This is a genomic window from Blastococcus sp. SYSU DS0619 (genome assembly GCF_054051035.1).
The window spans coordinates 1-55,846 of sequence record NZ_JBJHAM010000019.1 but is presented as its reverse complement, the minus strand read 5'-3'; the positions used below and the strand labels follow the sequence as shown (position 1 = coordinate 55,846).

General features: G+C 73.0%; 56 protein-coding genes (1 of these 56 cut by a window edge). 21 read left to right on the top strand and 35 right to left on the bottom strand.

Annotated elements, in window-relative coordinates; translation table 11 throughout:
* Together ACI79T_RS17400 and ACI79T_RS17395 are read right to left on the bottom strand one after the other, a co-directional pair.
* Positions 1-210 carry the beginning of an NAD(P)/FAD-dependent oxidoreductase gene (locus ACI79T_RS17400; protein ID WP_456611345.1) on the bottom strand. The gene continues 978 nt to the left of window position 1, outside the view, so 210 of the gene's 1,188 nt are visible here — the first part of the coding sequence; the start codon lies at positions 208-210; its stop codon lies off the left edge, out of view.
* Between the two features lie 2 nt (positions 211-212).
* The gene (locus tag ACI79T_RS17395) at positions 213-404 is read right to left on the bottom strand and encodes a ferredoxin (RefSeq protein ID WP_456611344.1); all 192 of its coding nucleotides are present in this window, start codon (positions 402-404) and stop codon (positions 213-215) included.
* Positions 405-519: 115 nt separating this feature from the next.
* On the opposite strand from ACI79T_RS17395, the gene ACI79T_RS17390 reads away from it, so the two are divergent.
* From ACI79T_RS17390 to ACI79T_RS17340, 11 genes are all read left to right on the top strand, one after another.
* Positions 520-1,800, top strand: a complete 1,281-nt coding sequence (locus ACI79T_RS17390; RefSeq protein ID WP_456611343.1) for a cytochrome P450 — start codon at positions 520-522, stop codon at positions 1,798-1,800.
* 2 nt (positions 1,801-1,802) lie between these two features.
* Positions 1,803-2,624, top strand: coding sequence for a mycofactocin-coupled SDR family oxidoreductase (locus ACI79T_RS17385; RefSeq protein ID WP_456611342.1), 822 nt, complete (start codon positions 1,803-1,805; stop codon positions 2,622-2,624).
* Positions 2,625-2,720: 96 nt separating this feature from the next.
* Positions 2,721-3,560: a mycofactocin-coupled SDR family oxidoreductase gene (locus tag ACI79T_RS17380; RefSeq protein WP_456611341.1), complete on the top strand. Its 840-nt coding sequence runs from the start codon at positions 2,721-2,723 to the stop codon at positions 3,558-3,560.
* Between the two features lie 161 nt (positions 3,561-3,721).
* Entirely contained in the window at positions 3,722-4,987 is a 1,266-nt protein-coding gene (locus ACI79T_RS17375; protein ID WP_456611340.1) for a cytochrome P450, read from the top strand.
* A 154-nt stretch (positions 4,988-5,141) separates the two neighbouring features.
* A complete protein-coding gene (locus tag ACI79T_RS17370; RefSeq protein WP_456611339.1) occupies positions 5,142-5,552 on the top strand; it encodes a nuclear transport factor 2 family protein in 411 nt (136 codons plus the stop codon).
* Positions 5,553-5,583: 31 nt separating this feature from the next.
* Complete coding sequence (locus tag ACI79T_RS17365; RefSeq protein WP_456611338.1) at positions 5,584-7,137, top strand: AMP-binding protein; 1,554 nt, start codon at positions 5,584-5,586, stop codon at positions 7,135-7,137.
* The gene (locus ACI79T_RS17360; RefSeq protein WP_456611337.1) at positions 7,138-7,599 is read left to right on the top strand and encodes a hypothetical protein; all 462 of its coding nucleotides are present in this window, start codon (positions 7,138-7,140) and stop codon (positions 7,597-7,599) included.
* Positions 7,596-8,012: a MaoC family dehydratase gene (locus ACI79T_RS17355; protein WP_456611336.1), complete on the top strand. Its 417-nt coding sequence runs from the start codon at positions 7,596-7,598 to the stop codon at positions 8,010-8,012. Before ACI79T_RS17360 ends, ACI79T_RS17355 begins: the two co-directional genes overlap by 4 nt.
* The gene (locus tag ACI79T_RS17350; protein ID WP_456611335.1) at positions 8,009-8,434 is read left to right on the top strand and encodes an acyl-CoA thioesterase; all 426 of its coding nucleotides are present in this window, start codon (positions 8,009-8,011) and stop codon (positions 8,432-8,434) included. Before ACI79T_RS17355 ends, ACI79T_RS17350 begins: the two co-directional genes overlap by 4 nt.
* The gene (locus tag ACI79T_RS17345; RefSeq protein WP_456611334.1) at positions 8,431-9,027 is read left to right on the top strand and encodes a nuclear transport factor 2 family protein; all 597 of its coding nucleotides are present in this window, start codon (positions 8,431-8,433) and stop codon (positions 9,025-9,027) included. Before ACI79T_RS17350 ends, ACI79T_RS17345 begins: the two co-directional genes overlap by 4 nt.
* Positions 9,028-9,065: 38 nt before the next feature.
* Positions 9,066-9,374, top strand: a complete 309-nt coding sequence (locus ACI79T_RS17340; protein ID WP_456611333.1) for an EthD family reductase — start codon at positions 9,066-9,068, stop codon at positions 9,372-9,374.
* A gap of 79 nt (positions 9,375-9,453) precedes the next feature.
* Here ACI79T_RS17340 and ACI79T_RS17335 read toward each other — a convergent pair whose 3' ends face one another.
* Genes ACI79T_RS17335 through ACI79T_RS17325 form a run of 3 tightly spaced genes read right to left on the bottom strand, consistent with a single transcriptional unit; the run spans position 9,454 to position 12,165 of the window.
* Positions 9,454-9,870, bottom strand: coding sequence for a nuclear transport factor 2 family protein (locus ACI79T_RS17335; RefSeq protein WP_456611332.1), 417 nt, complete (start codon positions 9,868-9,870; stop codon positions 9,454-9,456).
* Positions 9,871-9,880: 10 nt separating this feature from the next.
* Entirely contained in the window at positions 9,881-10,633 is a 753-nt protein-coding gene (locus tag ACI79T_RS17330; RefSeq protein WP_456611331.1) for an enoyl-CoA hydratase/isomerase family protein, read from the bottom strand.
* Positions 10,633-12,165 (bottom strand): AMP-binding protein, encoded by a 1,533-nt coding sequence (locus ACI79T_RS17325; RefSeq protein WP_456611330.1) that lies wholly within the window; start codon positions 12,163-12,165, stop codon positions 10,633-10,635. The genes ACI79T_RS17330 and ACI79T_RS17325 overlap by 1 nt, the downstream gene beginning before the upstream one ends.
* Positions 12,166-12,258: 93 nt before the next feature.
* Here ACI79T_RS17325 and ACI79T_RS17320 point away from each other — a divergent pair, with 93 nt between their 5' ends.
* Complete coding sequence (locus ACI79T_RS17320; RefSeq protein ID WP_456611329.1) at positions 12,259-12,774, top strand: pyridoxamine 5'-phosphate oxidase family protein; 516 nt, start codon at positions 12,259-12,261, stop codon at positions 12,772-12,774.
* 40 nt (positions 12,775-12,814) lie between these two features.
* Here ACI79T_RS17320 and ACI79T_RS17315 read toward each other — a convergent pair whose 3' ends face one another.
* From ACI79T_RS17315 to ACI79T_RS17235, 17 genes are all read right to left on the bottom strand, one after another.
* The gene (locus ACI79T_RS17315; protein WP_456611328.1) at positions 12,815-13,582 is read right to left on the bottom strand and encodes an enoyl-CoA hydratase/isomerase family protein; all 768 of its coding nucleotides are present in this window, start codon (positions 13,580-13,582) and stop codon (positions 12,815-12,817) included.
* Complete coding sequence (locus tag ACI79T_RS17310; protein ID WP_456611327.1) at positions 13,575-14,405, bottom strand: amidohydrolase family protein; 831 nt, start codon at positions 14,403-14,405, stop codon at positions 13,575-13,577. Before ACI79T_RS17310 ends, ACI79T_RS17315 begins: the two co-directional genes overlap by 8 nt.
* Before the next feature lie 13 nt (positions 14,406-14,418).
* Entirely contained in the window at positions 14,419-15,192 is a 774-nt protein-coding gene (locus ACI79T_RS17305) for an SDR family NAD(P)-dependent oxidoreductase (RefSeq protein ID WP_456611326.1), read from the bottom strand.
* Positions 15,189-16,418 carry a CaiB/BaiF CoA transferase family protein gene (locus ACI79T_RS17300; RefSeq protein ID WP_456611325.1) on the bottom strand — a complete coding sequence of 410 codons (1,230 nt, stop codon included), beginning with the start codon at positions 16,416-16,418 and terminating at the stop codon, positions 15,189-15,191. The genes ACI79T_RS17305 and ACI79T_RS17300 overlap by 4 nt, the downstream gene beginning before the upstream one ends.
* A 47-nt stretch (positions 16,419-16,465) precedes the next feature.
* Positions 16,466-17,932, bottom strand: a complete 1,467-nt coding sequence (locus ACI79T_RS17295; RefSeq protein WP_456611324.1) for an aldehyde dehydrogenase family protein — start codon at positions 17,930-17,932, stop codon at positions 16,466-16,468.
* Between the two features lie 2 nt (positions 17,933-17,934).
* A complete protein-coding gene (locus ACI79T_RS17290) occupies positions 17,935-18,462 on the bottom strand; it encodes a MaoC family dehydratase (protein ID WP_456611323.1) in 528 nt (175 codons plus the stop codon).
* Positions 18,463-18,464: 2 nt separating this feature from the next.
* Positions 18,465-19,400 (bottom strand): HpcH/HpaI aldolase/citrate lyase family protein, encoded by a 936-nt coding sequence (locus ACI79T_RS17285; RefSeq protein ID WP_456611322.1) that lies wholly within the window; start codon positions 19,398-19,400, stop codon positions 18,465-18,467.
* Positions 19,401-19,413: 13 nt separating this feature from the next.
* Positions 19,414-20,580 carry an acyl-CoA dehydrogenase family protein gene (locus ACI79T_RS17280; RefSeq protein WP_456611321.1) on the bottom strand — a complete coding sequence of 389 codons (1,167 nt, stop codon included), beginning with the start codon at positions 20,578-20,580 and terminating at the stop codon, positions 19,414-19,416.
* Positions 20,581-20,590: 10 nt separating this feature from the next.
* A complete protein-coding gene (locus tag ACI79T_RS17275) occupies positions 20,591-22,249 on the bottom strand; it encodes an AMP-binding protein (protein ID WP_456611320.1) in 1,659 nt (552 codons plus the stop codon).
* 81 nt (positions 22,250-22,330) lie between these two features.
* Positions 22,331-23,047: an ABC transporter ATP-binding protein gene (locus ACI79T_RS17270; RefSeq protein WP_456611319.1), complete on the bottom strand. Its 717-nt coding sequence runs from the start codon at positions 23,045-23,047 to the stop codon at positions 22,331-22,333.
* A complete protein-coding gene (locus ACI79T_RS17265) occupies positions 23,031-23,843 on the bottom strand; it encodes an ABC transporter ATP-binding protein (RefSeq protein WP_456611318.1) in 813 nt (270 codons plus the stop codon). The genes ACI79T_RS17270 and ACI79T_RS17265 overlap by 17 nt, the downstream gene beginning before the upstream one ends.
* Positions 23,840-24,778 (bottom strand): branched-chain amino acid ABC transporter permease, encoded by a 939-nt coding sequence (locus ACI79T_RS17260; protein ID WP_456611317.1) that lies wholly within the window; start codon positions 24,776-24,778, stop codon positions 23,840-23,842. The genes ACI79T_RS17265 and ACI79T_RS17260 overlap by 4 nt, the downstream gene beginning before the upstream one ends.
* Positions 24,775-25,665, bottom strand: coding sequence for a branched-chain amino acid ABC transporter permease (locus tag ACI79T_RS17255; RefSeq protein WP_456611316.1), 891 nt, complete (start codon positions 25,663-25,665; stop codon positions 24,775-24,777). The genes ACI79T_RS17260 and ACI79T_RS17255 overlap by 4 nt, the downstream gene beginning before the upstream one ends.
* A gap of 66 nt (positions 25,666-25,731) precedes the next feature.
* Positions 25,732-26,943, bottom strand: coding sequence for an ABC transporter substrate-binding protein (locus tag ACI79T_RS17250; protein ID WP_456611315.1), 1,212 nt, complete (start codon positions 26,941-26,943; stop codon positions 25,732-25,734).
* 233 nt (positions 26,944-27,176) lie between these two features.
* A complete protein-coding gene (locus ACI79T_RS17245; protein WP_456611314.1) occupies positions 27,177-28,646 on the bottom strand; it encodes an aldehyde dehydrogenase in 1,470 nt (489 codons plus the stop codon).
* Positions 28,647-28,706: 60 nt separating this feature from the next.
* Positions 28,707-29,156 carry a nuclear transport factor 2 family protein gene (locus ACI79T_RS17240; RefSeq protein ID WP_456611313.1) on the bottom strand — a complete coding sequence of 150 codons (450 nt, stop codon included), beginning with the start codon at positions 29,154-29,156 and terminating at the stop codon, positions 28,707-28,709.
* 9 nt (positions 29,157-29,165) lie between these two features.
* Positions 29,166-30,287, bottom strand: a complete 1,122-nt coding sequence (locus ACI79T_RS17235) for an NDMA-dependent alcohol dehydrogenase (RefSeq protein ID WP_456611312.1) — start codon at positions 30,285-30,287, stop codon at positions 29,166-29,168.
* 356 nt (positions 30,288-30,643) lie between these two features.
* On the opposite strand from ACI79T_RS17235, the gene ACI79T_RS17230 reads away from it, so the two are divergent.
* A complete protein-coding gene (locus ACI79T_RS17230; RefSeq protein ID WP_456611311.1) occupies positions 30,644-31,585 on the top strand; it encodes an alpha/beta hydrolase in 942 nt (313 codons plus the stop codon).
* A 67-nt stretch (positions 31,586-31,652) separates the two neighbouring features.
* On the top strand, positions 31,653-33,323 hold the full coding sequence (locus tag ACI79T_RS17225) for a flavin-containing monooxygenase (RefSeq protein ID WP_456611310.1): 1,671 nt from the start codon (positions 31,653-31,655) through the stop codon (positions 33,321-33,323).
* Between the two features lie 82 nt (positions 33,324-33,405).
* Here the strand turns inward: ACI79T_RS17225 and ACI79T_RS17220 are convergent, their stop codons facing one another.
* The 3 genes from ACI79T_RS17220 to ACI79T_RS17210 are packed head-to-tail and all read right to left on the bottom strand — an operon-like array spanning position 33,406 to position 36,503.
* A complete protein-coding gene (locus tag ACI79T_RS17220) occupies positions 33,406-34,233 on the bottom strand; it encodes a mycofactocin-coupled SDR family oxidoreductase (protein WP_456611309.1) in 828 nt (275 codons plus the stop codon).
* Between the two features lie 48 nt (positions 34,234-34,281).
* On the bottom strand, positions 34,282-35,337 hold the full coding sequence (locus tag ACI79T_RS17215) for an LLM class flavin-dependent oxidoreductase (protein ID WP_456611308.1): 1,056 nt from the start codon (positions 35,335-35,337) through the stop codon (positions 34,282-34,284).
* Between the two features lie 32 nt (positions 35,338-35,369).
* Positions 35,370-36,503, bottom strand: a complete 1,134-nt coding sequence (locus tag ACI79T_RS17210) for an acyl-CoA dehydrogenase family protein (protein ID WP_456611307.1) — start codon at positions 36,501-36,503, stop codon at positions 35,370-35,372.
* Positions 36,504-36,647: 144 nt separating this feature from the next.
* Here ACI79T_RS17210 and ACI79T_RS17205 point away from each other — a divergent pair, with 144 nt between their 5' ends.
* The 3 genes from ACI79T_RS17205 to ACI79T_RS17195 are packed head-to-tail and all read left to right on the top strand — an operon-like array spanning position 36,648 to position 39,387.
* Entirely contained in the window at positions 36,648-37,841 is a 1,194-nt protein-coding gene (locus tag ACI79T_RS17205; RefSeq protein WP_456611306.1) for a thiolase family protein, read from the top strand.
* A gap of 2 nt (positions 37,842-37,843) precedes the next feature.
* Entirely contained in the window at positions 37,844-38,608 is a 765-nt protein-coding gene (locus ACI79T_RS17200) for an SDR family NAD(P)-dependent oxidoreductase (protein WP_456611305.1), read from the top strand.
* Positions 38,605-39,387 carry a crotonase/enoyl-CoA hydratase family protein gene (locus tag ACI79T_RS17195; RefSeq protein ID WP_456611304.1) on the top strand — a complete coding sequence of 261 codons (783 nt, stop codon included), beginning with the start codon at positions 38,605-38,607 and terminating at the stop codon, positions 39,385-39,387. Before ACI79T_RS17200 ends, ACI79T_RS17195 begins: the two co-directional genes overlap by 4 nt.
* Positions 39,388-39,408: 21 nt before the next feature.
* Here the strand turns inward: ACI79T_RS17195 and ACI79T_RS17190 are convergent, their stop codons facing one another.
* From ACI79T_RS17190 to ACI79T_RS17175, 4 genes are all read right to left on the bottom strand, one after another.
* Positions 39,409-40,164 carry a FadR/GntR family transcriptional regulator gene (locus tag ACI79T_RS17190; protein ID WP_456611303.1) on the bottom strand — a complete coding sequence of 252 codons (756 nt, stop codon included), beginning with the start codon at positions 40,162-40,164 and terminating at the stop codon, positions 39,409-39,411.
* 91 nt (positions 40,165-40,255) lie between these two features.
* Positions 40,256-40,561, bottom strand: coding sequence for a hypothetical protein (locus tag ACI79T_RS17185; protein WP_456611302.1), 306 nt, complete (start codon positions 40,559-40,561; stop codon positions 40,256-40,258).
* A gap of 81 nt (positions 40,562-40,642) precedes the next feature.
* Positions 40,643-42,898, bottom strand: a complete 2,256-nt coding sequence (locus ACI79T_RS17180; protein WP_456611301.1) for a SpoIIE family protein phosphatase — start codon at positions 42,896-42,898, stop codon at positions 40,643-40,645.
* Positions 42,899-42,917: 19 nt separating this feature from the next.
* Positions 42,918-43,718: an alpha/beta fold hydrolase gene (locus ACI79T_RS17175; protein ID WP_456611300.1), complete on the bottom strand. Its 801-nt coding sequence runs from the start codon at positions 43,716-43,718 to the stop codon at positions 42,918-42,920.
* 255 nt (positions 43,719-43,973) lie between these two features.
* Between ACI79T_RS17175 and ACI79T_RS17170 the strand changes: the two genes are divergently transcribed.
* On the top strand, positions 43,974-44,735 hold the full coding sequence (locus ACI79T_RS17170) for a hemerythrin domain-containing protein (protein WP_456611299.1): 762 nt from the start codon (positions 43,974-43,976) through the stop codon (positions 44,733-44,735).
* A 322-nt stretch (positions 44,736-45,057) separates the two neighbouring features.
* Positions 45,058-47,379, top strand: a complete 2,322-nt coding sequence (locus tag ACI79T_RS17165) for a HelD family protein (RefSeq protein WP_456611298.1) — start codon at positions 45,058-45,060, stop codon at positions 47,377-47,379.
* A gap of 83 nt (positions 47,380-47,462) precedes the next feature.
* Here ACI79T_RS17165 and ACI79T_RS17160 read toward each other — a convergent pair whose 3' ends face one another.
* The 3 genes from ACI79T_RS17160 to ACI79T_RS17150 all read right to left on the bottom strand — a co-directional run bounded on the left by ACI79T_RS17160 (position 47,463) and on the right by ACI79T_RS17150 (position 51,099).
* Positions 47,463-48,692 carry a cytochrome P450 gene (locus ACI79T_RS17160; protein ID WP_456611297.1) on the bottom strand — a complete coding sequence of 410 codons (1,230 nt, stop codon included), beginning with the start codon at positions 48,690-48,692 and terminating at the stop codon, positions 47,463-47,465.
* Between the two features lie 40 nt (positions 48,693-48,732).
* The gene (locus ACI79T_RS17155; protein WP_456611296.1) at positions 48,733-50,340 is read right to left on the bottom strand and encodes an SIR2 family protein; all 1,608 of its coding nucleotides are present in this window, start codon (positions 50,338-50,340) and stop codon (positions 48,733-48,735) included.
* 96 nt (positions 50,341-50,436) lie between these two features.
* On the bottom strand, positions 50,437-51,099 hold the full coding sequence (locus ACI79T_RS17150; RefSeq protein ID WP_456611295.1) for a hypothetical protein: 663 nt from the start codon (positions 51,097-51,099) through the stop codon (positions 50,437-50,439).
* A gap of 116 nt (positions 51,100-51,215) precedes the next feature.
* Between ACI79T_RS17150 and ACI79T_RS17145 the strand changes: the two genes are divergently transcribed.
* Positions 51,216-52,067 carry a DUF1206 domain-containing protein gene (locus tag ACI79T_RS17145; protein WP_456611294.1) on the top strand — a complete coding sequence of 284 codons (852 nt, stop codon included), beginning with the start codon at positions 51,216-51,218 and terminating at the stop codon, positions 52,065-52,067.
* A complete protein-coding gene (locus tag ACI79T_RS17140) occupies positions 52,067-52,942 on the top strand; it encodes a DUF1206 domain-containing protein (RefSeq protein ID WP_456611293.1) in 876 nt (291 codons plus the stop codon). The genes ACI79T_RS17145 and ACI79T_RS17140 overlap by 1 nt, the downstream gene beginning before the upstream one ends.
* 29 nt (positions 52,943-52,971) lie before the next feature.
* Here the strand turns inward: ACI79T_RS17140 and fabG are convergent, their stop codons facing one another.
* From fabG to ACI79T_RS17125, 3 genes are all read right to left on the bottom strand, one after another.
* Complete coding sequence (gene fabG, locus ACI79T_RS17135; protein WP_456611292.1) at positions 52,972-53,742, bottom strand: 3-oxoacyl-ACP reductase FabG; 771 nt, start codon at positions 53,740-53,742, stop codon at positions 52,972-52,974.
* A gap of 86 nt (positions 53,743-53,828) precedes the next feature.
* Positions 53,829-55,040, bottom strand: coding sequence for an acetyl-CoA C-acetyltransferase (locus ACI79T_RS17130; RefSeq protein WP_456611291.1), 1,212 nt, complete (start codon positions 55,038-55,040; stop codon positions 53,829-53,831).
* A gap of 121 nt (positions 55,041-55,161) precedes the next feature.
* Positions 55,162-55,566: an STAS domain-containing protein gene (locus ACI79T_RS17125; protein ID WP_456611290.1), complete on the bottom strand. Its 405-nt coding sequence runs from the start codon at positions 55,564-55,566 to the stop codon at positions 55,162-55,164.
* Positions 55,567-55,846: the final 280 nt, after the last annotated feature.

Here is a 55,846-nt window from a genome sequence, read left to right as displayed (position 1 = left end):
GGCCAGGTCCTCGAGCGACACCAGGGGCGGCGCCACGGCGGACGGATCGGCGAGGAATGCCTTGGACAGCGGCGGCCGGTCGCTGGCCACGCCGGCGACGGTGCCGGGCTCGTGCCCGACCAGGACCACCTCGTCCGCACACCCGCGTCGCCGCAGCGCCTGGACCGTGCGGACGCCCCCGAGCGAGGCGCCGACGACGACGGTGCGCACGGTCAGGAGACCGAGATGGCCCGCTCGGGGCAGCTGTCCGCGGCCAACTGGGCCTCGTCCTGCAGTTCCGCCGGGACCGGGTCCACCTGCACGATGGCGTGACCGTCGGTCTCGTCGAGCTCGAACACGGCAGGGGCGCTCATGTGGCACACCCCGTGGCCCTGGCAGACGTCCAGGTCGACAGAGACGCGCATCGCTTCCTCCAGGAGGTCAGGCCCGGCACCTACCGCGCACGGACCCTGGTTGACAGAGCCAAACTAGGATAAGCATTATCACACTGTGACGGAGAACAGAGACGGAGACCACAGCATGAGCACTCCAGCCGGTCGGTGCCCCGTCGTCCACTTCGACCACCACTCCCCGGAGCACGCCGACGACACGGTCGGCAGCTACCGGGAGCTGCGACAGAACCACCCGGTCGCCTGGTCGGACAACTACGGCGGCTTCTGGGTCCTCTCCGACTACGAGTCGGTCTTCGAGGCCGCCCGTGACGACGACGTCTTCTCCTCCCAGCGCCTGGACCAGTACGGCGGTCCGGGCCTGTCGGTGGTCATCCCGAAGACGCCGATGCACAAGCACATCCCGATCGAGCTCGACCCGCCGGAGTTTCGCAGCTACCGCAAGGTCGTCAACCCCGTCGCATCGCCGGCCGCCGTCGCCAAGGTCGAGGACATGATCGTCCGGTGGACCACCTGGTTCATCGACGAGCTGATCGAGTCCGGCGAGGCCGACCTCGCCCAGATCATCGGCGTCCCGGCGATCTGCACCATCGACTGGCTGGGCCTGCCGGTGCAGGACTGGCAGATCTACGCCCGCTCCCACCAGGCCACCCTGGCGGAGCCGACCGACAGCCCGGCGTACAAGCGGGCCATCGAGGAGGACCTGCCGTACGGCACCGAGCAGATGCGGAAGACGATCGCCGCGCGCAAGGCGGAGCCGCGCGACGACGTCATCAGCTACCTCGTGCAGCAGCAGGTGGACGACCGGCCGATCACCGAGGAGGAGGTCTTCTCGATCGTCGAGCTGCTGGTCAGCGGCGGCGTCGGGACGACGGCCTCGCTGGTGAGCCAGGCACTCGTCTGGCTGTACGAGCACCCCGACGTCCGCCAGGAGCTGATCGACGACCCCTCGTTGCTGGACCGGGCGATCGAGGAGTTCCTCCGCTACTTCTCTCCCACTCAGGCGCTGGCCCGCACGGTGCTCAAGGAGACGGAGTTCCACGGCTGCCCGATGAACGTCGGTGATCGCGCGCTGCTGTCGTGGTCGTCGGCCAACCGGGACGAGCAGCACTTCGAGAACCCCGACGAGATCGACATCCACCGCTGGCCCAACCGGCACCTGGCCTTCGGCGTCGGCGTCCACCGCTGCGCCGGCTCCCACTTCGGCAAGCGCATGGCCAAGGAGATGCTCAAGCAGGTCCTGGAGCGGATGCCGGACTACGAGGTCGACCTGGCCGGGCTCAAGCGCTATCCGCGCCAGGGGGTCAACAAGGGCTGGCAGCGGATCCCCGCGACCTTCACCCCCGGCACGCGCCTGCTCCCCCCGGACGCGATCCCCGAGGGTGTGTCCGCCGCATCGGCGCGCAGCTGATCATGAATCCCGGGCTCGAGGGCAGCGTCGCCCTCGTCACGGGCGCCGCCCGCGGACAGGGGCGGGCCCATGCGGTGCGTCTCGCCGCGGAGGGCGCCGACGTCGTCGCCGTCGACATCTGTGCGGACATCCCCACCGTCGCCTACCCCCTGGGCACCGCGGACGACCTGGCGGAGACCGCCCGGCTGGTCGAGGCGGAGGGCCGGCAGGTCCTCACCCGCCAGGTCGACGTCCGCGACGCCGACGCCCTGCGGGCCGCCGTCGACGCCGGCGTGGCGGCGCTCGGCCCGATCCGCACGGTGGTGGCCAACGCGGGCATCGCCCCGCTCATGGGCGGTTCGGACGAGGACGAGACCTTCGCCGACGTCATCGGCGTCAACCTGATCGGCGCCTGGAACACGGTGCAGGCCGCGGCCCCCTCGATGATCGCGGCGGGCCGGGGCGGCTCGGTCGTGCTGATCAGCTCCACCCAGGGCCTGAAGGGCACCGGCGGCGACGGCACGGCGGGCATCACCGGCTACGCCGCCAGCAAGCACGGCCTGGTCGGGCTCATGCGCTCGTTCGCCCACTGGCTGGCGCCGCACTCGATCCGGGTGAACACCGTCCACCCGACCGGCGTCGCCACCCCGATGATCACCAACGACGTCATGCAGGCGCACCTGCGGTCCACGCCCGCGACCGCGGACCGGCAGGGGAACCTGCTGCCGGTGCCGATGGTCGGGTGCCGGGACGTCAGCGACGCCGTCGTCTACCTCAGCGCCGACTCCGGTCGCTACCTCACCGGCGTCACGCTGCCCGTCGACGCCGGCTTCGCGGCCCGGTGAGGCCCGCGACCGGCTGACCGCACGACCGTCCACCCACCGGTGCGCACCGACGCGGGCCGGGGACCACCGGGAGACCGGAGAACAGGAGCGCACACCATGGCAGGACGCATGGAGGGCAAGGTCGCCTTCATCACCGGCGCGGCCCGCGGCCAGGGCCGCAGTCACGCGATCCGGCTCGCCCAGGAGGGCGCGGACATCATCGCCGTCGACATCTGCCGGAACATCGACACGGTGACGCCGTACTACCCGCTGGCCACCGAGGACGAGCTGGCCGAGACGGCGAAGGCCGTGGAGGCCCTCGACCGGCGGATCGTCACCAAGGTCGCCGACGTCCGCGACCTCGACGCGCTGCAGGCCGCCTTCGACGACGGCGTCGCGCAGCTCGGCCGGGTCGACACGGTCGTGGCCAACGCCGGCATCGCCACGTACGGCAAGGCGTGGGAGCTCTCGGCCGAGCAGTGGAAGGACATGATCGACGTCAACCTGACCGGCGTCTTCCACACCGCCAAGGTCGCCATCCCCACGATGATCGAGGCCGACCGCGGCGGGTCGATCATGTTCACCAGCTCGATCGGCGGGCTCAAGGGCATCCAGCACGTCGCCCACTACGTCGCCGCCAAGCACGGCATCGTCGGCCTGATGCGCACGCTGGCCAACGAGCTGGGTCCGCACAGCATCCGGGTCAACACGATCCACCCGACCAACGTCGACACGATCATGATCCAGAACCCCGGCACCTACGCGATGTTCTCCCCGGGCGACCCCGAGCCCAGCCAGGAGAAGGCGATGCCGGGCTTCATGTCGCTCAACACCCTGCCGGTGCCCTGGATCGAGTCGCTGGACATCAGCAACGCGGTGCTGTTCCTGGCCAGCGACGAGGGCCGCTACATCACCGGCGTGACGCTGCCCGTCGACGCCGGCGCGTACGTGAAGTAGGCCGGCCGCCGGCGCCCTCGCGGCGCCCGCAGCTCCCGACTGTCGCCGCGACGGACCCACCGTCGCGGCGACAGCCACGTCCGGACCTTGTGATGCAGGTCACTCATACATATGGTGAACCTGTTTAGCAGCGCGCATCCACCACCAGGGAGCAGCCCCGCATGAGCCAGTCGACCATGGCCCCTCAGGCGCCGGACATCCTGTCGGCCGAGTACGTCGCCGACCCCTACCCCTTCCACCGGGTGCTGCGGGACCACTACCCCGCCGTCTTCCACGAGGCGACGCAGAGCTGGCTGATCAGCCGGTACGCCGACTGCGCCGACGCCTTCAAGAGCGAGGCGTTCTCGAGCCGGAACTACGACTGGCAGCTCGAGCCCATCCACGGCCGCACCATCCTGCAGATGCAGGGCAAGGAGCACGCCACCCACCGGTCGCTGCTCAACCCCTTCTTCCGCGGCAAGGGCCTCGAGGCCTTCCTGCCCGTGATCCGGCAGAACGCCGCCGAGCTGATCGAGTCCGCGGTCCGTCGCGCCGGCAGCGAGATGATGGGCGAGCTCTCCTCCCGCGGGCGGATCGACCTCGTCGCGGAGTTCACGACCTGGTTCCCGATCCGCGTCATGGTGGACATGCTCGGCCTGCCGACGAGCGACCACGACCGTTTCCACCGCTGGTACCACTCGGTCGTCGCGCACCTGAACAACCTCGCCGGCGACCCGGCCGTCACCGCTCGCGCCGACCAGACCCGCGAGGAGCTGCGCGAGTACATGCTCCCGATCATCCGGGAGCGCCGGAAGGGCGACGGTGACGACCTGCTCTCCCGGATGTGCCGGGCCGAGGTCGACGGCGAGCAGATGTCCGACGAGGAGATCAAGGCGTTCGTGAGCCTGCTCCTGGTGGCCGGCGGGGAGACCACCGACAAGGCCATCGCCAGCATGATGAGCAACCTGATCGCCAACCCCGACCAGCTCGAGGCGGTGCGGGCCGACCGCAGTCTCGTGGACGCGGCGATCGCCGAGACACTGCGGTACTCGGGCCCGGTGCACATGATCATGCGCCAGACCGAGCAGCCGGTGGAGATCGAGGGCACGACGATCCCGGCAGGGGCGACCTGCATCCTCATGCTGGCGTCGGCCAACCGGGACGAACGGCACTTCGGCAACCCCGACCGGTTCGACATCCACCGGCCCGACCTCGACGTCGCCAAGGCCTTCAGCGGGGCGGCCAACCACCTGCAGTTCATCCGGGGCCGGCACTTCTGCGTCGGCTCCCTGCTGGCGCGCACGGAGATGACGGTTGCCCTGAACCTGATCCTGGACACCATGCCGAACCTGCGGTTCCAGGAGGGCTTCACGCCTACGGAGGTGGGCCTCTACACCCGCAGCGTCGAGAGCCTGCTCGTGGAGTTCGACGTCCCACCCGCCGCCTGACCGCTGCCGGGCGACCCGGCCCGCCGGCACCGGAGCTCCGGGTGCGCGACCGCACCCGGGGCTCTGGTCAAAGAGGCTAACCATGCATAGGGTAAGCCCGATCACACCGTCGCCGCCGACACAGCCGTCGGCCAGTCGCCCAGGAGACGCACCCATGTCCGCTCGCGGAGCTCTCGAGAACGTGCTCAACCGCTACTCCGTCGCCTACGACGAGAACGACATGACCGAGATGGCCGACACCTTCGCCGACGAGGCCGTCCTCACCATGCGCATCGCCAAGGGCGACCTGATCGGGCCCTTCGAGGGCAAGGAGGCGGTGATGAAGCTGATGACCGACAGCCTGGCCAGCCAGACCGACCAGCGCCGGCACGTGACGACGAACGTGGTCGTGCGTTCCGAGGACGAGGCCAGCGCCTCGGTCACCTCCTACCTGACCCTGATCTCGGTCAAGGACGGCTCGGCCACGCTGCTGTCCACGGCCCGCTACGAGGACGAGCTCGTCCGGGAGTCCGACGGCGCCTGGCGGTTCACCAAGCGGCACATCGAGCTCGACCTGCCCTACTGACGACCGCTCGCGACCGGACGGAGAACCAGCTGTGAACCAGGGGCTCATCCCTGCCAAGTGGGCCGCGCTCACACCGCGTGGCGAGGCCATCATCGACGTCCCGAACAACCGACGGCTGGTCTGGTCGGAGTTCGACGAGCTCGTGCGGCGCCTGGCCAACGGCCTCCGCGGCCTCGGCCTGGAGAAGGGCGACCGCTTCGGCGTCCTGTCGCGCAACGGCGCCGAGTACATGGCCCTCTACTTCGCCGCCGGCCGGGCCGGTCTCGTGCTGCAGCCGCTGAACTGGCGGCTGGCCGGGGAGGAGCTCGCGACCATCGTCCGGGACGCCTCGCCCAAGGTGGTCATCAGCCAGGACGAGTTCGGCGAGGCGATCGAGCAGCTGCAGCGCGACGTCGACGTCCCGCACTGGTTGCAGTTCGGCGAGAAGAGCGACGGCAGCTTCGCGCGGCTCGTCGAGTCCGCGAGCGACGCCGAGCCGATCTGGGTCTCCTCCGTCCTCGACGACGACCCGTTCTTCATCCTCTACACCGGCGGCACCACCGGGAAGAGCAAGGGCGCCATGCACACCCACCGCAGCGCGGGGGCCATGATGCTGGCGCAGACCGTGGCCGAGCGGATCGTGCCCAGCGACGTCTACATGCTGACCGGGCAGATGTACCACATCCCGATCGTGCTGGCGATGAACTACAACCGGCACGGCTGCCCCCTCGTGCTCGTCAACTTCGAGGCCAAGCAGGCGCTCGAGGTGATCCAGGAGGAGCGGGTCTCGGCGTTCCTCGGCATCACCACGATGATCAACTGGATGATGGCCGTGCCGAACTTCGCGAGCTACGACCTGTCCAGCCTGCGGAACTTCCAGTACGGCGGGGGGCCGATGCCCTCCTCGGTCGTCCGCGCGGCGATGGACAACTTCCCGTGCACGATGATCCAGGGCTACGGGCAGACCGAGGGCGCCGGCATGACGTTCCTCTCCCAGGAGGACCACATCCGGGCGGTCAACGGCGACCACCCCGAGCGGCTGCGCTCGTGCGGCCGCGAGGGCTTCACCGCCCAGATCCGCGTCGTCGACGAGTACGGCGAGGACGTCCCGCAGGACGGGAGGACCGCCGGCCAGATCATCGTGCGCGGTGAGCAGAACATGATCGGCTACCTCAACCGGCCGGACCTGACCGCGGAGACGCTGCGGGACGGCTGGATGTGGACCGGCGACATGGCGACCTGGGACGACGAGCGGTACATCTTCATCGTCGATCGCGCCAAGGACATGATCATCTCCGGTGGCGAGAACATCTACTCGGTGCAGGTCGAGGAGGCCATCAACCAGCACCCCGCCGTGCTGGAGTGCGCCGTCTTCGGCATCCCCGACGACGAGTGGGGCGAGACGGTGAAGGCCGTCGTCGTCCTCAAGCCGGACACGCAGGCCACCGAGCAGGAGATCATCGACGAGGCGAAGAAGCACCTGGCCAGCTACCAGAAGCCCCGCTCGGTGGACTTCGTCAGCCAGCTGCCCAAGGCCCCGACCGGGAAGATCCTCAAGCGCGAGCTGCGGACGCCGTACTGGGCCGACCGCGACCGGGGGGTCTGAGTGGGCTTCCCGGAAGCCGAGCTGGACGGTCAGGTGGGCCGGGCCTTCCCGGGCGGGACGTACACCGTCGCCCCCTGGAAGGCCTGGCTCCTGGCCGACACCGTGCTCGCCGCCCCGCCGTCGCTCCGCGACGGCGGGGACCAGGTGGCCCATCCGCTGTTCGCCTGGATGGCGGCCACCGGCGCCATGGGCATCACCTGGGACGAGCTGTTCGCCTGGTTCAGTGCCAGCGCCTCCGACGGCCCGGTGTTCGGCGAGCACGAGACCACGCTGCACCGGCCGCTCCGCGTGGGCGCCACCTACCGGGTGACCGGGCGGATCGACTCCGCGCAGCGCAAGGTCGGCCGGCGCACCGGCACCTTCGACGTCGTCGGCTACTCGATGGACCTGCACGACGAGGCCGACGGCGCCCACGTCGCGACCTGCTGGAACTCGATCGTCTTCCCCCGGAGGGATGCATGACCACCGTCGCCGCGGAGATCGGCACGGAGCTGCCCGTCTACGACATCCCCTCGGTCAGCGCCGAGAAGATGAAGACGATGGCCGCCCTGCTGTCCGACCCGACGCCCATCCACTTCGACGTCGAGACGCTGCGGGCGCTCGGCATGGGCGACCGGCCGATCAACCAGGGGCCGCTCAACATGGGGTACGTCATGAACGCCGTCACCGGCTGGGCCGGCGGCCCCGACCGGCTGCGCCGGCTGCGGGTCCGGTTCCTCGGCACCGTGCTGGCCGGCCACCACCTGCAGGTGCGGGCCACGGTGACCGGGCTGCGCGAGGAGGAGGGCCGGCGGGTCGCCGACTGCGACGTCGTCCTGGCCGTCGTCGACGGCGAGGCCGTCGTCTCGGGCACCGCGACGGTGGTGCTGGCATGAGCGACGACGGGCAGCTGACCTTCCAGCTGAGCTACGGCGACTGCGACACCGTCGGCATCGCCTACTTCGCCATCTACTACCCGTGGATGGAACGCGCCTACAGCACGTGGATGTACTCCCACGGCATCCGCAGCGGGGAGCTCGCCGAGCAGTTCGGCTTCGTCACCGTGGGCGTGCACTCCGAGTGCACGTACAAGGCGATGGTGCGGGTGTTCGACGAGCTCACGGTGCGTCCGGTCCTCGACCGCATCGGGACGTCGTCCTACACGATCGGCTACGACTTCCTGCGGGACGGCGAGGTGGTCACGCACGGGGCGATGACGTTCGTCTGCCGCACGGTCGAGGGCGGCAAGACGGCCGTCCCGGACGAGCTGCTGCGCATCCTGCGCACCCTGCCCGTCGCGGAGGGGGCGAGCGCGTGAAGCTGGACCTCCCGGCCGTCGCCGCCGCCCTCACCACCGTGCCGCAGGCGCTCGGGGCCGAACCCGCGGCGCTGGCGCGGCTGGTGCGCGAGCAGGCGGACCGGCAGGCGATCGCCGACCTCGGTGTCCTCTACGCCCGCGCCGTCGACGACCACGACATCGACACGCTGCTCGCGCTGTTCACCCCCGACGGCGTCTTCGAGCGGCGCGGCGTGGCCGCGACCGGCCGCGAGGAGATCCGGGCCGCCTACGTCGCCAGCTTCGACACCTACCGGACGATGCTGCACACGCCGCACCCCGGGGTGGTGCAGGTGCACGGCGACGGCACCGCATCGGGCTGGTCGCACGGGCACGCGGAGCTCGCCACGGCCAGCACGCTCGTCGTGGCGAGCTACCGGTACGAGGACGAGTACCGGTGCGTCGACGGCCGGTGGCTGTTCGCCGCGCGGTCGATCACGTTCATGTACGCCGTGCCCGCCGACCAGCTGGCGGGCAGCTTCGGCACCACCGAGCGGATCCGCTGGCCGCGCACCGCACCGGAGACGGCCGACTACCCGGAGACGTCTCCCACCTGGGACACCTACCGGGCCTGAGCCACCGGGGCGACGGAGCCCCGGGAGAGGAGAAGACCGTGTACCGAGTGATCGCGAACTACGCCCACCCCGAGGACCCGCAGGCCTTCCTCGAGCACTACCGGAGCACGCACGCACCGCTCGCGAAGAACCTGGCGGGCCTGAGCTCCTACACCTGGGGGACCTGCGAGACCCTCGACGGCTCCCGGCCCGAGTACTTCGTCACCGCGACGCTCGACTGGCCCTCGAAGGACGCCGCACTCGCCGACCTCGGCTCGGACGCGGGCCAGGCGGCGTCGGCCGACATGGCCAACTTCGCCCAGGCCGGCGTGGTGATGATCGCCTGCGAGACCGAGACGGTCGTCTGAGGGCCGCTCCGCCGCGGATCTGCGGTCCCGCCGCGCGCGGGTCCGCAGACCTGCGGCGGCACCGCACGAGCAGGGGTGCTCACGGCATGCGCACCTCGCCGCCGAGGGCGGTGACGAGGACGACCGGGTCGAAGAACTCGGCCAATCGCACGATGCGCTGGTCCCGGATCGTGAACCGGGAGATGTAGGTGTTGCGGTACGGCCGACCGGTGGGGATGACGACCGTGTCGCTGGTGTACTCCGCGACCCACTCCCCCGGCCGGCCCTCCAGTGCGTCGATCGCGTAGCCGGCGAACCGCATCGGCTCCATCAGGCCCTCGGGGTACACCTTCATCGCCTCGGTGCGGCCGCGGGAGACCTTCGGGAAGCCGGGCGGCGCGTACGGCAGCACCAGCTCGACGTCCTCGGCGAAGGTCGCCTCGATGGCCGGTAGGTCCAGGCGCCCGACGGCGTCGAGGTAGGCCTCGACGACGGCGTGCTCGTCGCGTGCGCTCATGGTCGTCCTCTCATCGTCCGCGCGCGGCGCGGAACGCGGTGACGGCATCCCGGTGATCCGGGGTGCCGAAGAGCAGGGCGGTGGCCTCGACGGACTCGTTGAGCCCGCCGACGGCCCCGCGGTTGATGAAGGCCTTGCCGACCTGGACGGCCATCGGCGAGTGCCCGGCCATCTCGGCGGCGAGCGCGACCGCGGCCGGGAGCAGGTCGGCGTCGGCGTGCACCTCCTGGACCAGGCCGGCCCGCTCGGCGCGGGCGGCGTCGAGCTCCCGGCCGGTGAGCGCCAGGTAGCGGGTCCAGTGCCGGCCCAGGACCTCGGGCCCGCGGACCACCCCGTAGCCGGGCATCAGCCCGACGGTGGGCTCCTTGAACGCGAAGCGGGCGGACTCGGCGGCCAGCACCACGTCACAGGCCAGCGCGAGCTCGCTGCCACCACCGAAGGCGATCCCGTTGACCGCGGCGATCACCGGCACGGCGCACCGCTCGACGGAGTGGAAGGCGTCGTAGACCAGCTTCAGGTGCGGGCGGACGCGGGTCACGTCGCCGGCCAGCCCGGCGAACATGTCGATGTCGCCGCCGGCGGAGAACGCGCGGCCGGAGCCGGTCAGGACGACCGCCCGCACCCCGTCGTCCACACCGAGCGCGCCCATGACCTCGAGCAGCTCGCGGAACCAGGTCTGGTCCATCGCGTTCAGCTTCTCCGGCCGGCTCATCGTGAGGACGGCGACGCCCGGCTCGGGGTCGGTGCGGGTGAACCGCTCCATCAGGAGACCTCTCTGTCCCAGGTGCCGGGCGCGATGCCGTCCGCGCGCAGCTTGTACTTCTCCACCCGCTGGCTCGGCGTCAGCGGCAGCGCGTCGAGCACGCGCACGTAGCGGGGGACGGCGAAAGCGGTCAACGCACCCCGGCAGTGCTCGACCAGCGCGGCCGGGTCGACGGTGGCGCCGTCCGCCGGGACGACGGCGATCGCCACCTCCTCCTCCGACAACTCCGAGGGCAGGCCGTACGCGGCGACCTGGCCGACCGCAGGGTGCTCGGCGACGACCCGCTCGACCTCCCAGGAGGAGACGTTCTCGCCGCGGCGCCGGATGGTGTCCTTCATCCGGTCGAGGAAGACGAGGAAGCCGTCGGTGTCGAGGACGCCGCGGTCGCCGGTGTGGAACCACAGGTTGCGCCAGGCGGCCGCGGTCGCCCCTGCGTTGCCGGCGTACCCGTCGAACATCCACCCGGCCGCCTTCGGCCGGACGACGATCTCCCCCGGGGTACCGGGCGGCACCGGGTCGTCGCGTTCGTCGACCACGGCGACGGTGTAGTTGGCCGACTCGCGGCCGGCCGTGCCGATGCGCCGGGCGGAGGGCGGCATGTCGGTGACGATGGAGACCTCGGTGCTGCCGTAGATCTCGGTCAGCTCGACCCCGAACCGGCGCTCGAAGGACTCGAAGACCTCCGGGGGGCACGGCGCTCCGAAACCCGCCCGCACCGGGTTGTCGGCGTCGTCGGGCCGCGGCGGCTGCTTGTGCAGGATGCTCATCATGGCGCCCTGGTAGTTGAACGCGGTGATGCCGTGGGCCCGGCAGGTGTCCCAGAACCGGCTGGCCGAGAAGCTGCGGTCGAGCACCAGGTCGGCACCCGCCTCGGCCGCGGTCATCACGCTGCAGTACCGGGCGTTGGAGTGGAAGAGCGGGAAGACGCTGTAGAGCCGATCCGCGGCCGTGTAGCCCATCAACCCGACCGTGTGCCGCGCCAGGTTCACGTTGGCCCGGTGGGAGAGGACCGCCCCCTTGGGCGGTCCGGTGGTACCCGAGGTGTAGAGCACGACGGCCGGTGCGGTCGGGTCCACCTCGGGCATCGGCACCGGATCGGCGGCGAGGACGTCGGCCAGGTCGGTGCCGCCGGCGCCCTCGGGCCCGTGCACGACCAGCCGGACGCCCTTCGGCGCGCAGGCCCGCACCGCCGCGGCGAACTCCCCGTCGCACACGACCACCGGGGCCCCGGAGTGCTCGAGCAGGTAGCGCAGCAACGTGGGCCCGCTCGCCGGGTTGAGCGGCACCTCGACCAGCCCGGCGCGGGCCAGCCCGAACCAGACCGCGAGGGTGGCGACGCTGCTGCGCATGAGCACGCACACCGGGTCGCCCGGGCGCAGGCCGAGGGCGAGGAACCCGGCGGCGGCGCGGTCGGCGGCGCGGTCCAGGCCGGCCCAGGAGACCCGCTCGCCGTGCACCAGCGCACCGGCCTCCGGTGCCGACCGCTGGGCGGCGCCGGTCAGCCAGACACCGATGGAGGGGGTGCCGGGCACGCGACCTCCTGACGGGGTGACCGGGGACGGGAGCTGTGCCACCATCCAGTCAGAACATGCGAAGGATTACAAGAGTTCGATGCGGGAGGTCGGATGACCGGCGACGAACGACCCCGGGTCGGGGTCCGGGACATCGAGGACCTGCGCGGGACCCACCTCGCCCGCGACGACCAGGAGGAGCTCCTCGACGCGCAGACCGAGTGCACGGTCGCCTACACCTCCCGCGAGGGGTGGCCGGGCGCGGTGGTGATGAGCTTCCTGCGCCGCGATGGGCGCTTCTGGCTGACCGCCGTCGGCGGCCGGGACCACCTGGAGTCGCTGCGGAGCGACCCGCGGCTGACGATCGTCGTGGACAACCGGGGCACCGGCCTGCCGGGCCGCCGGATGATCGCCGTCCAGGGCACCGTGACGGTCCACGAGGACCGCGCGACCAAGGACTGGTTCTACCCCGCCTTCGGCCAACGCATGGCCGCCGAGGACCCGGCCGCCTTCGTCCGGCTGCTCGACAGCCCGCGGCGGGCGGTGCTCGAGGTGACGCCGACCGGCCGGCAGAAGAGCCACGACAGCCGCCGGATCGCCGGCGACGGCCGCGGCGGCGTCCGCAGCTGACCCCGCCGGCTGCAGAGAAGGCCTCCGGCCACCGGCAGGGTCAGGCGTCGGGCGCGGGGAACCGCGGCTTGCGCTTCTCCAGGAACGCCTGGGCGCCCTCGGCCATGTCGGGGCTGCCGATCGACTGCACGAGCATCCCGAGCCCGGTGGTGAAGGAGTCGCGGGCGGCGTTCCACCAGACGTTGGAGCTCACCTTGGCGATCTCCAGGTACCGCGGGGACAGCACCGCGATCTCCGCGATCATTGCCTCGACGGCCCCCACCAGCTCGTCGTCGGGGACGACGGAGTTGACCAGCCCGAGCTCGAGCGCCTGCGCCGAGCTGTAGCGCCGGCAGAGGAAGGCCATCTCCTTGGCCCGCTTCTCACCGATCTGGACGCCCAGCACGTTGGTCGCGCCGGTGACCGGTGCGCTGCCGACCCGGGGGCCGGTCTGCCCGAAGGTGGCCGACTCGGCCGCGATCGCCAGGTCGCAGGCGATGACCAGCTCGTTGCCACCCCCTGCGGCCGGGCCGTTGACCGCGGCGATCACCGGCCGCGGGTGGTTGCGGATCGCGTCGAAGAGCCGCAGCGAGCCACGGTAGAGACCGCGCATGCTGGTGACGTCCGGCGTGGACAGGCTGCCCAGCGCCCCGCCCGCGCAGAAGCTGCCGGGCACGCCGGTGATGACCACCGCGCGACTGCTGGTGCTGCCCTCCAGCGCCTCGACGATCTCCGCGGCCATCTCCGGGTCGTAGGCGTTGCGGCGGTCGGGCCGGTTCAGCGTGATCCAGGTGGCGTCGCCGCGCTGGTCGATCAGGACGTCAGGCACGGGGGGTCTCCTCCGTCGGGCCCGGCGCGGGCTCGCCCTCGGCGATGCCCATGAGCCGGGCGAAGTTGGCGCCGAGGATGCCCTCGGTGGCGTCGTCGGACAGGCCGAGGGCCTTGACCGCCTCGATCTCCTTGGCCGGGTCGGCCATGGGCCAGTCGGAGCCGAACACGATCCGGTCGGCACCGTGCTTGCCGATGATTTCCCGGACCTTCTCCGGGGCGAGGGTGGCCAGCGAGGGCGGCCAGGACGTCTCCAGGTAGACGTTCTCGCCGAGCAGGTCGGCCTCGGCCTCCTCCAGCTTGTGGTAGCCGCCGAAGTGGCAGGCGATCATCTTCAGCTCGGGGAACTGGCGGACGATGTCGCGGATCATGCCCGGCGTGGCCCGCTCGTTGCTCTCCCGGTCGCCGCCGGCACCGACGTGCGCGATGACCGCGATCTCCGAGCCGAAGCCCTCGAGGATGTCCCAGACCCGGCGGTCGTCGTAGGCGAAGCCCTGGAACAGCGAGTGCAGCTTCACCCCGCGGATCCCGTTGCTGCGCAGGCTGGCCAGGTTCTCCTCGACCGGCAGGTCCGGGTGGACCGTGCCGAAGCCGAGCAGGGAACCGCCGCGGGAGCGGCCGACGAACCGGTTCACGCCGTCGACGTACTTGGCGGTGTCGGCGATCCCCAGCAGCACCCCCCGGTCGACCCCCGAGGCGGCCAGCACGCCGGGCAGCGTGGAGATCTTGCCGTCGCCGACCCGCGGGAGCTGCGGCACCCGTGGGCCGAGGGCTCGCTCCGCGATCGCATCCGGCCAGGCATGGCAGTGCACGTCGATGATCAAGGGATGTCTCCGATCAGGGCTGGCCACCGTCGACGGTGAGCACCGCGCCGGTGGTGAAGGAGGACCAGTCACTGGCCAGGTACAGCGCCGTCCCGACGATCTCGCCGGGCTGCCCGCCGCGCCCCAGCGCGAAGCCGGCCGCCCGCTTCGCGAAGGCGTCCATGTCCCAGGCGGCGCTGACGTCGGTGAGGAAGGTGCCGCACATGATGGCGTTGACCCGGACCGAGGGGCCGAAGGCGTGGGCCAGGCCACCCGTCACGGCGTTGAGCCCGGCCTTGGCCGCCGAGTAGGGCACGATGTCGGCCCGCGGCCGCACCGCACCGGTGCTGCTCACGTTGATGATCGAGCCGCCGTCGCCGGCCGCCATCCGGGTGCCGATCAGCGCGCCCAGCCGGAAGGGGCCCTTGAGGTTCACCCCGAGCACCTTGTCGAAGAGCGTCTCGGTGACGTCGGCGACGGTGTCGTAGCGCGGTGACATCCCGGCGTTGTTGACCAGGACGTCGACGTGCCCGAACTCGCCGTAGGCGGTCTCGACCAGCTCGTCCAGGGCGTCCCAGCGGCCGACGTGCGCGGCCACCGGCAGCGCCCGCCGACCGGTCCGCTCCCGCACCTCGGCCGCCGCCTTCTCGCAGCTGTCGAGGTCCCGGCTGGCGATGACCACGTCGGCGCCGGCCGCGGCCAGGCCCAGCACGATCTCCCGGCCCAGCCCCCGGCTGCCACCGGTCACCAGGGCGACCTTGCCGGTCAGGTCCACGGTGGGGCCCGGCCGGCCATCCGGTGCGCTCACGCCGCGGCCACCGGGGTCGGCCCCACCACGGCGGCCGAGCCGAGCGCGCCCAGCTCCTCGCGCGACAGCCCGAGCAGGTCGGTGAGCGCGGACTCGGTGTGCTCGCCGATCGTGGGGACACCGTCGTAGACCGGCCCGGCGTAGCTGCCCATGTGCAGCACCGGTCCGGGCACGAGCGCCTTGCCCAGCACCGTGCCGGCGAGGTCGACCAGGGTCCGCTCGCGGAAGTGGGGGTCCTCGACGATGTCCCGGGCGTCGTTGACCGGCGCCGCCACGACCTCGTGGGCGTCCAGGTCGGCCAGCACCTCCGAGCGGGGCCGCTGGGCGACCCAGGCCGTCACGATCTCCTGCATCTCGTCGTTGTTCGCCATGCGGGCGACGTTCGTGGCGAACTTCGGGTCGTCCCGCAGCTCCGGTCGCCCCATGGCCTCGAACAGCCGCAGCGCGATCGTCTGGTTCGACGCCGCGATCGACAGCCACTGGCCGTCGCCGGCCTGGTAGATGCCACGCGGCGACGCCGAGCCCGAGCCGTTGCCGACCCGCTGCTGGATGAAGCCGGTGGCCGTGTAGTTCACGATCAGGTCACCGAGGATGAACATCAGCGGCTCGTACAGAGCGACGTCGACGACGTCGCCGCGGCCGGTGCGGGTGCGGTTGAACAGCGCCGTCGTCGTACCGAACGCGGCCGACAGCCCCGCGATCGAGTCGGCGAAGCCGAACGGTGGCGAGGTGGGCGGCGAGTCCGGCCAGCCGTTGACGAACGCGTAGCCGCTGCCGGTCTCGGCCACGGTCCCGAAGCCGGGGCGCTCCCGGTAGGGGCCGGTCTGCCCGAAGCCGGAGACGCGGGTGAGCACCAGCCCCGGGTTGTCGGCCGAGAGCACGTCGTAGCCCAGACCCCAGTCCTCGAGCCGGCCGGGGCGGAACGACTCCACCACCACGTCCACGCGGCCGGCCAGCCGGCGGACCAGGTCACGGCCTTCCGTCCGGCGCAGATCGATGCCGATGGACTCCTTGCCCGAGTTCAGCCGGGCGAAGCCGATGGACAGGCCCTCGTGCTGCGGCGTCCACTGCCGGGCGAAGTCGCCCGAGGCGGGGTCCTCGACCTTGATCACGCGGGCACCGAAGTCGCGCAGCATCCGGCCGGCGGTGGGTGCGGCGTACATGGTGCCCAGTTCCAGGACCGTGACCCCCGCCAGCGGCGGGGCTCCCTGTGCGTTGCCGGTCATGGCTCCCCCTCGGGTGCTCGCGTCGTTCCGATGTCCGGCGGCCGGTGTCATGGCCGCCACTGCACGTGCTGCGGCTCGAGGTACTCGCGGATGCCCCACTCGCCGATCTCGCGGCCGACGCCGGAGAGCCCGAACCCGCCGAACGGCGCGTCGGGGCGCATGTTGCCGCCGCCGTTGACCCACACGGTCCCGGAGCGCAGCTGCGCCGCCAGCGCCCGGCCGTGCTCGACGTCGGGGGTGTAGATGTTGGCCGCCAGCCCGTAGGCGGTGTCGTTGGCCAGCCGGATCGCCTCCTCCTCCGTGGCGAAGGGCACGACCACGCCGACCGGTCCGAAGACCTCGTTCTGCACCAGCCGGTTGTCGTGCGGGAGGCCGGCGAAGACGACCGGGTTGACGAAGTAGCCCCGGTCGGGCACCGGCGTGTCCAGCGACAGCACGATCTCGCCGCCGTCGGCCAGGCCGTTGTCGATGAAGGACTGCACGCGGGCGCGGTGGTCCTCGCGGATCATCGGCCCGATGTTCACGCTCCGGTCCCACGGATCGCCCACCTTGAGGGCGGTGAACGCCTCCTTCGAGGCGCCGAGGAAGTCGTCGACGAGGCTCTCGTGCACCAGCATCCGGGCGAGCGCCGCGCAGCCCTGCCCGCCGTTGCGCGCCCACCGCAGGTGGATGTCCTTGGCCAGCGCGGCGGCATCGATGCCGGGCAGCAGGATGTTGGGCGACTTGCCGCCGAGCTCGAGGGTGACGCCCTTCAGCCCGCGGGCGGCCTGCTCCATGATCGCCGCGCCCACGGCGTCGGATCCGGTGAAGGAGACCCGGTCGACCCACGGGTGCGTGGTCAGGTGCTGGCCGACCGAGGGGCCGTCGCCGATGACCACGTTGATGACGCCGGCCGGGATGCCGGCCTCCTCGAACAGCTCGCCCATCCAGAGGGTGGTCAGCGGCGTCCGCGGAGAGGGCAGCAGCACCGTCGTGCAGCCGGCCGCCAGGGCGGCGCCGAACTTGAAGACGGCGAGATTGATCGGGTAGTTGTAGCCGGTGATGCAGGCGACCACGCCGGCCGGCCGGTAGGCGACCTCGGACCGGCTGAGGACCGGGTCGTGCCACTCCCCCAGCTGCACGGTGCGGTCCACCAGCGCGGCCTCGGCCTGCCAGCGCAGGTGCACGATGCCGAGCTTCACCTGCATGACCTCGGCGAAGGCCGCCGGGGTGCCGACCTCGTTGACGATCGAGGCGGTGAGCCGCTCGGTGTGCTTCTCGAACACGTCGGCCAGCCGGTGGATGGCGGCGCTGCGCTCCTGCGCGCTCGCCGCCGCCCAGGCCGGGAACGCGCGCCGGGCGGCGGCCACGGCCTGGTCGACCTGGTCGATGGTCGCGGTGGGCACGGTGGCGGTCACCTGCTCGGTGGCCGGGTTGACGGCCTCGATCGTCGCCCCCTCCCCCGCCACCAGGCGGCCGTCGATCAGCAGCTCACGGGTGGTAGGGACCCAGGTCCGCAGGTCGGTGTCGGTCATGCTCACTGCTCCTCGTTCGCGGCCGCGGGGGCCGGGGCGGCCGGCGCCTCACCGGTGATCACCGGATTGCTGCCGCCGTGCTCGGGCGACCTGGCCATCAGGCCCACGCGGGTGCAGACCATGATCAGCTCGTCGTGCTGGTTGTAGCCGCGGTGCTCGAACCAGACGATGCCGCTGTCCGTCCGGCTACGGCTCTCGCGCTTGTCCAAGATCGTGGTCTCGCCCCGCAGGGTGTCGCCGTGGAACACGGGGTTGGGGAACTTCACGGAGTCGTAGCCCAGGTTCCCCAGTGTGGTGCCGAAGGTCAGCTCCAGCACGTGGAAGCCGCCGACCAGCGCGAGGGTGAACAGGCTGTTGAACAGCGGTCGCCCGTGGATGGTGCCCTTGGCGAACTCGTGATCGAGGTGCAGCGGCTGGGTGTTCATCGTCAGCGACGTGAACAGCACGTTGTCGGACTCGGTGACGGTCCGGGTGAACGGGTGCTTGTAGACCCGCCCGACCTCGAACTCCTCGAAGTACAGTCCGCGCACGGTCAGCGCCCTCCCTCGGGTGCGTCGATGCCCAGGCCCGACCCCGCCGGGGGCCCGCCGGCTCCGGGGGTGGCGCGCGCGTGGTCCAGCCACTCCCGGGCGGTGTCGGCGTGCGCCTTGTCGATGTGCACGCCGCGGTAGCGGACGGCACCGTCCCCGGCCGCAGCGGCCTGCTCGTAGGCGGCGACCAGCCCCTCGTGGAACTCGACGTCGGCCGCGGACGGCGAGAACGCCTCGTTGACCGTGGCCACGTGCGACGGGTGGATCGCGATCATGCCGCGGAAGCCCAGCTGCCGGCCCTTCTCGGCGAACGCCTTCAGCCCCACGAGGTCGTCCAGCCGCTCCCAGAGCCCGGTCAGCGGGTGGATGCCGGCCTCGCGGCAGGCCAGCAGGATCCGGCTGCGCAGGTAGAGGGTCTCCTCCCCCTCCGGCGTCCACCGGTAGCCGACGGCGCGGGCGATGTCCGCGTGCTCGGCGGTCGGGCCGATCATCGCGCCGACCCGCGGCGAGGCCAGCGCGATCTCGCGGGCGTGCTGGATCGCGCCGATCATCTCGACCGGGACGATGTACTCCAGCCCGGAGACCCCGTTGCGCTCCTCGAAGTGGTCCAGCAGCGCGTCGTAGCGCAGCACGTCGGTGGCCGTGCTGATCTTGGGCGCGAAGATCCCCGTCAGCCCGGGGACGACGACGGCTTCCAGGTCGCCGCCGGTGAGCCGGGTGTCCAGCGGGTTGACCCGCACGAACAGCCCGACCCGGCTGTCCCGGGCACGGACGGCGGCGATCGACTCGGCCACGGTCTGCCGGGCGCCCGCCTTGAGGTCGGCGGGCACCGAGTCCTCCAGGTCGAGGACGATGCAGTCGGCGCCGGCGGCCAGCGCCTTGTCGATCCACGCGGGCTTGTGCCCGGGGACGAACAGGATCGAGCGGTACGGCACCATCGATGGTTCCCTCTCAGTAGCTGCGGGGCAGGCCCAGCACGTGCTCGGCGGTGTAGTTGAGGACCATCTCCTGGCTGATCGGCGCGATCCGCATGAGCCGCGCCTCGCGGAAGTACCGCTCGACGTGGAACTCCTTGCCGTAGCCGAACCCGCCGTGCACCTGCAGGGCGACGTCGGCGGCGTAGAAGCCGGCCTCGGCGCAGAGGAACTTGGCGGCGTTGGCCTCGCGGCCGCACGGCAGTCCCCGGTCGACCATCCAGGCCGCCTTCTGCACCACCTGCTCGGCGGCGTCGAGCCGGATCTGCGCCTCGGCCAGCTGGAAGGAGATGCCCTGGTTCTGCCCGATCGGCCGGCCGAACACCTCCCGCTGCTTGGCGTACTCGGTGCCTCGGCGCAGCGCTGCCTTGCCGATGCCCAGCGCGGCGTTGGCGCTGATCACCCGCTCGGCGTTTAGCCCGCCGAGGATGGTCCGGAAGCCGTGCCCCGGCTCGCCGACCACGTCCTCGTCGGCGACGAAGAGCTCGTCGATGAACAGCTCGTTGGTGTCGACGGCGTTGCGACCCATCTTGGGGATCGGCCGGATCTGCACCTTGTCCCGGTCGATCGGCGCGAACAGCAGGGTCATGCCGGCCGTCCGCTTGGCGCCGGGCTCGCGGGGGCTGGTGCGGCAGAGCAGCAGCATCCGCTGCGCCTCCTGCGCCTTGGTGATCCACACCTTCTGCCCGGACACCAGGTAGCCGCCGTCGACCTTGCGGGCGAAGGTGGAGATGTTGGTCGTGTCGGTGCCGGCGTCGGGTTCGGTCACGGCGAAGGAGACGTGCAGCTCGCCGCTGGCGGCCTGCGGCAGGAAGCGCCGCTTCAGCGACTCCGAGCCGTGCTCGATGATCGGGTGGTAGCCGAAGATGCCGATGTGGACCGCGCTGCAGCCCCCCATGCCGGCACCCGAGGCGGCGATCTCCTGCTCGACGATCGCGGCCTCGGTGACGCCGAGACCACCGCCGCCGTACTCCTCCGGGATGGTCAGCCCGAGCCAGCCGGCCTTCTGCACCGCCTCGTAGAACTCCCACGGGAACTCGTGCGAGGTGTCGTGCTCCATCCAGTACTCGTCCGGGAAGTCCCGGCACATCGCCCGGACGGCGTCGCGGATCTCCCGGTGGACCGGGTCCTCGGTGTAGTCCATGACGCCTCTCTCAGCGGGCGCCGGCAGCAGCCGCTGCGGCCAGGCGGTCGGCGGTGTCGGGGGTGATGCCGAGGTCGCGCAGCTGCGCCTTCTGCACCTTCTCGGAGGGGGTCTTGGGCAGCGCGTCCACGAGGCGGATGTAGCGCGGGATCGCGAAGCCGGGCACCCGGCCCTCGCACCAGTCCCAGAGCTCGCGGGCCTCGACCGGCGCCGACGCGACGACGTAGGCCATGACCTCGTCCTCGCCCGCCTCGGACTCCGCGGCGACGCCGATGACGGCGACCTCGAGGACCGCCGGGTGCGACAGCAGCCCCTGCTCGACCTCGTAGGAGCTGATGTTCTCGCCCCGGCGGCGCAGCGCGTCCTTGTACCGGTCGACGAAGTAGTACCAGCCCTCGGCGTCCCGGCGCAGCGCGTCGCCGGTGTGGAACCACAGGTTCCGCCACGCCTCGGCGGTCTTCTCCGGCATCCCGAAGTAGCCCATCGAGCAGGTCCACGGGTGCTTCGGGCGCACGACCAGCTCGCCGACCTCGCCGACCGGGACCTCGCGGTCGGTCTCCGGGTCCACCAGCCGGACGTCGAACCAGTCGGCGGCCTGCAGGCCGGCGGCGCCGGCGGGACGGTCCTCGCCGTAGGGCGAGAGGATCGGCGCGCTGGTCTCGGTGAGGCCGAAGACCTCGGTGAACGCCTCGATGCCGAACCGCGCCTTGAAGCCGGCGACGATCGAGCTCGCGGTGGGCGCCGCGAAGACGGTGCGCAGCACGTTGTCGGCGTCGTCCTGCCGGGCCGGCTGCTTCCAGACGAAGTCCATCATCACGCCGATGAGGTTGGTGGCGGTGACACCGGAGACCCGCAGGTGCTCGACCCAGCGGCTGGCGCTGAACTTCGGCCGGCAGACCAGGCGGGCGCCGGCGATCAGCGCCGGGTAGGCAGCCATGAACTGCGCGTTGCCGTGGAAGAGCGGGGTGCAGGTGAAGTAGACGTCGTCGGGGGTCAGCCGCTGCAGGCTGACGACCTCCTGGCCGAAGAAGTACATCTGCGCGTGCGGCATCGCGACGCCCTTGGACGGGCCGGTGGTGCCGGAGGTGAAGAAGATCGATGCCTGCGCGTGCGGTGGCGGGGTGCTGAACGCCGCGCCGGGGCGGGCACCGGCGGAGAGCTCCTCCCACGGGGCGGCGGCCCAGCCGGCCGCGCGCAGGACCTCGAGCGCCGCGTCCCGGTGGCCGGTGTCGACGACCCAGAACTTCTCGATGACCTTCGCGGCGCCGGCGACGGCGACGAACTTGGCCGCCTGCACGTCGTCGATGACGGCCCACCGCGGGCCGGCGACCACCATCTGGTGCTCGAGGAAGACGCCCTCGTAGGCGGTGTTGATCGGCACCTCGATGGTGCCCCCGACGCCGGTCCCGAGCCAGGTGCGCAGGAACTGCGATGAGTTCGCGGCCATGACCAGGACGCGGTCCCCCGGCGCGGCGCCGGCCTCGGCCAGCCGGTCGGCGACGGACTCGGCCTGGGTGAGGCACTCCGCGTAGGTGAGGGTCAGCTCCTCCTCCGGCAGGTCGAGGAAGACCGCGTCCGGGCGGTGGGCCGCGTGGTGCCGCAGCACCGTCGCGAGGGTCCAGTCAGCCTGGTCCGCGAAGGCCGGCACCAGGTCCGTGTAGGTCCGCATGTCTCCCCTGCCGAGGTGTCTCGTTCGGATGGACCAATATAATCATGATTAGGGTTCCTCGACCAGACCCGGGATGCGCCGTCAGTCCGCGAGCGCGGCCTCACCGAGGAAGGCCCGGAGCACCGACGCGTTGGACCGCGCCTCGTCCGCCGGCCCGCTGAACACGACCTCACCCCGGGCCATCGCGACCACGTCGTCGGCGACCTCGAGGCCCATCTCGGCGTTCTGCTCGACCAGCAGGACGGCGATGCCTGAGTCGGCGATCCCGCGCACCGCACCGAGCACCGACTCCACCAGCGCGGGCGCCAGCCCCATCGACGGCTCGTCGAGCATCATCACCCGGGGCGAGCTCATCAGCGCTCGGCCGAAGGCGAGCATCTGCTGCTCGCCACCGGAGAGCAGGCCGGCCGGCCCACCGCTGCGCTCCCGCAGGATCGGGAACATCTCGTAGACCTGCTCGAGCACCTCCGCGGCCTTCTCCCGCGAGGCCGTGTAGCCGCCGAGGACCAGGTTCTCCTCCACGCTGAGCGGCGCGAACACCCGCCGGCCCTCCGGGACGAGGACCATGCCCTCCCGCACGATCTTGTGCGGCGCGCGGCCGGTGACGTCCCGGCCGTCGAGGGTGACCCGGCCGGCGTGGACGGGCACCAGCCCGGCCGCCGCCCGGAGCGAGCTGGACTTGCCCGCCCCGTTGGCGCCGAGCACCAGGGTGACCCGGCCCGGCGCGGCCGAGAGGTCCACGCCCCGGACCGCCTCGGCGGTCGCGTACCGGACGTGCAGGTCAGCGATCTCCAGCACGGTTCCACCTCTTTCCCAGGTAGGCCTCCTGCACGGCGGGCTCGCGGACGACGTCGGCCGGTCGGCCCTCGGCGATCGGCAGCCCCTGGTTCATCGCGAGCAGGCGGTCGCAGGTGTCCACCATCATCTGGACGTCGTGCTCGACCAGGAGCTGGGTCAGCCCCTCGTCCCGCAGCCGGCGCAGCAGCTCGGCGACCTCGAGCCGCTCGGGCTGGTTCATGCCGGCCGTGGGCTCGTCGAGCATGAGCACCCGCGGCTGCGCCGCCAGCGCCCGCGCGATCTCCACGCGGCGGGCCATCCCGTAGGAGAGCTCGCCGGGGAACAGGCCGAGCAGGTCGCCCAGGCCCGTGCGCTCGACGGCCTCGGTGACCTGCGACGGCACGACGCGCCGCAGCAGGCCGCGCAGCTTCGTGCCGCGGTCGAGGTGCAGGTCCGCCCCCAGCTGGATGTTCTCCAGCACGGTCAGGTCGGGCAGCAGCCGGACCGTCTGGAAGGTGCGGGCGATGCCCTGCCGGGCCAGCCGCGACGGCGGCGAGCCGGTGTAGTCCCGCCCGTCGAGCAGCAGCCGGCCGCGGGTGAGGGGGGTCAGCCGGGTCACCGCCCCCAGCAGCGTGCTCTTGCCCGAGCCGTTCGGGCCCAGGATGCCGAGGATCTGGCCGCTGGTCAGGGTCATGTCCAGGCCGTCCACGGCCTTGATGCCGCCGTAGTGGACGGCGACGTCACGGGCCTCGAGCACGGCGGTGGTGGCCGGGTGCCCGGCGGCCGTGGCGCCCGCGTGCGGTCCGGTGGCGGTCATGGCCGGGCCTCCGTCGTCGTCAGGCCGGCGAGCGACCGGTCGTCCCCGGCCGGCGTCCCGAAGGCCCCGGCCGCCTCGGCCGGTGGCCGGCCGCGGGAGCGCAGCCGCCGCCAGCCGAGCTGGAGGAGCCCGAGCAGGCCGGTGGGCACGTAGACGGCGGCGATCGCGACCAGCAGGCCGTAGACCAGCAGCTGCCACTCGCCCACGAACGCCAGCACCGTGGGCAGCCAGGTGAAGATGACCGCGCCGATCGCGGCGCCGGCCCACGACAGCGTGCCGCCGACGATGATCATCGTGAGCGCCGTGACCACCAGGTGGAAGCCGACGGTCTCCGGGGACACCGTCGTCCGCAGCAGGCTGTTCATGCCCCCGGCCAGCGCGCCGAGCGCGCCGCTGACCACGAAGACGGTGCGCCGCGCGCGCACCACGTCGACGCCGAGGGAGACCGCCAGCTGCGGGTCCTCGCGCACGGCGTCGACGCGGCGGCCGAGGACACCCCGCTCGTTGGCCGCCAGGAGCAGGACCACCACGACGGTCACCGCGACCAGGTGCCCCGTCGTCACGGTGCTGAGCGCCCCGTACAGGCCGGTCGCGCCGCCGGTGAGGTCGCCGCCGTTGGTCGCCACCACGCCCAGGAAGAGCGCGAAGGAGATGGTGGCCATGCCGAGGTAGAGGCCCCCGAGCCGGGCGACGAGCAGTGCCAGCAGGTAGCCCACGACCGCGGCCAGGATGACCCCGGCGCCGATCGCGACGATCCCGGGCACCTGGTACCGGATGGTGATGATCGCCGCCGTGTAGGCGCCGATGGCGTAGCTGCCGATGCCGGCGAAGGAGAACACCCCGGCCCGCAGCGGCACCTGGATCGACAGCGCCAGCAGCAGGCTGATGAACATCGACTGGATGAGGATCTCGTGCGAGAGGTACCAACTGCTCATGTGCGCCGCACCTCCTGGCGGCCGAAGAGCCCACGCGGCCGGACCAGCAGCATGAAGAAGATGAGCCCGAAGGCGATGGCCGGCGCCCACGAGCCATCGGTGGCCACGAGCACGAACGTCTCGATCCCGGCCAGGACGAGGGCACCGACGACGACGCCGGCGATGCTCCCGACCCCGCCCAGGATGATCGCGGCGAACGCCTTGAGCAGGAACGCGTCACCGGTCTCCGGCGCGATCGAGCCGAGGTAGAAGGTGAGCAGGACGCCGGCCAGGCCGGCCAGCCCACCGGCGACGGCCATGGTGAGCAGCGCGAGCCGGCGCCGGTCGACGCCCATCATGCTCGCCACCTCGGAGTCGACGCCGATCGCGCGCAGCGCCAGCCCGGGCCGGGCCGCGTGCAGCCACCAGCCGATCAGCGCGGCGAGCCCGAAGGCCGCCACCAGGATCACCAGCTGGATGTTGGAGACGCGGACGAAGCCGAGGTCGTAGGTGGTGACCGAGAAGGTGCCGGCCGAGTAGCCGAAGGGCACGCTCTTGGTCAGGTGCTGGGCGATCGCCAGCGGGATGATCGCGATGCCGATACCGCCGACCAGGATCTGCAGCTCGGCCTTGCGGTGGTCGCTCGCCCGGCGCTGGATCGGCTCGAAGGCCAGCACCTGCAGCAGCACGGAGAGCGCCCCACCCACGAGCACGCCGATCAGGATCATCGCGGGGATCGGCAGCGCCACCTCGCGGACGATCAGGTGGGCGGTGAAGGCGGAGAACATGAAGATCGACCCGTGGGCGAAGTTCAGGATCCCGATGGTGCCCCACGCCAGGCTCATGCCCAGCGCGAAGAGCAGGTAGAGCGAGCCCAGGGTGAGGGCGTTCAGCACGTCCTGCGCCACGTCAGCTCCTTCCGGCCGGGCCGGTGCCGGCCGGGCGGACCCGACCGGCACCGGGAACCGACGTCATCAGTTGCCGCCGACCTCGAACGGGACCTCCTGCGCGCCGTCCCAGCGGACGAGCGTGCCCGGGACGCGGGCGTCGTTGCCGTCGAAGGTGATCGGGCCCTGGGCCCCGTCGAACCCCTCCTCGGCCAGCGCGGCCATCGCCTCCTGCACGGCCGCGCGGTCGGCGCTGCCGGCCTCGGCGATCGCGCGGGCGATGAACCACATCGCGTCGTAGGCCTCGGCGGAGTAGTTGGTCGGCGTCTCGCCGTACTCCGCCTCGAACGCCGTCACGAACTCCTGCGAGCTCTCGACGTCCTGCCCGGCGTTGAAGTTCGTCGGCCAGACCGCGCCCGCGGCGCCGTCACCGGCGGACCGGAGGTTGCCGGCGCCCATGGCGCTCATCCCGACGACCTCGCCGTCGAAGCCCGCCTGGCGCAGCTGGGTGATGGACACCGGGGCCTGCGGGCCCTGGACCATCAGGAACGCGGCATCGGGGTTCTCCCCGGCGATCTGCGAGGCGGGCGTGGTGAAGTCCTGCGCGGTGACCTCGACCCCGGCGGAGCTGACGATCTCGAACCCGTGCTGCTCGCCGAGCGCCGGCACGGTGTCCTCGCCCAGCTGGACCAGGGTCGGGTTGCCGGTGTTGATGAGCACCGACGCCGTCGCGACGCCCTGCTCCTCCAGGTAGTCCCCGACGATCTCGAAGTAGGACTCGGCGGGCGGGGTCATCCGGAAGGTGTAGTCACCGGTGAGCACGCCCTCGCTGCCGGCCTGCACGTACACCACCGGGATGCCGGCGCTCTGCGCGATCGGCGAGACCGCCGTGGCCTGCGCGCTCGCCTCCGGCCCCAGGATCGCCACGTACGAGCTGTCCGCCGCCGCCTGGCTGGCGAAGCTCGCGGCCTCCTGCGCGCTGGCGGCGCTGTCGCGGGTGTCCACCTCCAGCGTGGTGTCCCCGAGCAGGCCCTCGGCCTCGATCTCCGCGAGTGCCAGGTCGATGCCCTGCTGGGCGGCCAGGCCGGCGAAGGACACCGGGCCGGTCAGCGCCCGGATGTTCATGACCTGGACGGTCTCCGGCAGCCCCTCACCACCACCACCACCACCACCACCACCGCCGGAGGCTTCCGAACCGCCGCCCGCGGGCGAACTGCAGGCAGCCAGACCGACGGCCAGCAGCAGCGCACCGGCCCCGGTGAGGGCCTTGCGGCGGCCCGTTCCCACTCGGTCGCTCATGGAATCCTCCGAAGGCTTGTAATGATGTGCAGGTTTCGCAGGACAGTAACGGCCATCACATCGGCTGTCCAGGGTCGGGCGACGGATCGCATCCGGGTCGTGATCGAGGCCCGGTCGGGGCCGGCGAGCGAGGCGCGGACGACGGCACCGGCCCCCGGTGCACGCGGTCGGCCCCGGACACGACGCGGCTCCGGCCCCCGCCCGATCGGCGGGGACCGGAGCCGCGACCGAGGTCAGATGCCCTGGATCAGCTTGGTCTCGAGGAAGGCGCTGATGCCCTCGACGCCACCCTCACGTCCCAGCCCCGACTGCTTGAAGCCGCCGAACGGCTGCGTCACGCACATGCCCCAGTCGTTGACGTAGATCTGCCCGGTGCGCACCCGCCGCGCGACGGACTCACCCGCGGCCGGGTCGGCGGTGAAGACCGCACCGGACAGCCCGTACTGGCTGTCGTTGGCGATCCGCACGGCGTCGTCGACGGTGTCGTAGGGGATCACCACGATCACCGGCCCGAAGATCTCCTCCTGGGCGATCCGCATGGAGTTGTCGACGTCGGCGAACAGCGTGGGCTGCACGTACCAGCCCGTGTCGAGGCCCTCGGGGCGGCCGCCGCCGGTGACCAGACGGGCGCCCTCCTCGATGCCCGTGCTGATGTAGCCCTCGACCCGCTCGCGCTGACGCTCCGCGGCGAGCGGCCCGATCATCACGCCCTCCTCACGGGGGTCGCCGACCTTGATCGACTCCATGACCGCCCGGACGCCCTCGACCACCTCGTCCTGCCGGTCCCGGGGGACCACCAGCCGGGTCAGGGCGGCGCACACCTGGCCGGAGTTCCCGATGCCGGCGAACGTCACCGTCTGGGCCACCGACGCCATGTCGGCGTCGGGCAGCACGATCGCCGCGGACTTCCCACCGAGCTCCAGGGTGACCCGCGCGATGCGCTCGCCGCACAACTGCATCACCCGCCGTCCCGCCGCCGTGGAGCCGGTGAACGACACCTTGTCGACGTCGGGATGCCGGACGAGGTGCTCGCCGACCTCCCGACCACCGGGCAGGACGCTGATCACGCCGTCGGGCAGCCCCGCGGCCTCCAGCGCCTCCGCCAGGAGCAGCACCGAGACCGGGCCCTCCGGGGCGGGCTTCAGGACGACGGTGCAGCCGGCGGCCAGCGCGGGCGCGATCTTCAGCGACGCCGTGGCGACCGGACCGTTCCACGGGATGATGACCGCCGCGACGCCCACCGGCTCACGGACGAGCGTCGCCGTCCCGCCCCCGGGCAGGCCGCGCTGCTCCTCCAGGACGATGGTCCCCGCGAGCGTGGCGGCGTCGTCCCAGATGGCGGTGGCGTTGGCGTGGAAGGCCTGGCTGATGACCGCAGGGGCGCCGATCTCGGCGGTGAACGAGGCCTCCATCGCCGGGATCCGCTTGCCCACCTCCTCGGCGACGCGGCGCAGGGCGGCCGATCGCTCGGCCGGCGACATCCGCGGCCACGGCCCCTCGTCGAAGGCCTTCCTGGCCGCGGCCACCGCGGCGTCCATGTCGGCCGGGCTCGCCGCCGGCACGGAGGCGAGGACCTCCTCGGTGATCGGCGAGATCACCTCGATCCGCTCGTCGGTGGCCGGCTGCACCCAGTGCCCGCCGATGAAGAGCTGCTCGAACGAGCGGACCCCGCTGGCGGTGTGCTCCTGTACTGCGCTGCTCATGCTGCTCGTCCTCTCGTGTGCGTGGTCGCGGAAGGGGTGTTCGGGTGCCGGCCGATCGCGTCAGGCATCGAAGCCCTCCATCTCCGGCGGCGTCAGGGCGGAGATGCGCCGTGCGGCGATCCGCCAGCCGCCGGGGGTGCGCCGGTAGACGTCCTCGTTGAGCGCGATGGCGCGGAACGAGGCCCCGCTGCGGGTGTGCCCCTCGGAGAAGACGTAGTTCGTCCCGTGGGCGGTGCCGCCGTCCGCGTCGACGTCGACGACGTGGTTGGTGATGACGTGGAACTGGTCGGCGATCGCCGCCGCGTCGCGCTCGAAGAACGCGCGGATCGCGTCGCGACCCTCGAGCCGCTCGAGCCCGACCGGCGAGGCGTCCCACACCGCGTCGTCGGTGAAGGCCGACAGCGCCTCCTCCGGGTCGAACCGGTCCAGCCCCCGGGCGTAGAGGTGGGTGATCCGCTGGATCTCCAGCACGTCCGCGGTCACGGCCGGGGTGCCGGTGTCGATGGTCACGTCGACCCCTCAGTCGTCGAAGACGATGACGCCGCGGACGTTGGTGCCGTCGCGCATGTCGGCGAAGGCCTCGTTGATGTCCTCGAGCTTGTACGTCTTCGTGATCAGCTCGTCGAGCTTGAACTCCCCGCGCTGGTACATGTCGACGATGCGCGGGACGTCGAGCTGGGAGCGGGTCGAGCCGTAGAGGGTGCCCTGGAGCCGCTTGCCCGACATCGCGAAGGTGAACAGGTTGAAGTCCACCGAGGCCTGGAGCACGGGCGCGGCCGAGGTCAGCACGATGACGCCGCCGCGCCGGGTGAGCTGGTTGGCCTGCTCCACGATCTCGCCGTGCGCCACGCCGACGGTGATGATCACGCGGTCGGCGCCCTGACCGTTGGTCAGCTGGGCGACGAGGGGCGTGACCTCCTCGAACGAGGCGACCGAGTGGGTGGCGCCGAAGGTCTTCGCCAGGTCGCGCTTGGAGGCGACGGGGTCGACCGTCACGATGTTCCGTGCGCCGCGGTGCACGGCGCCCTGCACCGCGTTCATCCCCACGCCGCCCGTCCCGAGCACCACGACGGTGTCACCCAGCTCGATCTCGGCGGCGTAGACCGCCGAACCCCACCCGGTGGGGACGCCGCAGCCGATCAGCGACGCCTGCATCAGCGGCATCGCGGGATCGATCTTCACGACCGAGTCGACCGGGACGACGGCGTACGGCGCGAAGGTGCCGAGGTAGCTGAACGGGCCGACGCCCTTTCCGCGGGCGTGGATGCGGTGGGTGCCGTCGGGCGCCGTGCCCGCCAGCACCCCGGCGCCGAGCTCGCACATGTTGGCGTGGCCGGCGATGCACATCCGGCACTTGCCACAGGAGGGCAGGAAGGACAGGACGACGTGGTCGCCCTCCTGGATCCCGGTGACCTCCGGACCCACCTCGGTGACCACGCCGGCGCCCTCGTGGCCACCGATGATCGGCCCCCAGTCCAACGGGATGTCACCGGTGTCGACGTGGTCGTCGCTGTGGCAGATGCCCGAGGAGGTCAGCTTCACCATGACCTCGCGGCGCTTGGGCGGGTCGAGCTCGATCTCCTCGACACTCCACCCCGATCGGGTCCCGGGCTCCCACAGCAGTGCTCCGACGGTCTTCACGAACGACTCCTTCGCCTAGGGGCCGGGCGCGCGGATACGCCCCGGCTGCGTGTGGCGGTGCGGCACCGACGACCCCTTGGGACCGGCGGCGTGGGCGTGACGCTATTCACAACTCGTCGCCCAGAACAGGGTCCGTGCTAATCGTTCGCATGATTTGTGCCTGACTGCGCGGATCGCCGGACAGGTCTCACGCTGGGGGCGCATCTCGTCACCGTCCGTCAGCATCTGGCCGATCGGGCTCCGTCCGACACCCCGGTCGGGCCTTGTGTCCCTGCAGATGATGTGCCTAGTTTGTGGCCTCCATCACAGCCGGTCGGCAGTGTGGCCGCCCGGCGATCCGGCGGAAGGCGGAACCCATGGCGTTGGACGAAGCGACGACGGCCTTGCTCACCCAGCTGGCCGAGAGCGGCACCAAGCCACTGCACGAGATGACGCCCCAGGAGGCGCGCGGGCTCACGGCCGCACTGGGCGAGATGTACGGCCCCGGGCCGGAGATGCACCGTGCGGAACTGACCACCGCACCCGGGCCGGGCGGGACCGCGATCCCCCTCCAGGTGCTCGTGCCCGTCGAGCGGCCCCGCGGCGTGCTCGTCTACCTCCACGGCGGCGGCTGGGTGATCGGGGCCCTGCCGGAGTTCGAGACCCTCGGCCGGCAGCTCGCCGAGCGCACCGGCTGCGCGGTCGTCCTCGTCGACTACCGGATGGCACCGGAGCACCCCTACCCCGCTGCGGCGGACGACGCCTGGGCAGGCGTCCAGTGGGTCGACGCCCACCTGGAGGAGATCGCGGGATCGCGCGTGCCGCTGATCGTCGCCGGGGACAGCGCGGGCGGCAACCTGGCGGCGATCGTGGCGCTGAAGGCCCGCGACGCCGGCGGCCCCGACATCGCGATGCAGGTCCTCGTGTACCCGGTCACCGACTGCGACCTGGACAACGACTCCTACCGCGACCCGGCCAACCAGCTCATGCTCAGCCGGGAGTCGATGGTGTGGTTCTGGGACCTCTACGCCCCCGAGCACGCGATGCGGCAGAACCCCGACGCCTGCCCGTCCAAGGCCGGCGACCTCTCCGGCCTGCCGCCGGCCGTCGTCCTGACCGCTGAGCACGACGTGCTCCGCCAGGAGGGCGAGGAGTACGCCGAGGCGCTGCGCGCCGCCGGGGTGCCGGTGGAATCCCGCCGCTTCGAGGGCCAGATGCACGGCTTCTTCACGATGGTCAACGTGCTCCCGGGGAGTGCCGCCGGGATCGACTACGTCGCGCAGGCCGTCGACCGCCAGCTCACCGCCCGGACCGCCTGAACCGACCGATCACCCGGGTGCGGGCGACGTCGTCCGCCCCGGGCCCTCCGAGGGGAGAGGAACCCCGATGACCCAGACAGCAGCACGACCGGCTCCGGCCGGGGGCACGAACGAGCGATCCGTCGACGCGGTGGTGGTGGGTGCCGGGCTCTCCGGCCTGTACCTGCTGCACGAGCTGCGCGGCCGCGGCCTGACGGTCCAGGTCTTCGAGGCCGGCGACGGCGTCGGCGGGACGTGGTTCTGGAACCGCTACCCCGGAGCCCGCGTCGACGTGAAGAGCATGGACTACAGCTACTCCTTCGACCCTGCACTGGAGCAGGAGTGGGAGTGGACGGAGAAGTACCCCCCGCAGGACGAGCTGCTCCGCTACATCAACCACGTCGCCGACCGCTACGACCTGCGCCGCGACATCCAGCTCGAGACCCGGGTGACCGAGGCGGTGTTCGACGAGGAGTCCGAGCGCTGGATGGTGCGCACCGATCGCGGTGACCAGGTGTCCGCCCAGCACCTCGTCATGGCCACCGGCTGCCTGTCGGCCTCCAAGGTGCCCGAGGTGCCCGGGCTGGACACCTTCACCGGCCGCTGGTACCACACCGGGCACTGGCCGAAGGAGGGCGTGGACTTCACCGGGCAGCGGGTCGGCGTGGTCGGCACCGGGTCCTCCGGGGTGCAGGCCATCCCGCTGATCGCCGAGCAGGCCGCCGAGCTGACGGTGTTCCAGCGGACGGCGAACTTCGTGCTGCCGGCGCGCAACCACCCGATCGACCCGGAGCACCAGCGGTCGGTCAAGGCCCGCTACGACGAGGTCCGGCAGGGCGCCCGTGAATCGGCGTTCGGCATCGCGGGCACCACGCCGACCAGGTCGGCCCTCGAGGTCAGCCCGGAGGAGCGCGAGTCCCGGTACTCCTACGTCTGGTACGACGAGGACAACAACCTCGTCGACATGCTCACCAGCTACACCGACATGATCACGAGCAAGGACGCCAACGACACCGCGGCGCAGTTCGTCCGCGACCGGATCGCCGAGATCGTCGACGACCCGGAGGTCGCCCGGCTGCTGCAGCCCACCGACCACCCGTTCGGCACCAAGCGCCCGTGCCTGGGGACGAACTACTACGAGACGTTCAACCTGCCGCACGTACGGCTGGTCGACGTGCGCAAGGACCCGATCGTGGAGATCACGCCCAAGGGACTCCGGACGGCGGTGGAGGAGTTCGAGTTCGACGCGCTGGTGTTCGCCACCGGTTTCGACGCGATGACCGGCGCGCTGACCGCGGTCGACATCGTCGGGAGGAACGGCGTCCGGCTCAAGGAGAAGTGGGCGGCCGGGCCGCGCACCTACCTCGGCATCCAGGTGGCCGGCTTCCCGAACCTCTTCACCATCACCGGCCCGGGCAGCCCGTCGGTGCTGTCGAACATGATGACCTCGATCGAGCAGCACGTGGTGTGGACGGCGGACGCCATCACCGCCCTCCGCGCCGAGGGCCTCGCCACGATGGAGCCGACGGTCGAGGCCGAGGACGCCTGGACGCAGCACGTGGACGAAGCGGGGCACATGACCCTGTACCCGACGGCCAACTCCTGGTACATGGGCGACAACGTGCCCGGCAAGCCCCGGGTGTTCATGCCCTACATCGGCGGGGTGGGCGCCTACCGGCAGAAGTGCGACGAGGTCGCGGCGAACGGCTACGAGGGCTTCGTCCGCACCCGGCCCCGGGTGGCCGTCGCGGCCGGCTGACAGCGGGCGACGGAGGGGGCGGGCGCCGAACGCGCCCACCCCCTCCGTTCCGCCGGCCGGACGGGGCGCCGCCCGCCGGGCATCAGATGAGCAGCGTGCCCATGTCGACCGGCAGGGCCGTGCCGGTCACGTACTTCGCCTCGTCGGAGAGCAGGAAGAGCACGCCGTCGGAGATGTCCCCGGGCTCGACCGGGCCGCGCTCCATCACGTTGGCCATCCACCCGGGGGGCGCATCCGCCAGCAGGTCGTTGCTGAAGAACTCGTTGGCGATCATCGGCGTGTTCACCCCGGCCGGGATGATGGTGTTGACCCGGATGCCGTGCTTCCCCAGCGCCATCGCGTAGTTCCGCATCAGCGCCAGGACGCCGGCCTTGGCCGCGCCGTAGGCCATGTGCCCGGGGTTGAGCATCTCGGTCTTGTAGGCGACCCCGCGGAAGGTCGACGTGGACCCGGTGATGACGATGGCGCCGCCGTTCCCCCGCTCCACCATCCCGGGGGTGACCGCCCGCAGCGTGTAGAAGACGCCGGAGAGGTTGGTCGCAATCGTGTCGTGCCAGGCGCTCATCCGCTGGGCGTGCGGGCCGGTCGAGGGCAGGATCCCGGCGTTGGCGCAGACCAGGTCGACGTGCCCGAAGCGCTCCTCCGCCTGCGCGACGGCGGCGTCGACCTGCCCCTCCTCGCGGACGTCGCCGACGATGCCCAGGAACTCGCGCCCGTGGTCGCGCACCATCTTCTCGGTCTCGGCCAGGTCCTCCGGCGTCGACATCGCGTACTGCACCGAGTCGAACTGCCGGGCGACGTCGACGACGACGACGTCGGCCCCCTCGGCGGCCAGCCGCACCGCGTGCGAACGCCCCTGCCCCCGGGCACCCCCGGTGACGAACGCGACCTTCCCCTCGAACCGACCCATGACTCCTCCTGGTGGACTGCTGCTGCTGACGGTGGGACGTGCGGGCGCTCAGGCCCCGGCGGACGGCGCGGCGGGCACGGGCTCGGGCTGCGGGGTGGGCAGCGCCCGGATGGCCGGGATGACCTCCTTGCCCAGCCGCTCGATGGCCGCGATCGTGTCGTCGGCGCTCATCGACGGCCACTGCGGCCGCAGCAGCAGCGGGTCCACCGGGAACCGGGTGCACAGCTCGGTGAGCTCGGCGATGACCTCGGCGTCGCTGCCCAGCACGGCGTGCTCGCCGACGGTCGCCAGGAAGTCCTTCTCCAGGTCGGCGGCGCTGCCCGCGTACGCCATGCCCTTCTGCGCGTAGCTCAGGTACTTGCCCTTGGCGACCCGGGCGTACTCGACGATCGCCTCCTCCCGCGAGCCGGCCACGAGGACGTTGCGACGCAGCGGCTGGGGGCCGAACGGCTTGCCGCGCGCGGCGAAGCCCTCCCGGACGACGTCGAACCGCTCGGCGATCTCCTCGGGGGTCGCCTCCGGCGTCACCGGGTAGGCGTCGCCGATCCGGCCGGCCCGCCGGGCCCCGGCGATGCTCTGCGCCCCGATCCAGATCGGCGGGTGCGGCTGCTGCACCGGCTTCAGGTGCGGGCGCACGCCCTCGAGCTGCCAGAACCGGCCGGAGTGGGTGACCTCGTCCTCGGTCCAGAGCCGCTTGACCACCTCGATGATCTCGTCCATCCGGGGCGCGCGTTCCTTGAACGGGATGCCGAGGTAGTCGAACTCCTCGGGCCGGTAGCCGATGCCGGCCCCGAAGATCAGCCGCCCCTCCGTGACGACGTCGAGGGTCGCCAGCTCCTCGGCCAGCATCACCGGGTGGTACAGCGGGGCGATCATGATCTGGGTGACCAGCCGGGTCTGCGGATCGCACTCGGCGGCCAGCCGGGCCAGCAGCGGCACCGGCTGCAGCCAGCGCAGCTCCCCGTAGAGGAAGTGCTGGCCGATGGCGATGTGCGTCATCCCGTTCCGCTGCGCCGCCTCGACGATCCGCCGGACGTCGGCGAACTGCTGGGCGGGGCTGACGGACGTGGGGACGTCGGAGAGCAGCATGCCGACGGCGACCATGGCGGGGCCTCTTTCTCTGGGTCGGGGGGACGTCAGCCGCGCGCGGGGCGGGTGAGCGTCTTGGCCAGCTGGCCGAGGAGGACCTCGTTGCCGCCCTCGTAGATGCGCATCGGGCGCGCGTTGCGGTACAGCCGCTCGATCGTCGAGCCGGTGACCACGCCGAAGCGGCCCATCATCTGCACGCACCGGTCGGCGACCCGGCCGGCGGTCTCGGTGGCCGCGACCTTGGCCATCGACGACCAGTGCAGGGCGCCCATCGGGTCGGCCGCGGCCCGGGTGGCGGCCGCGTAGGTCAGCAGGCGGGCCTGCTCGATCTCCATCCAGCAGGTGCCCAGCATCTGCGGCATCGGGCCGAGCCGGGCGAGCGTGCTGCCGAACTGCTCCCGGCCCGTGGTGTGCGCGACCGCCTCGTCCAGGGCCGCCTGGGCCAGGCCGACCGCGGAACCGGCGACCGAGACCCGGAAGGTCGCCAGGGTCTGCAGGACCATCGGGAAGGCCTGGCCCGGCAGGCCGACCCGGGAGTCCAGCGGCACGCGGACGTCCTCCAGGACCACCTCGCCGATGATGTGCGGCGCGATGAGGCCCGGTCCGGGCACCACCCGCACGCCGGGGGTGTCGGCCGGGACGAAGACCAGCGAGTACCCGTCGCCCTCCTTGGCCAGGATGCTGTAGAAGTGCGCCGCGCCGGCGTTGGTGATGAACGACTTGTGCCCGTTCAGCACCAGCTCGCCGTCGCGCTCGACGACCGTGGTGCTGATCGACTTGAGGTCGGACCCGACGTCGGGCTCGGTGAGCCCGAGCGCGGCGATGGCGTCGAGGGAGACCACGCGGGGCAGCCACTCCCGCTGGATGCGCTCGCTGGCACCGACGGCCAGGGCGTAGCTGCCGATCCCCTGCATCGCGAACAGCGAGTCCAGGTGGGCCGACACCCCGCCGAACGCCTCCCGGACGACGGTGACGGCGAGGGAGTCCACCTGCTCGGAGACCCCGCCGTGCGCGGCCGGCACCGTCAACCCGGCGAGACCGCTCTCCCGCAGCGCGGCCAGCATCCCCGGGTGGACGTCGAGGGCCTCGTCGGCCTCCCCGGCCTGGTCCCGCACCTTCTCCCCCACCGCCTGCGCCCGCCGGCGCAGCTCCTGGTGGTGATCGGGCAGATCGAACGACATTCGCGGGTCCTCTCCCAGACACGATCCCGGCCTCGCTGCGAGGATCGACCCCACCGCGGCTCCGGCCCCGGTCGGTGTATCCATGTTATTGGTGTTCATGGTTATTGTGTCAACGCCCACATCCGGATCCGAGAGGACGCTCCCATGCCTCCAGCCGTCATCGTCGACGCCGTCCGCAGCCCGATGGGCCGCGGGAAGGCCGGAGGCGCCCTGTCCGGCCTGCACCCGGTGGACCTGCTCGCCCAGGTCCTGACCGCGCTGGCCGAGCGCAGCGACCTGGACCCCGCCACGATCGACGACGTCCTGGTCGGCTGCGTCGGCCAGAACGGCGAGCAGTCGGCCACCCCCGGGCGCCAGGCGGTCCTCGCGGCCGGCTGGCCCGAGTCGGTCCCGTCGGTGACAATCGAGCGCAAGTGCGGCTCCGGCCAGCAGGCCCTCGACTTCGCCGTGCAGGGCGTGCTCGCCGGCGCCTACGACATCGCGGTGGCGGCCGGCGTCGAGTCGATGAGCCGGGTGCCGATGGGCTCGGCCCGCGGGGACGCCGACCCGCACGGGCCCCGGGTGGCGCAGCGGTACGCACCCGGCCTGGTGCCCCAGGGCATCTCCGCCGAGCTGGTCGCGCAGAAGTGGGGCCTGTCCCGCGAGCAGCTGGACACCTACGCCGTCACCTCGCACCTGCGCGCCGCCGAGGCCACCGCGTCGGGCGCGTTCGACCGGGAGCTGGTGGCGATCACCACCCCCGACGGCGTGGTCGCCACGGACGAGACGATCCGGCCCGGGTCGACCGTCGAGAAGCTGGGCGCGCTCAAGCCCGCCTTCGCGACCAGCCCGCACGCGCCCCGCTTCCCCGACCTCGACTGGAAGATCACCGCGGGCAACTCCTCGCAGCTGACCGACGGCGCCGCCGCCCTGCTCGTCATGAGCGAGGAGCGTGCCGCCGCGCTCGGGCTCACCCCACGGGCACGCATCGTGGCCACCGCCGTCACCGGCGACGACCCGCTGTTCATGCTGACCGGACCGATCCCCGCGACGCACAAGGTGCTCGCCCGCTCCGGCATGTCGATCGACGACATGGCCGCCGTCGAGGTCAACGAGGCGTTCGCCTCCGTGCCCCTGGCCTTCCAGGCGGAGTTCGGCGTCCCGGACGCCACGCTGAACCCGCGCGGCGGCGGCATCGCGCTCGGCCACCCGCTGGGCGCCTCGGGCACCCGCCTGGCCACCACGCTCCTCGCGTACCTCGAGGACACCGGGGGCCGTTACGGGCTGCAGACGATGTGCGAGGCCGGCGGCATGGCCAACGCCCTGATCCTCGAGAACCTCTCCGCCGGAAGGAACTGACCATGGACGTCACCACCGGATCCGCCGTCGTCACGGGCGGGGCCTCCGGGCTCGCCCTGGCCACCGCCCGCCGCCTGGTCGAGAAGGGCGTGCCCACCGTCCTGGTCGACCTGCCGACCTCCGCGGGCGCGGAGGTCGCCGCCGAGCTGGGCGGGCAGACCCGCTTCGTCGCCGCCGACGTCACCGACCCCGAGGCGGTCGCCGCCGCCGTCGAGGCCGCCGACGAGCTGGCCCCCCTGCGCACCCTGGTGCACTGCGCCGGGCGCGGCGGCGCCATGCGCGTCGTGGACAAGGAGGGCCGGCCCGGCGATCTCGCGTTCTACGAGGAGATCGTCCGGATCAACCTGATCGGCACCTTCAACGTGCTCAGCCAGGCGGCCGCCAGGATGGCCGCCCACGAACCCGTCGACGGCGAACGTGGCGTCTGCGTGCTCACCGCCTCGGTGGCCGCGTGGGAGGGGCAGATCGGGCAGCTGCCCTACGCCTCGGCGAAGGCCGGCATCGTCGGCCTGACGCTGGTCGCCGCCCGCGACCTGGCCAGCAAGCTGATCCGGGTCACGACGATCGCCCCCGGCACGTTCGACACCCCGATCCTCGCTCGCCTGCCCCAGAACGTCCGCGACTCCCTCGGTGAGATGACGCCGCACCCGCGGCGGCTCGGGCAGCCGGACGAGTTCGCCCGCCTGGCGATGGCGATCATCGACAACCCGATGCTCAACGGCGAGACCGTCCGGCTCGACGGCGCGATCCGGATGCAGCCGAAGTGAGCGGCCCGGAGACCGGCGGGCCCGAGGTCCTGGTCGAGCGGCAGGGCGCCGTGCTCGTCGTGACGATCAACCGCCCGAGGGCGAAGAACTCCATCAACACCGCCGCCGCCGAGCGCATCGGCGCGGCCATGGAGCAGCTCGACACCGACGACAGCCTGTTCGTCGGGGTGATCACCGGGGCGGGCGGCGTCTTCAGCGCGGGCATGGACCTGAAGGCGTTCCTCGCCGGCGAGAAGCCCGCCGTGCCCGGCCGCGGGTTCGCCGGCCTCGTCGAACGCCCGCCGTCGACCCCGCTCATCGCCGCGGTCGAGGGCCCGGCGCTGGCCGGTGGGTTCGAGATCGCCCTGGCCTGCGACCTGATCGTCGCGGCCGAGGACGCCTCCTTCGGCCTGCCGGAGGTCAAGCGCGGCCTGCTCGCCGGCGGCGGCGGCCTGCTCCGCCTGCCGGCGAAGGCCGGCCTGCCGAAGGCGACCGAGTGGGCGCTCACCGGTGACCGGGTCACCGCCGCGGAGGCGCACGCCGCGGGGGTCGTGAACCGGCTGGTCCCGGCCGGGCAGGCGCTGACCGCCGCCCTCGAGCTCGCCCGGCAGATCGCCGGGAACGGACCGCTGGCGGTGCAGGGCACCAAGCGCATCCTGTCCGAGGGGGGCGAGTGGCCGGCCCGGGAGGCGTTCGCCCGGCAGTGGGAGATCTACGCGCCGATCCGGTCCTCCGCCGACGCGAAGGAGGGGGCGCTGGCCTTCACCGAGAAGCGCGCCCCGAGGTGGCAGGGCCGCTGACCGGCCCCACCGGCACCGCGGCTACTTCCAGTCGATGACCTGGTCCATCATCTGCGGGTGCCGCGTCCGCACCCAGTCGGCGTACTCCTGCATGTGCTCGTGCATCAGCCGCTCCGCCTCGTCGGTGTGCCCGCCGGCGATCGCCTCCGCGATCGCCGTGTGCACGTCGAGGACGTGCCGGCGCTCCTCCAGAGGTGACAGGGCACCGCTGACCTGGTCGCGGAAGATGTCCTCCAGCGCCATGCTCATCAGGTTCAGCACCGGGTTGCCCGAGAGCCCCGCGACCCCCCGGTGGAAGTCGTTGGTCGCCTCGAAGTAGGCCGTGTCGTCCTCCGACCGGACGGCGTCGGGGCCCCGGAGTCCCGTGAGGTCCTGGGCCCGCCGCTCCGCGGCCAGCCGCGCCATCAGCGGCTCGAGCACCAGCCGGGCCTCGAGCAGCTGGTGGAAGGTCATGCCGCCCAGGTGGAAGAAGAGCGTGGACATGCGCCCGTAGTCGCGGGTGCCGACCTCGATCACCATCGGCCCGCCGTTGCGGCCGGGTTTCATGGTGATCAGACCGTGCACCTCCAGGATTCGCAGCGCCTCCCGCAGGGACCCCCGGCCGACCCCGTAGTCCTCGAGCATCTGCGCTTCCGAGGAGAGCAGCGTGCCCGGTCGGAGCTTCCGGGACACGATCTCGTGGACGATCTCCTGCGCGAGTGCCTCGGCGACCTTGGCGCCCCGCTTGATCGGACGAGGGGACGAGCCGTCCTCCCGAGGACGTGCACTGGTGAGCATTCTTCCCAGCGTAGTAGCTCTGCGCAGGGTTTTGGTGACGGCCGTCGGCTCCTCCCTCTCAGGTGGCAGCCCGGTGCCGGTGGGGACGCGGTCAGTCCTCCGGCGCGTCCTCCGGACCCGCCCCGCGGGTGAGCTGGCGCAGCTCGGTGACGACGTCGGTGGCCACCGTGCCCAGCGACGTCAGCGCGCCGGTCACCAACCGGCGGACCCCCGGCACGTCCAGCCCCAGCGCCGCCCCGCTCCCGGACCCCGCCTCCAGCCCGGCGAGCTCCCCGGAGGCCGGCCCCCGCTCGGCCAGTTCGGGCGACCAGCGCATGGCGTCCCCGGACAGCGACCAGTCACCGGTCGCACCGTCCATCGCCTCGGTGAGCGGGTTCGAACGAGCCGACGAGTCCATGGCCGCCTCCTGCCGGGTCGGCTCCATGGTGACCCGAAACGGCGGTGGCCGGAAGCGGTCACCGCCCCCGAGTTGCCGCCGTCAGAGGCGGGTCAGCGCCAGCAGCGCGATGTCGTCGGCCCGGTGCACCCCGGTCAGCTCGGCGAGCAGCCGGTCGCACAGCTCCTCGGGGTCCGCGGTGCACGAGCGCGCCGCCACCTCCAGCAGCCGGGCCAGCCCCGCGTCGATGTCGGCTCCCCGGCTCTCCACCAGCCCGTCGGTGAACAGCAGCAGCGTCGCGCCCACCGGCAGCACGCCGGTCCACTCCTCCGCCGGCGCCGGGGGCGCGCCGAGCATGCGGGTCGGCCGCACCGGCAGGTACTCCGCCGAGCCCGCCGTGCACATCAGCGGCGGCAGGTGCCCGGCCGACGCGACGCGCAGCTCGCCCGTCGCCGGGTCCAGCGTCGCGAACAGCGCCGTCGCCATCCGCTGCAGCTCGAACAGGTCCCAGTTGTGCTGCAGCCGGTCGATCAGCACGGCGGGCGGAGGCCGGTCGGCCGACATCGCCCGGGTCACGCTGCGCAGCTGCCCCATCGTCGCGGCGGCCGTGATGTCGTGACCGACGACGTCGCCGACCACCAGCGCGACCTGGTCCCCGGGCAGCCGGAGGACGTCGTAGAAGTCGCCCCCGACGTCGACCCCCTGGGTGGCCGCGACGTAGCGCACCGCCGTCGCCAGCTGAGGCAGCCGCGGGGGCGACGGGGGCAGCAGGCTGGCCTGCAGCGTGTGCGACGTCCGCTCCTCGAACTCGAACCGCTGCACCTTGTCGACCACCTGCGCCAGGTGCAGCGCCAGCTGCTCGGCGACGTCGACGTCGGCCGCGGTGAACGGGTGCCGGCGCCGGTCGGCCGCGAGCGTCACCACGCCCAGCCGGCGGCCCTCGACGATCATCGGCACGCTGACCAGCCCGGTCAGCTCCAGCCGCCGGGCGACGTCCCGGGCCGCGCTGTCGACGGTGATCGCCTCGAACAGCGCCCGGGCCTCCCGCACGTCGCGCACCCACTGCGTCCGGCCCTCCCGCAGCGCCCGGGCGGACGGGTGCACCGGGGAGCGCTGCGGCAGCTGGCTCTCCCGCAGCCGGTCCAGCCACGGCTGGCGGTCCGGGTCGCGGTGCCGTGCGACGGGGCGGGTCATCCCGTGCTCGGTGACCAGGTCGACCACGCACACGTCGGCCAGCCCCGACACCACCAGCCCGGCCAGCCGCTCGACGGTCTCGGTCACGTCCGCCGCGTCGGCCATGAGCCGGGAGGCCTCCAGCAGGAACGCCGACCGTTCCCCCTGCTGGCGGGTCTCCTCGTGCAACCGCACCCGCTCCAGCGCCTGACCGGCCTGCCGGCCCAGCGTCCACAGCAGGTCCACCTCGGCCGGGGTCAGCGGCTGGTGCCGCCCCGGCTCCTCCAGGCTGATCAGGTCACCGCGGGCCGGCACCCCTCGCGCGAGCACCAGCACGCCCAGGCGCTTGGAGTCGGCCGACACCGGGACGACCACCAGGTCGGTCAGCCCGTCGGCCGCCATCGTCGCCGCCAGCTGCGGCTGGTCGGCGCGGAGCCGGGCGTCGAGCACGATCGAGCGCAGCCCCTGGGCCAGCTCCAGCGCCAGCCGGCTGCCGGCCGCCTCGCGCAGCCGCCGCAGCAGCTCCTTGGACAGGCCCTCCGAGCGCACCGGGCGCAGCGCGGGCAGCTCCTGCCAGTCGTCGGCCTCGCCGTCGACCATCACCAGCGCCGCGCCGCTGGCCCGCATCGCCGCCCGCCCGCGCTGCACGATCACCGTCGCGACGTCCTCGGGGGTCGTCGCGGCCGCCAGGTCGAACACGACCTTCTGCACCACCCGCGACCGGGCCTCCGACTCCTCGGCCAGCCGCTGCGCCGCCAGGAGCTCGCGCTCGTACCGGCGGCGCGCGGTCGCCTCGAACAGCGTCGCGCGCACCAGCAGCGGCGCGCCGTCGTCGTCGCGCACCTCGACGGCGTTGAGCAGGCAGGGCAGCAGCGTGCCGTCGATCCGGGTGATGTCGATCGCGATCTCGCGCACCGCACCCTGCATGCGCAGCAGCGGGACCAGGTGCGTCTCGTAGAAGACCCGTCCGCCCACGCTGAGCAGGTCGTGGATCCGGCTGCCGAGCAGGTCGGCCGGCAGCCGGCCGGTCCAGGCGCAGAACGTCCGGTTGGCCTTCACGATCCGGCCGTCGGGCAACGTGGACAGGTAGCCCATCGGCGCGTTCTCGTACAGGTCGGCCGGATCCTCGTCGAGCAGGCGGTTCAGCCGGCTCGCCGGGTCACGCCCCTCCTCGGGGCCGGTCACGCCGCACCGCCCCGGGCGGTCACGGCGTCAGGAACGCGCGGATGGCGGCCGTCGTCTCCTCCGGCGCGGACAGCTGGGGCACGTGACCGCTGGCCCGCATGCGCACCAGCACGCTGCCGGGGATCGCGCGGTGCACGTACTCGCCCACCACGTCCGGCGCGATCGCGTCGGCGCTGCACTGCAGCACCAGCGTGGGGACGTCGATCCCGCACAGGTCGGCCCGGTTGTCCGACAGGAACGTGACCCGTGCGAACTGCCGGGCGATGTGCGGGGCGGTGCGGCAGAAGCTGTTCGTGAGCTCCTCCGCCAGTTCGGGCCGCTCCGGGTTGCCCATGATCACCGGTGCCATCTGCGCCGACCAGCCGAGGTGGTTGCTGTCCAGCGCGTCGAGCAGCCCCACGATGTCGCTGCGGCTGAACCCCCCGACGTAGTCGCCCTCGTCGATGTACCGCGGGCTCGGCCCCACCATCACCTGCGCCCCGAACAGCTCCGGCGCCCGGTGGTAGGCCAGCACCCCGATCATCGCGCTGACCGAGTGCCCCACGAAGACGACGTCGGAGAGCTCCAGCTCGCGGCAGAGCTCGATGACGTCGGAGGCGTACCCCTGCAGCGAGCCGTACTTCTCGGGGTCGTACGCCGACAGGTCCGATCCCCCGGAGCCGACGTGGTCGAACAGCACCACCCGGTGGTCGACGGCGAAGTCGGGGGCGACCAGGCGCCACAGGGTCTGGTCGCAGCCGAAGCCGTGGGCGAAGACCATCGGCCGCCCCTCCGCGGGACCGATGACGCTCACCCGGTTGCGTGCCACGACGCTGCCCACCCAGCCGACCGTAGCCGAACGGGAGCCCGCTGTCGTCGATCTCCGCGATCCCCGCGGAACCGGATCGCGCCCACGCCCGTCACCGTCGGTGCGCCCCGCGGCACGGACCGCCGCGCGCCGCCGGAGCGGCCTCCGGACGCCTCCCCGTCCGCCGGAAACCGCTGTCGGCAGCGCGCCGGGTGCCCCTACCCTCCGCCGCATCACGCTCCGGCCCGTCCGGAGCACCTGCCCGAGCCGCCGAACGAGGTGCGCACCATGACCGCTGCCGCGGTCCGCTCCCCCGCCGTGACCATCCCCTCGCCCCGGCGCGCCGCCGAACCCGCTGCGGCCGCCACACCGACCCGGCCCGCCGGCCGTGCGGCCACCTACCAGCGCGTGCTGCACCAGCTCGTGCGCCGCGAGCTGCGCACCCTGGCCGACGTCGCCACCTGGGCGCCCGACGGCGAGTGCGCCCGCACCGGGACCCTCACCTGCCACGCCGGGCTGCTGGCCCGGGTGCTCCTGCACCACCACGCCGTGGAACGGGAGTCGGTGTGGCCGGCGCTGCTGCGGGCCACCCCCGGGGCCGCGCGTCCCGCCGTCGCGGCCACCGTCGCCGAGTGGACGCGGTCCTGCTCGCGGATCGACGCCGCGCTCCGGGACCTGGACACCGCCGCGCGTCAGTGGACCGTGTGCGGCAGCGGGCGGGCCCGCGACGGCTTCGCCCTGACCTGCCGGCGGCTGGCCGACGACGTCGCCGCGCAGACCGCCGCGGAGGAGGCGACCCTCCTCCCCCTGCTCGACCGGTACCTGACCGACGCCGACTGGGCCGCGATCATCCGGACCGCCCGCTGCGGGCTCTCCGGGCGCCAGCAGCTGCTGGTGCTCGGCCTCGCGCTGGAGGACGCCTGCGCCGGTGACCGCGCCCGCCTGCTCGCCGGGGTGCCGCGCTCGACCCGGCTGGCCTGGCGCCTCTACGGCGGGGGCCGGTACCGCGCCGCCGTCGTGCGGCTGCGCGGCGCCCCGCCCGCCGCCTGAGCGGCATCCCCCCGCGTCAGCGGTTGCAGCTCGGCCTCAGCGTCCGTCGCTCAGTAGCGGGAGGTCCCGCACTCGCGGCAGCGCTTGCGCGGGGTCACCGCCTGCCCCTGGCAGTTGTCGCAGACCCAGGTGGTCCGTTCCTTCGTGGTGGTGCTCATGGCTGCCCCCTCGGAAGTGTGTGCTTCCGACGGTAGGGAGCGCGGATGTCCCCGAGGTGACGCCGAAGTTGCCTTTGGGCGGAGGCTCACAGCCCGCCTGCGTGCCCGGCGAGGCCGCGCGGACGATAGTTGTCCGCCGGATCTGACGACGGAAGCGACGGGCATTGACGACAGCACGACAGGCAGCGACGCAGGACGCCGACCTCGCAGCGGAGCAGACCTACGTCACCGGCCTGCACCAGCGGCTCGACGAGGTGCGGGCGCGCACCGTCACCCGCCTGCAGGAGGCGCTGGCGACCGTCCCGCACAACCCGCAGGCGATCGGCGAGCGGGAGGCGGCGGTCGAGCTGCACTCCCAGCGGATCGTCGCTCTCGACGCGGCCGACAGCGGGCTCTGCTTCGGCCGGCTGGACCGGCACGACAGCGAGGTGGCGCGCTACATCGGCCGGATCGGGCTGAACGCCGACGACGGCCGGGAGGAGCCGCTGCTGGTCGACTGGCGCGCCCCGGCGGCCCAGCCCTTCTACACGGCCACGCCGCTGCACGACCTCGGTGTCCGGCGACGCCGGCACCTCCGCACCCGCGGCCGCACGGTCGTGAGCCTCACCGACGAGACCCTGGACCTCACCGATCCCGAGCTCGCCCAGCGGTCGGGGCTGGCCGGGGAGTCGGTGCTGCTGGCCGCGCTCAACGCCACCCGCACCGGCCGGATGAACGACATCGTGCGCACCATCCAGGCCGAGCAGGACAGGATCATCCGGGCCGACCACCGCGGCGTGCTCGTCGTGCAGGGCGGGCCCGGCACCGGGAAGACGGCGGTCGCGCTGCACCGCGCCGCCTACCTGCTCTACACGCACCGGGAGCGGCTGGCCCGCAGCGGGCTGCTCGTCGTCGGCCCCTCCCCGACCTTCCTCACCTACATCGCCGACGTGCTGCCCTCCCTCGGCGAGACCGGCGTGGTGCTCACCGACCTCGGTGGGCTGCGGCCCGGTCTTCAGGCGCACGCCCCCGAGCGGCCGGAGGTGACCGTCGTGAAGGGTCGGCTGGCGATGGTCGGCGTCGTCACCGCCGCGCTCCGCGACCGGCAGGCCGTGCTCGACGGGCCGGCGCTGCTGACCATCGACGGGACGCCGCTGCGCGTCACCAAGGCCGACGCCGCGCGCGCCCGCAGCCGCGCACGGGCCGCGTCCCGGCTGCACAACGAGGCCCGGCCGGCGTTCGCGCACGCGCTCATCGACCTGGTCGCCCGCAAGTACGCCGCCAAGCTGGGCGAGAACGTGCTGGGCGGCGGCAACCTGCTCGAGGAGGGCGACGTCGCCGCGCTGCGCCGCGAGGTGGCCGCCGAGCCCGCCGTCCACGCGCTGATCGACCGGCTCTGGCCCCGGCTCACCGCCGAGCGGCTGCTGCGCGACCTGTTCGCCTCGCGCCGGCGGCTGGCGGCGGCGACCCGGGGGTGGTCCGACGCGGACCGCGAGCTGCTGCTCCGACCGCCGTCCGCGCCGTGGACCCCGGCCGACGTCCCGCTGCTGGAGGAGGCCGACGAGCTGCTGGGCGTCGACGACAGCGCGCAGCGGTCCGCCGACCGCCGGGAGCGGCAGCGCCGGCTCCGGGACGCCCAGGAGACGCTGGACCTGCTGCACGGGTCCCGCTCCACCGACTGGGAGACCGAGGACGAGTCAGAGGAGCTCTCCGCCGGCGACCTGCTCGACGCCGAGGGGCTGGCCGAGCGGCAGGAGGTCTCCGACCACCGGTCGACCGCCCAGCGCGCCGCGGCCGACCGCACCTGGACCTACGGGCACGTCATCGTCGACGAGGCGCAGGAGCTGTCGGCCATGGCCTGGCGGGTGCTGCTGCGCCGATGCCCCACCCGGTCGATGACGCTGGTCGGCGACGTGGCGCAGACCGGCTCGGCCGCCGGCGCGTCCAGCTGGGCAGAGGTGCTCGAGCCGGCGCTCGGGCCCCGGGACCTGCGCGGGTGGCGGCTGGAGGAGCTGACCGTCAACTACCGCACCCCCGCGGAGATCATGGACGTCGCCGCCGAGGTGCTCGCCGCGGGCGGGGCGGCCACGTCGGCGGCCCGGTCGGTGCGCTCGACCGGCGAGCGGCCGTGGTCCCGCGAGGTGCCCGAGGGCGAGCTGGTCGCCGCGGTCGCGGCCGCCGCCGCCGAGCTCGACGCCGCAGAGGGCACTCTCGGCGTCGTCGTCCCGCGCAGCCGGGTCGACGCGGTCACCGCCGCCGTGCGCGCCGCCGTCCCGTCGGCATCGGCCGACGGCGACCTCACCACGGGCCCGGTCGTCCTCACCCCCGAGGGCAGCAAGGGCCTGGAGTTCGACTCCGTGCTCGTCGCCGACCCCGTCGGGATCCTCACCGAGGGGGTGCGCGGCCACAACGACCTCTACGTGGCCCTCACCCGCGCCACCCAGCGGCTCGGCGTCGTCCACGCCGGTGGGCTGCCCCCGGAGCTGAAGGGCCTCGACCCGCGCTGAGCGGCCGGCCCCGGAGGTGTTCTGCGGGCAGTCGGTCCCTGCCCAGCCAGGGTGGGCAGAGACCGACTGCCGGGCGACCCCCCTCAGGCCCGGCCGCGCACCTGCAGGACGACGCCGCTGGCCGGCCGGGCCGGGATGCGGTGCAGGGCGATGGTGAGGTCCTGCTCGGGCACCTCGTAGTCCAGCCGGGCCAGCTCCGCCGCGAGCGCTGCGAGCAGCGCCACGGTGATCTGCTCCCCCGGGCAGCGGTGGTTGGTGCGCGGATCGCCACCGCCCTGGGGCACCAGCTCGAACTCGCCGATCTTCCGGTCGAGGAACCGCTCGGGGCGGAACGCGTACGGGGTGTCCCAGAGCTCCGGGTCGTGGTTCTGCCCGTACAGGTCCAGCAGCACCATGGCGTGCTCGGGGATCCGCCGGCCGTCGAACTCGATCTCCTGCGGGGCCCGGCCGCCGATGAACGGGGCGAACGGGTAGAAGCGCCGGACCTCGTGCGCCCACGCCTCCGCGAACGCCGGGTCGCCGCTCGCCAGCCGCTCGCGGTGCTCCGGCCAGCGCACCAGCGCGTGCCCGGAGAAGGCCATGAACCAGGCGACCGCCGTCGTCGGCCGGATGATGTTGAGCAGCTCCACGGCGGCCACGTGCGGGGGCAGCTGGGTGCCGTCGGCGTCCCGGTGCCGCGACACGACGTCGACCGCGGTGCCCTCCTCGACCACGGCCCGGCCGCTGCGCACGTCGCCCACCAGCTGGGACAGCCACTTCTCCCGGCGGCCGCGCGCCCGGCGGGCCCGGAAGTGCCGTGGTCCGCCGGTGGCGAATCCGTCGACCATCGCGATCAGGTCCCGCGCGAGGCCGGCCACCTCGTCGTCGCGCACCGGGATCCCGGTCCAGCGGGTCACCGATCCGGCGATCACCCGGCTCGCCTCGTCGAAGACGACGATCTCCGGCCGGTCCGGCCACTCCCGGGCTGCCTCGCGCCAGGCCGCCGTCGCCTCCTGCACCAGGGCGGCGATCCCGTCCTCGCGCATGAGCAGCGCGACGAACATCGCCTTCCGCACCCGGTGCATCTCACCGTCGAGGGTGTGCACCGCGCCCTTGCCGAACAGCGTGCCCTGCACCGGCTCCGGGATGGCGTGCGAGCGGCGCACGTGGTCCTCGTCGTAGAGGAACCGGGCGGCGTCGGGGCCCTCGATGCCGTACGCGGGCATCCCGCCGAGCCGGGTCGCGACCGTGCGGCCGCCCGCGCGGCGCCGCTCGTCGGGCAGCCACGCGTAGCCCTTCGCCAGCAACTTCAGGCCGTTCTCGAGTCGAGGCATGCGGGTCTGCCTGCCCAGCGGATGCCGCGGGCAACCGTGGTCAGCCCGGCCGCTGCTCCTGCGTGCGGTCGTCGCGGGGCCGGCTGGCGGTGTCCGGCGGCGGGTCCTCGCCGTCGGCGGCGGAGCTGCCGTGGCCCAGCCGGCGGAGCAGCCCGGCGACCTCCAGCGCGGCGGTGGAGGACGCGTCGTCCGGGAGCGCGTCCGCCACGCCCCGCAGCGCTCCGGCCAGCGTGCGCTCCTCGTCGTTGAGCAGACCCCGGTAGGCCGGGTCCAGCAGGTAGCCGGTGGGCGGGGTGGAGAGGCAGCCGATGAGGTCCAGCAGCACCTCCAGCCGGCGCGCGGCCTCCGCCGGCTCCGCGTCGGCGGGGCTCATCGCCACCGTCTCGACGTCCTGCTCCCACAGGCGGGCTCGGGCCGGGTCCTCCCGCAGCGCCAGCACCGTGCCGGTGCGCCGGGCGGTGCCGGGCCCCTGGGTCTGCAGCGCGGTGCGCACCTGGTGGGCGATCCGGATCAGGTCGTCGTCCAGCATCGAGGTGCCCACGAACAGCACGTGCCGGGTGAGCAGCAGCGAGTGAAGCACCCCCGCCAGTGCCGCGCCCTGGGTGCCGAACTGCAGGTACTCCTCCCGGGTCAGCACCACGCTCTCCGGGTGGGCGGCGTCCCCGTGCAGCTTCAGCAGCCACGGCGCCCCGGGACGCGCCTCCTCGTACGGCAGCACCGTCACCTGCCGGCCGATGTCGGCGGCGGCCAGCTCCACCAGCGGGTCGTAGTTGGTGGTCACGAACTCCTGCACCGGCAGGTCGGCGATCAGCGCGTGCGCCAGCGCGTACGACCCGGGGCCGAACCGCTCGGCGACGAACGCCTCCAGCTCCGCCGTCCCCAGCTCCCGCGCCAGCAGCGCGGCCGAGTCCTGCGGGGGGAGCCGGGACAGCCCCTCGCGCAGCCCGTCGTCCAGCCCGGAGCGGGTGGCCAGCTCGTCGACCAGTTCCGGCCACGTCGGCAGCCCCGCCGCCGCGCTCACGCCGGCGCCGATGAACAGCGCGAGCTGCCCCCGGCGGGCCCGCTCCCCCAGGTCCTCGGCCAGCTCCCGCAGGTGCCCGGGGAGATCCCAGCCGCCGTCCTCGCCGCGGCGTACCCGCTGGGCGGCGGCCAGGTCGCTCGGCCCGCGGAGCACCAGGGCGACGTCGAAGCCGTGCTCGTCGGCGGCGTCCCGCAGCACCGGCAGCAGCTGCTGCAGCAGCGCCCCGCGCTGACCCGCGGCGCCGCCCCAGCCGGTGCCCAGCGCGGGCAGCCCGACGAGCCGCCGCGCCCGGCCGTGCGCCGGCTCGGGCACCTCGCGCCGGGCGACCGCGGCCAGCGCCTCACGCGCGCCCTCGAGCAGCCAGGGCAGCCCGCGCCCGCCGTCGTCGACGGTGTCGACCAGCCAGGCCCGCCGGGAGCCGTCCCCGGGGACCTCCAGCACCCGCTCGTCGCCGGACCACGACATGCCGACGCAGTCGCCTTCGGCCTGCCGGTCGGTGATCAGCTCGTCGGGGAACAGCGGCCGCCAGCTGCGGGCGACCCGCAGGGAGCGGTCGGTGGGCACCAGCACGTCGTCGCAGGAGAGCCGGGTGAGGTCCGCCCCCACGACGAACACGTGTCCACCCACGCCCCGCCCCTTACCCAGGGCCCGGCGGATATGCGGCACCGGTCCGGCGGTCCACCGGGGAAGGCCCGTGGGTGAGGCGGTCAGGCGGCAGCGCGGTCAGGAACCGCAGCCGCCGGCGCCGCAGGCGCAGCCGCCGCAGCCGGAGCGCACCGGCTCCGGCGCGGGCGCGGCGGCGACCGTGCGCAGGTTCACCGCGCCGATCAGCAGCGGGATGCCGAGGACGGCGACGGCCAGGGCGGCGACGACGGTCGCCACGTCGGCGGCCCGGTCCCAGTCCTGCGCCAGGCCGGTGACGACGAGCAGCCCGGTGACCAGCACCGACCAGACGAGCAGCGCCTGCCCCCCGCGCCGGGCGGCGCCCCCGCGGCCCAGCAGACCCGCCGAGGTGGCCAGCAGCAGCACCGGGACGCCGACGAGCAGCACCGTCGCCGACAGCGACGCCGAGGCGACCGCCACGACCAGCCCGGCGGCGCCGGCCGCGACGGCGACCGTGCCCAGCGACCGGGCCCGGCCGGCCGGCTCGCGGTCCAGCGCACCCGTGCGGGCGGCACTCAGCAGCGCCGCGCCGCGCACCGCCAGGACGAGCCCCAGCCCGCCGAGCAGCAGCCGGGCACCGGCGTCGTCCCACACCACCGCGATCACCGCGACGGCGATCATCCCGACGCCGAGGGCCAGCCAGCGCGGCCACGTGCGCCGGGCCACCTCCGGGGTCGCCATGCCCACCGTGCCGGCCGAGAGGATTCCGGTTCCGTTCGCCACGCCGCCAGTGTCCCTCACCCGTGCCACCGCTCGGGGAGGCACCGGACGGACGTGCGTGCCACGCTGATCATCTCCGCGCTCCGTGCGGCCAGGAACCAGGTCAGGAGGCACTCGGGATGAGCGTGCAGGGCAGCGCCCGGTCGGCGGCGGGCACGGCGAAGCAGGCCGGGGACAGCGACGGCCTCGAGCACCTGGCCCGCGTCGGGCTGATCGCCTACGGGCTGGTGCACCTGCTCATCGCCTGGCTGGCGCTCCAGCTGGCGTGGGGCACCAGCAGCGCCCAGGCCGACCAGTCCGGCGCGCTGGCCACCCTCGCCCAGCAGCCGCTCGGCGAGCCGCTGCTCTGGGTGCTCACCGTCGGGCTGGTCGCGCTCGCCCTCTGGCAGGCCGCGGAGATCCTCCGCTGGCGGCACGGGCTGACCGCGTCGGGGGACCGCCGGAAGCAGGCGCTGGTGCGGACCGGCAAGGCGGTCGCCAAGACCCTCATCTACCTCGCGGTCGCGGTGCTCGCGTTCCGCTACGCCAGCGGCACCGGGCAGAGCAGCAGCTCGAGCACCCCGCAGCAGACCGCGGCCGGCGTCTTCGGCTGGCCCGGCGGGCGGTGGCTGGTCGGCGCGATCGGGCTGGTGGTCGTGGGCGTCGGCGCCTACCACGTCTACAAGGGCCTCTCGAAGCGCTTCCTCAAGGAGATCGACCTCGTCGGCTGCTCGGCCGGGATCACCCGGGTGGTCACCCGGCTGGGCCAGGTCGGCTTCCCCGGCAAGGGCGTCGCCCTGGGCCTGATCGGCGGGCTGCTCGTCTGGTCCGCGGTCACCTTCGACGCGTCCAGGGCCGACGGCCTCGACGGCGCCCTGCACCTGGTGCTCGGCGCCCCCGCCGGGCAGGTGCTGCTCACGCTGATCGCTCTGGGCATCGCGGCGTTCGGCGCCTTCTGCTTCGTCCGCGCGCGCTTCCCCGAACGGACCTGATGCCGCCGGCGTCCTCCGCGCGGGCCCTGGTGCACCGGCTGCACGAGCTGGTCGACCGGGTCCGCCGGGTCACCGACCACCCGGTGCTCACCCACCTGGCCCGTGCGGGCCTGATCGCCTACGGGGCGATGCACCTGCTCATCGGCGTGCTGGCCCTGCGCATGGCGATGGGCCTGCGTGGCGCGGACGCCGACCAGACCGGCGCGCTGCTCACCGTCGCCGGTGGGCCCGGCGGACGGCTGCTGCTGGTCGCGATCGGGCTGGGCATGCTCTCGCTGGCCGTCTGGCAGGCCGCCGAGGTGCTGCTCTGGTGGCACGGGCTGCTGGACCCCGCCCACCGGGTGCACACCGCCGTCGTCTGCGCCAAGTGCCTGGCCAAGGGCGCGGTGTACGGGTTCCTCGGGATCACCGCGCTGCTGTTCGCCGTCGGCCTCGAGTACGAGGCCGACGAGCGGCTGCGCGGGCTCACCGAGGAGACGCTGTTGGTCCCCGGCGGGATGCTGCTCGTCTGCGGGGTCGCGGCCGGGGTGGTGGCCGTCGGGATCTACACGTTCGTGCGCGGCTGCACCGGAGGTTTCATGCGCGACATCGACCTGCCCGCGGCCCCCGACCGCTGGGAACCGGTGATCGAGGTGCTCGGGCGGATCGGCTACCTGGCGAAGGGCATCGCCTTCGGGCTCGTCGGTGTCCTGCTGTGGCGCGCAGCCACCTCGCACGACGTCTCCACCGCCACCGGCCTGGACGGCGCGATGACGGCGATCGCCGGGGTCGGTGCCGGGCCGTGGCTGCTGACCGGGGTCGCGGCCGGGTTCGGCGCGTTCGGGGTCTACGCCCTCGCCCGCGCGCGGTACCCCGACCGCGACCCGTCGTCCTAACTCGCCGTCGTCCTGGCTGCCCTCTCGACCTAGGCCTTGGGGCCGCCGGCGACGTAGATGACCTGGCCGGAGACGAAGCCGGCGCCCTCGCTGACGAGGAACGAGACGGTGTGCGCGATGTCCTCCGGCTGGCCGGCCCGGGCGACCGGGATCGCCGCCGCGCGCTTGGCCACGTAGGGCTCCCACTCCTCACCGATCCGCTCGGCGGTCGCCTTCGTCATGTCGGTGGCGATGAACCCCGGGGCGATCGAGTTCGCGGTGACACCGAACTTGCCCAGCTCGATGGCGAGGGTCTTGGTGAAGCCCTGCAGGCCGGCCTTGGCGGTCGCGTAGTTGGCCTGCCCGCGGTTGCCCAGCGCGGAGGTGCTGGACAGGTTCACGATCCGACCCCACTTCTGGTCGATCATGTGCTTCTGCGTCGCGCGGGTCATGAGGAACGAGCCGCGCAGATGCACGTGCATGACGACGTCCCAGTCGGCGTCGCTCATCTTGAACAGCATGTTGTCGCGGGTGACCCCGGCGTTGTTCACGAGGACGACCGGCGGGCCGAGCTCCGCGGCGATCCGGTCGACGGCCGCCTGCACCTGCTCGGCGTCGCCGACGTCGGCGCCGACGGCGAGCGCGCGACCGCCGGCGGCCTCGATCGCCTCGACCGTGCCACGGGCGTCGTCCTCCTTGAGGTCGATCACCGCGACGGCGAAGCCGTCGGCGGCCAGCCGCTGGGCGGTGGCGGCACCGATGCCGCGGGCGGCGCCGGTGACGATCGCGACGCGGGGGGAACCGTTCGGGGGCGTGGACATACGGGCTCCTGTCTCGGAGGGACGGGCGCGGCCCCGGTGCCGGGGCCCGCCGCGAGGGTGCGAGTGGTGGGCAGCGGGGTCCTCGGTCAGACCCGCTCGAACAGCGCGGCGAGGCCCTGGCCGCCGCCGATGCACATGGTCTCCAGGCCGTAGCGGGCACCGCGGCGGTCCATCTCGCGCAGCAGCGTGGCGAGGATGCGGCCACCGGTCGCGCCGACGGGGTGGCCCAGCGAGATGCCGGAGCCGTTCACGTTGGTGCGCTCCCAGTCGGAGTCGGTGAAGCCCCACTCCTTGGCGACGGCGAGCACCTGGCTGGCGAAGGCCTCGTTGAGCTCGATCAGGTCGACGTCGGCGAGCTTCACGTCGGCGAGGGCGAGCGCCTTCGCCGTCGCCGGGACCGGGCCGATGCCCATGGTCTTCGGGGGCACGCCGCCCACGCCGAACGACACCAGGCGGGCCAGCGGGCGCAGGCCGAGCTCGGCGGCCTTCTCCGGGTGCGTGACGATCGCGACCGCGGCGCCGTCGTTCTGGCCGGAGGCGTTGCCGGCGGTGACGGTCGCGTCGGGGTCGTTCTTGCCCAGGATCGGACGCAGCTTCGCGAGGGTCTCGACGTTCGAGTCGGGGCGGATGTGCTCGTCGCGGTCGACGACCGTCTCGCCCTTCCGGTGCTTCACCGTCACCGGGACGATCTCGTCGGCGAACCGGCCCTCGGCGGTGGCCGCGGCGGCGCGCTGGTGGCTGCGGACGGCGTACTCGTCCTGCTCCTCGCGGCCGATCCCGTACTCGCGCCGGACGTTCTCCGCGGTCTCCAGCATCCCGCCGGGCACGGGGTGGTTCTGGCCGCCGGCGGTGACGCGGCCGCGGGCCAGCCCGTCCTCCAGCAGCACGCCGGGCCCGGGCTTGACGCCCCAGCGCATGGCGGTCGAGTAGAAGGGCGCGTTGCTCATGGACTCGGCGCCACCGGCCAGGACGACGTCGGAGGCGCCGGACTGCACCTGCATCGCCGCGTAGACGACCGCCTGGAGGCCCGAGCCGCAGCGCCGGTCGACCTGCAGACCGGAGGCGGTCACCGGCAGGCCGGCGTCGAGGGCGGCGACCCGGCCGAGGGCCGGTGCGTCCATCGTCGGGTAGCAGTGCCCGAGCAGCACGTCGTCCACCGCCTCCGGCGGCAGGCCGGTGCGCTCCATGAGCGCCCGGATGACCGTGGCGGCCAGCTCCTGGACGGGGACGTCGCGCAGCGAGCCCCCGAATCCGCCGACCGGCGTCCGCAGGGGCTCGCAGATGACCGCTTCCCGCACGTGGTCCTCCTCGTTCGTCCGCTCTCGGCGCACGGCTGTGGCCGGCGCAACACCCCGAGTCTGCCGCGCGGACGCGCGTCCCGCGCCCCCGGGCCCTCCGGTCGGCCGGGCGAGGAACGGGTCAGGAGGCGGCGGGGCCGATCTGCTCGCCGCCGAGCATGTCCCAGAGGCCGGTGATCTGCAGCGGCCGGATCACCGCGCGGGTGGCGGCGAGGACCCGGAGCCGACCACCGGCGGCCACCGCCCGCCGGTGCGTGGCCGCCAGGGCGCACAGGCCCGCGGAGTCGAGGAAGGTGACGGCGGTCAGGTCGACGACGATCTCCTGCGGCGCGGCGTCGACCAGCCGGTCGAGGACGGCGCGGACCTGCGGAGCCGAGGTGCAGTCGATCTCCCCGGCGGCGGTCAGCCGCGGGCGGGAGGCGGCGCCGGACACCTCGAGGGTGACCAGCGCGGGGTCGGGGAGGTCGAGCCCGGCCGTGGCGAGGGTGGCGGTGGTGAAGGAGCGGTCGAGCGAGGAAGCGGTCACGGGTTGCCTCTCGGGGCGAGTACCGGACCAGTGAGCCTGTGCATACGAACGACACGACGACCAGCACTGGCGTGGCACGGCTGCTGTTGAACCGCTGCTCCGACCGTAGGGACCGGGGACCTCGCACGCAAGGGTCTCCGGTCGTCCGGCGCAGGCTGACGCGCCGCCGACCGCTGGAACCTGACCGGGTAATGCCGGCGTAGGGAGCGTCTCGTGAACACATCCGCCACCGTCCACCCTTCCGGTGCGTCCGGGGACGCACCGCTCACCCTGTCCGAGC

Bases quoted from the DNA above. Each gene is read 5' to 3' on its own strand.
- ACI79T_RS17395 (WP_456611344.1), bottom strand. From the start codon at position 404: ATGCGCGTCTCTGTCGACCTGGACGTCTGCCAGGGCCACGGGGTGTGC.
- ACI79T_RS17390 (WP_456611343.1), top strand. From the start codon at position 520: ATGAGCACTCCAGCCGGTCGGTGCCCCGTCGTCCACTTCGACCACCAC.
- ACI79T_RS17385 (WP_456611342.1), top strand. From the start codon at position 1,803: ATGAATCCCGGGCTCGAGGGCAGCGTCGCCCTCGTCACGGGCGCCGCC.
- ACI79T_RS17380 (WP_456611341.1), top strand. From the start codon at position 2,721: ATGGCAGGACGCATGGAGGGCAAGGTCGCCTTCATCACCGGCGCGGCC.
- ACI79T_RS17375 (WP_456611340.1), top strand. From the start codon at position 3,722: ATGAGCCAGTCGACCATGGCCCCTCAGGCGCCGGACATCCTGTCGGCC.
- ACI79T_RS17370 (WP_456611339.1), top strand. From the start codon at position 5,142: ATGTCCGCTCGCGGAGCTCTCGAGAACGTGCTCAACCGCTACTCCGTC.
- ACI79T_RS17355 (WP_456611336.1), top strand. From the start codon at position 7,596: ATGACCACCGTCGCCGCGGAGATCGGCACGGAGCTGCCCGTCTACGAC.
- ACI79T_RS17350 (WP_456611335.1), top strand. From the start codon at position 8,009: ATGAGCGACGACGGGCAGCTGACCTTCCAGCTGAGCTACGGCGACTGC.
- ACI79T_RS17335 (WP_456611332.1), bottom strand. From the start codon at position 9,870: ATGAGCGCACGCGACGAGCACGCCGTCGTCGAGGCCTACCTCGACGCC.
- ACI79T_RS17330 (WP_456611331.1), bottom strand. From the start codon at position 10,633: ATGGAGCGGTTCACCCGCACCGACCCCGAGCCGGGCGTCGCCGTCCTC.
- ACI79T_RS17320 (WP_456611329.1), top strand. From the start codon at position 12,259: ATGACCGGCGACGAACGACCCCGGGTCGGGGTCCGGGACATCGAGGAC.
- ACI79T_RS17300 (WP_456611325.1), bottom strand. From the start codon at position 16,418: ATGACCGGCAACGCACAGGGAGCCCCGCCGCTGGCGGGGGTCACGGTC.
- ACI79T_RS17295 (WP_456611324.1), bottom strand. From the start codon at position 17,932: ATGACCGACACCGACCTGCGGACCTGGGTCCCTACCACCCGTGAGCTG.
- ACI79T_RS17285 (WP_456611322.1), bottom strand. From the start codon at position 19,400: ATGGTGCCGTACCGCTCGATCCTGTTCGTCCCCGGGCACAAGCCCGCG.
- ACI79T_RS17280 (WP_456611321.1), bottom strand. From the start codon at position 20,580: ATGGACTACACCGAGGACCCGGTCCACCGGGAGATCCGCGACGCCGTC.
- ACI79T_RS17275 (WP_456611320.1), bottom strand. From the start codon at position 22,249: ATGCGGACCTACACGGACCTGGTGCCGGCCTTCGCGGACCAGGCTGAC.
- ACI79T_RS17265 (WP_456611318.1), bottom strand. From the start codon at position 23,843: ATGACCGCCACCGGACCGCACGCGGGCGCCACGGCCGCCGGGCACCCG.
- ACI79T_RS17260 (WP_456611317.1), bottom strand. From the start codon at position 24,778: ATGAGCAGTTGGTACCTCTCGCACGAGATCCTCATCCAGTCGATGTTC.
- ACI79T_RS17250 (WP_456611315.1), bottom strand. From the start codon at position 26,943: ATGAGCGACCGAGTGGGAACGGGCCGCCGCAAGGCCCTCACCGGGGCC.
- ACI79T_RS17245 (WP_456611314.1), bottom strand. From the start codon at position 28,646: ATGAGCAGCGCAGTACAGGAGCACACCGCCAGCGGGGTCCGCTCGTTC.
- ACI79T_RS17230 (WP_456611311.1), top strand. From the start codon at position 30,644: ATGGCGTTGGACGAAGCGACGACGGCCTTGCTCACCCAGCTGGCCGAG.
- ACI79T_RS17225 (WP_456611310.1), top strand. From the start codon at position 31,653: ATGACCCAGACAGCAGCACGACCGGCTCCGGCCGGGGGCACGAACGAG.
- ACI79T_RS17220 (WP_456611309.1), bottom strand. From the start codon at position 34,233: ATGGGTCGGTTCGAGGGGAAGGTCGCGTTCGTCACCGGGGGTGCCCGG.
- ACI79T_RS17215 (WP_456611308.1), bottom strand. From the start codon at position 35,337: ATGGTCGCCGTCGGCATGCTGCTCTCCGACGTCCCCACGTCCGTCAGC.
- ACI79T_RS17210 (WP_456611307.1), bottom strand. From the start codon at position 36,503: ATGTCGTTCGATCTGCCCGATCACCACCAGGAGCTGCGCCGGCGGGCG.
- ACI79T_RS17205 (WP_456611306.1), top strand. From the start codon at position 36,648: ATGCCTCCAGCCGTCATCGTCGACGCCGTCCGCAGCCCGATGGGCCGC.
- ACI79T_RS17200 (WP_456611305.1), top strand. From the start codon at position 37,844: ATGGACGTCACCACCGGATCCGCCGTCGTCACGGGCGGGGCCTCCGGG.
- ACI79T_RS17190 (WP_456611303.1), bottom strand. From the start codon at position 40,164: ATGCTCACCAGTGCACGTCCTCGGGAGGACGGCTCGTCCCCTCGTCCG.
- ACI79T_RS17185 (WP_456611302.1), bottom strand. From the start codon at position 40,561: ATGGACTCGTCGGCTCGTTCGAACCCGCTCACCGAGGCGATGGACGGT.
- ACI79T_RS17170 (WP_456611299.1), top strand. From the start codon at position 43,974: ATGACCGCTGCCGCGGTCCGCTCCCCCGCCGTGACCATCCCCTCGCCC.
- ACI79T_RS17160 (WP_456611297.1), bottom strand. From the start codon at position 48,692: ATGCCTCGACTCGAGAACGGCCTGAAGTTGCTGGCGAAGGGCTACGCG.
- ACI79T_RS17145 (WP_456611294.1), top strand. From the start codon at position 51,216: ATGAGCGTGCAGGGCAGCGCCCGGTCGGCGGCGGGCACGGCGAAGCAG.
- ACI79T_RS17140 (WP_456611293.1), top strand. From the start codon at position 52,067: ATGCCGCCGGCGTCCTCCGCGCGGGCCCTGGTGCACCGGCTGCACGAG.
- fabG (WP_456611292.1), bottom strand. From the start codon at position 53,742: ATGTCCACGCCCCCGAACGGTTCCCCCCGCGTCGCGATCGTCACCGGC.